Source organism: Sphingomonas hankookensis, assembly GCF_028551275.1.
GTDB lineage: Bacteria > Pseudomonadota > Alphaproteobacteria > Sphingomonadales > Sphingomonadaceae > Sphingomonas > Sphingomonas hankookensis_A.
In genome coordinates, this window is record NZ_CP117025.1 from 677,501 (window position 1) to 735,171 (window position 57,671).

Sequence of the window (57,671 nt, forward strand, 5' to 3'; positions counted from 1 at the left end):
TCCTGCGAAGCGAAGCGAGCAAGACTAACCTCTATTGATGAAGCGAACGAGTTCCTCGTGGTTGACACGAGGTGGGACGGCGTTAGTACGCCGCTTCCGATTTTTGACATTGTGAATGGTTTTTTCAAATCGATGCCGTGAGGCGTTGGTTCGGAAGGGAAGCGCGAGCCGCAAGGTTCGTCAGCAACTCCGACGAAGCAGCGTTCATCACATCAAGGCTGAGCGATTTTCAACCACACCGATACAAGCCACGTGACACTGCTCTGCCGAGTTTCGTGTCGTCGTTCTAGCGAACGTCGATCCAGTGTTGTCGTTGGTGGTGTGGACTCTCAAGCGTGAGGTAAGGGCAATTCGTGGATGCCTTGGCATGTACAGGCGATGAAGGACGTGGCACGCTGCGATAAGCGTCGGTGAGGTGTGAGCAACCTTTGACCCGACGATTTCCGAATGGGGAAACCCACCTATCCGATTAATCCTGACTGTTGGAAACGGCATGCAGGGTTAATTGGGCAAGGTATCTTGAGACTGAATACATAGGTTTCGAGAAGCGAACCCGGCGAACTGAAACATCTCAGTACCCGGAGGAAAAGACATCAACCGAGATTCCGTTAGTAGTGGCGAGCGAACGCGGACCAGGCCAGTGCCTGATATTCAACTAGCAGAACGTTCTGGAAAGGACGGCCATAGCGGGTGACAGCCCCGTATGCGAAAGTGATGTATCAGGACTCGAGTAGGGCGGAACACGTGTAATTCTGTCTGAACATGGGGGGACCACCCTCCAAGCCTAAATACTCGTACATGACCGATAGCGAACTAGTACCGTGAGGGAAAGGTGAAAAGCACCCCGATGAGGGGAGTGAAACAGTACCTGAAACGGATTGCCTACAAGCAGTTGGAGCATCTTTAGGGTGTGACAGCGTACCTCTTGCATAATGGGTCTGTGACTTAATCTATCAAGCAAGCTTAAGCCGTTAGGTGTAGGCGCAGCGAAAGCGAGTCTGAATAGGGCGACTGAGTTTGATGGATTAGACCCGAAACCCGGCGATCTAGGCATGACCAGGATGAAGGTGGGGTAACACCCACTGGAGGTCCGAACCGATTAACGTTGAAAAGTTACCGGATGAGTTGTGTTTAGGGGTGAAAGGCCAATCAAGCCGGGAAATAGCTGGTTCTCCGCGAAAACTATTGAGGTAGTGCCTCGGATGGACACCTTATGGGGTAGAGCACTGGATGGTTGCGGGGGTCGCGAGATCTACCAATACTAACCAAACTCCGAATACATAAGAGTGATATCCGGGAGACAGACGGCGGGTGCTAAGGTCCGTCGTCAAAAGGGAAACAGCCCTGACCTACAGCTAAGGTCCCCAAGTCGTGTCTAAGTGGGAAAGCATGTGGGAATCCCAAAACAACCAGGAGGTTGGCTTAGAAGCAGCCATCCTTTAAAGAAAGCGTAACAGCTCACTGGTCTAAACAAGGGTTCCTGCGGCGAAGATGTAACGGGGCTCAAGACACGCACCGAAGCTTAGGGTGTACACTTTGTGTACGCGGTAGCGGAGCGTTCCGTACGCCTGTGAAGCGGTCTGGTAATGGACCGTGGAGGTATCGGAAGTGCGAATGCAGACATGAGTAGCGATAAAGAGGGTGAGATGCCCTCTCGCCGAAAGACCAAGGGTTCCTGCGCAAGGCTAATCCGCGCAGGGTGAGCCGGCCCCTAAGACGAGCCCGAAGGGGGTAGTCGATGGGAACCACGTTAATATTCGTGGGCCTGGTGGTGTGTGACGGATGGCGTGTGTTGTCGGATCTTATCGGATTGATCCGGCTTCGAAGCTGTCCCGGGAAATAGCCCCACCGTATAGACCGTACCCGAAACCGACACAGGTGGTCAGGTAGAGTATACCAAGGCGCTTGAGAGAAGTGTCCTGAAGGAACTCGGCAAATTGCCTCCGTACCTTCGGAAGAAGGAGGCCCTGATTAAGCGCAAGCTCTATCAGGGGGCACAGGCCAGGGGGTAGCGACTGTTTAGCAAAAACACAGGGCTCTGCTAAGTCGGCTTCAAGACGACGTATAGGGCCTGACGCCTGCCCGGTGCCTGAAGGTTAAGTGGAGGGGTGCAAGCTCTGAAATGAAGCCCAGGTAAACGGCGGCCGTAACTATAACGGTCCTAAGGTAGCGAAATTCCTTGTCGGGTAAGTTCCGACCTGCACGAATGGCGTAACGACTTCCCCACTGTCTCCAGGACATGCTCAGCGAAATTGAATTCTCCGTGAAGATGCGGAGTACCCGCGGTTAGACGGAAAGACCCCGTGCACCTTTACTGCAGCTTCAGAGTGGCATTAGGAAAGAACTGTGTAGCATAGGTGGGAGGCTTTGAAGCATTGGCGCCAGCCGGTGTGGAGCCATAGGTGAAATACCACCCTGTTGTTTTCTGATGTCTAACCTGCAACCATGAAACTGGTTGAGGGACCCTCTGTGGCGGGTAGTTTGACTGGGGCGGTCGCCTCCTAAAGAGTAACGGAGGCGCGCGAAGGTTGGCTCAGGACGGTTGGAAACCGTCTGTTAGAGTGCAATGGCATAAGCCAGCCTGACTGCGAGACTGACAAGTCGAGCAGAGACGAAAGTCGGTCATAGTGATCCGGTGGTCCCTCGTGGAAGGGCCATCGCTCAACGGATAAAAGGTACGCCGGGGATAACAGGCTGATAACCCCCAAGAGCTCATATCGACGGGGTTGTTTGGCACCTCGATGTCGGCTCATCACATCCTGGGGCTGGAGCAGGTCCCAAGGGTTTGGCTGTTCGCCAATTAAAGTGGTACGTGAGCTGGGTTCAGAACGTCGCGAGACAGTTTGGTCCCTATCTGCCGTGGGCGTCGAAATTTGAGAGGAGTTGCCCCTAGTACGAGAGGACCGGGGTGAACATGCCTCTGGTGTACCTGTCGTCGTGCCAACGGCGCAGCAGGGTAGCTATGCATGGACGGGATAACCGCTGAAAGCATCTAAGCGGGAAGCCTCCCTCAAGATAAGATTTCTTAGGACGGTCGGAGACCACGACCTCGATAGATCGGATGTGGAAGCGCAGTAATGCGTGAAGCTAACCGATACTAATTGTCCTATTCGCGCTTGAAACAGGTTTCCATAAAAGTACTACTTTTATGGATGCCAGAGAGTTCACACCCCCAACGTCAGCACTGGCTGACACACGTGGTTGAAACCCTCAGCCCTTGAAACACCGATTTGAAAAACATGTGCACCCGCTTCATTGCCTGGTGGCTATAGCGTTTGTGAACCACCCGATCCCATCCCGAACTCGGCCGTGAAACCAAACCGCGCCAATGGTACTACTGCCTAAGCAGTGGAAGAGTAGGTCGTCGCCAGGCATTGAAGCCGGTGCACATATCCATTCACACTCGTCATAACACCCCTTCCGCCCAACAGGGCGACCATGGTGGCGCGGGGTGGAGCAGCCCGGTAGCTCGTCAGGCTCATAACCTGAAGGTCACAGGTTCAAATCCTGTCCCCGCAACCAAACTATACAACACACGGCCCGCCTGTCGCAGACACACGGGCCGCTCGCGTTTCAACGACACACAGCCCCTGGCCGAAAGACCAGCGGGCTGTTCGCGTTTCTACCACGGTCCGAGGTTGGTCGCTCGAGATGCTATTCAGATCAATCGCGATGCGGGCAGGCAGCCCGTATCGCGATCTTGACGCTTTGCATGCGCTGCGCCTTATCCCCACACATCGCGCGCGACGTCCAGGACCAACCGCAGCTTCGCCGCCTGCTGCTCGACCTCGATGTCGTTGCCGTGGACCGTTGAGGAGAAACCGCATTGCGGCGACAGCGCCAGCTGGTCGAGGGGCGCGAAGCGGGCGGCTTCGTCGATGCGGCGCTTTACGTCGTCGGCGGATTCGAGGTCGCCGAGCTTGGTCGTCACCAGCCCCAGCACCACCGTCTTGCCCTTGGGCAAATGCCGCAGCGGTGCGAAGTCGCCCGAGCGGGGATCGTCATATTCGAGGAAATAGCCGTCAATCTCGAGTTGGTTGAACAGCACCTCGGCCACCGGTTCATAGCCGCCCTCCGCCGCCCAGGACGAGCGGAAGTTGCCGCGGCACAGATGGACGCAAACGGTCATGTCGTCGGGACGATCGCGGATCGATTCGTTGATAAGCCGCGCATAGAGCCGCGGCAGCGCATCCGGGTCCATGCCGCGCGCCCGCGCATTTTCGCGCTGGGTCGTGTCGCAGAGATAGGCGAGGTTGGTGTCGTCGAGCTGGAGATAGCGGCATCCCGCATCGGCGAGGCTGGCGATTTCCGCACGATAGGCGGCGGCAAGATCGGCGTAGAAATCCTCTAGATCGGGATAGGTCGCGACGTCGATCGCATCGCGCCCGCCGCGGAAGTGCAGCATTGTCGGCGACGGAATCGTCACCTTGGGCGTGCGCGTCGTGCAGCTGGCGAGAAATTCATAGTCGGCCCGCTGGATGTCGTGGGCATGGGCGACCTTGCCCGTGATCTTCATCACCGGTGGGGCATATTCCAACGCCTTGCCGCCGTGTTGGTGGAATTTTACTTGTGTGCCGCCCGCTTCCTCCACGCCATCGAGCTGGAGCAGGAAGTCGGTGTGGAAATAGGTGCGCCGGAATTCGCCATCGGTGATGCCCTGCAGCCCCAGATCCTCCTGGAAGCGGACCACGTCGCGGATTGCCGCATCCTCCGCCGCACGCAGCGCGTCCGCGTCGATCGCGCCGGCACGATACGCCTCGCGCGCCTCGATCAGTGCTTTGGGGCGAAGGAAACTGCCGACATGATCGGCCCGAAAGGGTGGGGTAGGCATCGTCTCTCTCCCGTCAGCCTGCAGTTATCCACAGGGGTTGTCCCGACTTATCCACAGTTATCCACAGGCTTGTGTGGATTATTGCGTGGACTGGCAATGCCGGTTGTCGGCGGCCACCATACCGGTATATGTTACCCCGCATAACAAAAAATTCCGGAGAGGGTGCACAAAGTGGCGCATGACCCACGCATAGCGATCGAGCAGGCACCGATGTCGCGGTTCCAATGGGGTATCGTCGCGACCATGATCGGGCTGAACGCGCTGGACGGATTCGACGTGCTGTCGATCAGCTTCGCTTCGCCCGGCATCGCCGCCGACTGGGGGATCGACCGTGCGGCGCTGGGCATCGTATTGTCGATGGAGCTGGTCGGCATGGCGATCGGATCGCTGCTGCTGGGCGGTGTCGCCGACCGGTTGGGGCGGCGCACGACGATCCTGTCGTGCCTGGCGCTGATGACATTGGGCATGTTGGGCGCGGCGAGCGCGGCGGGCATCGTCACCCTGTCGATCTGGCGGGTGCTGACCGGCCTAGGCATCGGCGGCATGCTGGCATCGACCAACGCCGCCGTCGCCGAAGCGGCCAATGCGAAGCATCGCTCGCTCGCCGTCGTGTTGATGGCGGCGGGCTATCCGATCGGGACCATTGTCGGCGGGTCGGTGTCGGCGGTTTTGCTCACCCATTATGACTGGCGCGCGGTGTTCGTGTTCGGGGCGCTGTGCAGCGCACTGTTCGTGCCGCTCGTGCTGTGGCGCGCACCGGAATCGGTCGCGTTCCTGATGCACCGTCGCCCGGCGAATGCGCTGGCAAGGATCAACGCGACCTTGAAGCGCATGGGCTATGCGCCCGTCGCAGCGCTGCCCGATCCCGAGCCGCGCGCGGTGGCCGCCAAGGCACCGGTCGTCGCGCTCTTCTCCCCACAACTGCTGCGCACCACGCTGGCGCTGACCATCGCCTATCTGGCGCATATCATGACCTTCTATTTCATTCTGAAATGGATTCCGAAGATCGTCGTCGACATGGGCTTTCCCGCGCCGCAGGCGGCGGGCGTGCTGGTCTGGGCCAGCATCGGCGGGGCGACGGGATCGCTGATCCTGGGGCTGCTGACCGGCAGGCTCCGGCTGCTGGCGCTGACCATCGGCGCAATGCTGTTGTCGACCGTGCTGGTGATCGTGTTCGGGCGGGCGCAGAGCGACCTGACCGGCCTGTCGATCGTCGCCGCCGCCGCCGGCTTCGCAACCAACGCCGGGGTGGTCGGCCTCTACGCGCTGGTCGCCGAGCGATTCCCGACGAGTGCCCGCGCCACCGCGACCGGCTTCGTCATCGGCATCGGCCGGGGCGGGGCGGCGCTGGCACCGATGGTCGCCGGGTTCCTGTTCGCCGCGGGATACGGGTTGCAGATCGTCGCGGTGCTGATGGGGATCGGGTCGCTGGTCGCGGCGGTCGCGCTGCTGCTGTTGCGGGGCAAGTCGGCGGTGGCGGCATAGCGGCGTGTCATCCGCAGAAGAAGAAGCGGGACCCCGGATCAAGCCCGGGGTGACGGGGAGGGGGCAGGCCGGTTGCACCTCAAGTGATTTGCCTGATTGACGCCGCCCGCGACTCGATTTAGGCTATGAAACATAACAAATCAGGAGAGGGCCGATGGCGTCCGCAGCAACATTCGACCGGATGAACCCCGTGACCGGTGCGGTCGCGACCACGGCCGAGGCGTTCGGTCCGGCAGAGGCGAATGCAGCGGTCGACGCCGCCGCCGCCGCCTTTCCCGCATGGTCGGCGCTCGGCCCCAATGCCCGCCGCGCCGCGCTGACCAAGGCGGCAGATGCGCTGGCCGGCAAGGCCGACCAGTTCGTCGATGCGATGATGGGCGAGATCGGCGCGACCGAGGGCTGGGCGCGGTTCAACCTGATGCTGGCGGTCGGCATGGTGCGCGAAGCGGCCGCGCTGACGACCCAGATCGGCGGCGAGGTGATCCCGTCGGACAAGCCGGGCTGCATCGCGATGGCGCTGCGCGAGCCGGTCGGCGTGATGCTGGGCATCGCGCCGTGGAACGCGCCGATCATCCTGGGCGTGCGCGCGGTCGCGGTGCCGCTGGCATGCGGCAACACGGTGGTGCTGAAGGCGAGCGAGCAATGCCCGCGTACCCACAGCCTGATCGCCGAAGCCTTTGCCGAGGCGCTGCCCGCCGGTGCGGTCTCGATCGTGACCAACGCGCCGCAGGACGCGGGTGAGGTCGTCGGCGCGCTGATCGACAACGCCCATGTCCGCCGGATCAACTTCACCGGATCGACCCATGTCGGCCGGATCATCGCCAAGCGTGCGGCCGAGCATCTGAAACCCGTGCTGCTGGAGTTGGGCGGCAAGGCGCCGTTGATCGTGCTGGAGGATGCCGACCTCGACGAAGCGGTCAAGGCGGCGGCGTTCGGCGCGTTCATGAACCAGGGCCAGATCTGCATGTCGACCGAGCGGATCATCGTCGTCGACGCGGTGGCGGACGCGTTCGTCGAGAAGTTCAAGGCGAAGGTCGCCACGATGGCGGTCGGCGATCCCCGCGAAGGCAAGACCCCGCTGGGTGCGGTGGTCGACCAGAAGACGGTCGATCACGTCAAATCGCTGATCGAGGATGCGGTCGGCGCCGGCGCGGTGCAGGTCAATGGCGGCGATGCGAACGGCGTGCTGATGCCGGCGCACGTCATCGACAAGGTGACGCCGGACATGAAGCTGTTTCGCGACGAGAGCTTCGGCCCGGTCGTCGGCATCATCCGCGCCCGCGACGAAGCCCATGCGATCGAGCTGGCCAACGATACCGAATACGGCCTGTCCGCGTCGGTCTTCACCCGCGACACCGCGCGGGGGCTAGGCGTCGCCAGGCGGATCAAGTCGGGCATCTGCCATGTCAACGGTCCCACCGTGCATGACGAGGCGCAGATGCCGTTCGGCGGGGTCAAGGCATCGGGCTATGGCCGGTTCGGCGGCAAGGCCGGGATCGACGCCTTTACCGAACTGCGCTGGGTCACGATCGAGACCCAGCCGGGCCATTATCCGATCTGACGCAACGGGCGCGCGGCGCGCCGGTCCCCTTTCCATCCGACATTCTCGCTGGCGAACATGCTCGCCGGCGCCTGCAGAAGGTTTGCACCATGACCGAATATAGCAGCAACGGCGTCGTCGCCTACGATGTCGAGGACCGCATCGCCTGGGTCCGGTTCAACCGGCCCGACAAGCGCAATGCGATGAGCCCGACGCTCAACCGCGACATGATGGAAGTGCTCGACGCGCTGGAATTCCGCGACGATGTCGGCGTGCTGGTGCTGTCGGGCGAGGGACCGGCCTGGACCGCCGGCATGGATCTGAAGGAATATTTCCGCGAAACCGAATCGCAGGGGCTGGCCGGCACGCGCAAGGCGCAGCGCGAGAGCTATGGCTGGTGGCGGCGGCTGCGCTGGTATCAGAAGCCGACCATCGCGATGGTCAATGGCTGGTGCTTCGGCGGCGGATACGGCCCGCTATTTTCCTGCGACTTGGCCTTTGCGGCGGAAGAGGCGAAGTTCGGCCTGTCGGAGATCAACTGGGGCATCCTGCCCGGCGGCGGCGCGACGAAGGTGGCGCAGGAGCTGCTGCCGTTCCGCAAGGCGATGTACCACGCGATGATGGGCGAGAATATCGATGGGCGGACCGCAGCCGAATGGGGCCTGGTCAACGAAGCGCTGCCGCTGGCGCAGCTGAAGGACCGGGTGACCGAGGTGGCCAAGGTGCTGCTGGCCAAGAATCCGGTGGCGCTCAAGGCGACCAAGGACGCGATGCGCCGGGTCGGCGTGATGAGCTATGACGATGCCGAGGACTATCTGGTCCGCGCGCAGGAAGCGGCCAATTCCTACGACAATGAAGGTCGCAAGGAAGGTATCCGCCAGTTCATCGACGAGAAGAGCTACAAGCCGGGGCTGGGCGCGTACGACAAGGACCGCGCCGGAGCCTGACCTGCTTAAAGTCCCTCCCCTCTAGGGGAGGGGTTGGGGCGGGGGATGCCTCGTCCGAGACCGCCGCTCGCCGCACTGCCCCACCCCAACCCCTCCCTTGAAGGGGAGGGGCTTCAGAGAACTGCCATGCCCGACCTTTCCCGCCTGCTCACCCCCCGTTCGGTCGTCATCGTCGGCGCGTCGCCGACGCCGGGGGCGTTGGGGAACTCCGTCCTGCGCAATCTCGAACGGCACGGCTATGCCGGCGACATCCACCTGATCAACCCGAAGCGCGACACGATCGACGGGCGGCCCTGCCTGCAATCGATCGACGACCTGCCCGACGGCGTCGATACGGCGGTGCTGGCGATTCCGGGGCCGGCGGTGCTGGGCGCGGTACAGGCGTTGGCGCGGCGGAACGTCGGCGCGGCGATCATCTTTTCGGCCGGGTTCGCCGAAGGGGGCGAGGAGGGTTTGGCCGCGCAGGCCGAGGTCGCACGGATCGCGGCCGAGTATGGCATGGTGGTCGAGGGGCCGAACTGCCTCGGGTTGGTCAACTATGCCGCCGGCGTGCCGCTGACCTTTGTCGAGGCGCCGGTGCTCGACCTGACGCACAAGCCTTCGGTCGGGATCGTCAGCCAGTCGGGCGCGATGGCGGTGGTGCTGGGCGCGACGCTGATGGCGAAGGACCTCGGCATCACCGCATCGGTGTCGACGGGGAACGAGGCGGCGTCGGGGGTCGAGGATTATGTCGAGCATCTGCTGGGCGATCCGCAGACGCTGGCCATCGCGATGATCGTCGAACAATTCCGCCAGCCTGCGCACTTCCTCAAACTGGCCGACCGCGCCCGCGCGGCGGGCAAGCCGATCGTCCTGCTCCATCCCGGTACGTCGAGCGCGGCGCGCGAAAGTGCCGCGACGCACACGGGTGCGATGGCGGGCGACTGGCAGCTGATGAAGGCGAAGGTCGAACGCGCCGGGGTCGTGCTGGTCGACAGCCTCGAAGCGCTGGGCGACGTTATCGACATCGCAGTGCGGGCGAAGCCGGTGCGGCGCGGCGGCACGGCGGTGCTGACCGAAAGCGGCGCGTTCAAGGCGCTGACGCTCGACCTGGCCGAGGCGATCGGCCTCGACCTGCCGGCGATGGCGGGGGAGACGGCGGCGGCGATGCGCGCGGCGGTGCCCGACTTCATTCCGGTGTCGAACCCGATGGACCTGACCGCGCAGGCGTTGGTCGATCCCGACCTGTATCGCCGTACGCTGATCCCGCTGCTGGCCGACGATGCCTATGCCGCGCTGGTGTTCGGCATCATCCAGACCGATGCCGCGACCTCTGCGCGCAAGTTTCCGCCGATCATCGATGCGGTGCGCGCGCTGGCGCCGGACAAGCCGGTGATCTTCGCCGGGCTGGACGATGGCGCACCGGTGCCGGGCGAATACATTGCCGGACTGCGCGCGATCGGCGTGCCGTACTTCCCGTCGCCCGACCGGGCGTTCCGGGCGCTGGGCCATCTGCTGCGCCATGCCGCGCGGGACTTTACGGCGGCGGAGGCGGCGCCGGTGACGCTCGACCTGCCCGGCGGAGTGATCCCCGAATATCGTGCGAAGGAGCTGCTGGCCCCGGTCGGCATTCCGTTCCCGGCGGGCGGGTTCGCCGCCGATGTGGCGGAAGCGCAGGCGATCGCGTCGCGCGTCGGCTATCCGGTCGCGATCAAAGCACAGGCGGCGGCGCTCAGCCACAAGAGCGATGCCGGCGGCGTCATCCTGAACATCGCCGACGATGATGCGCTTGCCGAGGCGTGGGAGCGGCTGTTCGCCAATGTCGCGGCCTATGACGCGTCGATCGCGCTCGACGGGGCGCAGGTCGAGGCGATGGGCAAGCGCGGGGTCGAGCTGATCGTCGGGGCGCGCAACGATCCGGAATGGGGGCCGGTGATCCTCGCCGGATTCGGCGGGGTGACCGCCGAGCTGCTCCACGACGTCCGGCTGTTGGCCGTGGACCTGACCCCGGACGCCATCGTCGCCGAACTGCGCGCGCTGAAGCAGGGGGCGCTGTTCGACGGCTATCGCGGCAGCCCCGCGCTCGACGTGGAGGCGGTGGCGGTGTTGATCGCCGGGCTGGGGCGCGTGCTGGCGGGAAGCCCCACGATCCGCGAGATCGATCTGAACCCGGTCGTCGTCTATCCGAAGGGTGAGGGGGTGGTCGCGCTCGACGCGCTGATCCTTGCCGACGCAGAGTAGCGGCGTCCCTCGCCCAATGATAGCAATGTAGCATTACAGTTATTGACAATAGCGTTTGACGGCGTAGCCTGTGGATAAAGGGGAGCGACAGATCTCCCCGTCTTGGGAGGATGCTATGACTGGCCTTCGTTCGACGATGGTTGCCGCCCTGCATTGTCATGCCGCGATCGGCGCGCTGGCAATCGCCGCCATCCCTGCCGCCGCCGCCGCGCAAGAGGTGGCGCAGGACGCGCCCGCTGCCACCGCCGAGGCGGAGGAGGGCGAGATCATCGTCACCGCCCGCCGCCGCGCGGAAAGCCTGCAGGACACGCCGGTCGCGATTTCGGCGTTCACTTCGGAAATGCTCGACCAGCGCCAGATCGTGCAGACGCAGGATCTGGAACGCATCACCCCCAGCCTGCAATTCAAGCCTGCCGGCCAGCTGTCGGGCAACAGCGCGGCATCGGTGGTGTTCATCCGCGGCGTAGGCCAGGTCGATCCGACCGCGGCGGTCGATCCGGGCGTCGGCATCTATCTCGATGAAGTCTATCTCGGCCGCGCGGTCGGCGGGGCGATCGATTTCGGCGATATCGATGGCGTCGAGGTGCTGCGCGGGCCGCAGGGCACGCTGTTCGGGCGTAACACCATCGGCGGCGCGATCCTGGTGCGCACCCGCCAGCCGGAAATGGGCAAGACCAGCGTCCGCGCGCGCCTCCGCGTCGGTGACTATAATCTGCGCGAAGGGTTCGCGGCGGTGAACGTGCCGCTGGGTGAGACGCTGGCGGCGCGCGTGTCGGGCGGGTTCCGCCGCCGCGACGGCTATGTCATCCGCGCGTTCGACGGCCTCGATCTCGGCAACGAGAATGGCTATTCGTTGAACGGCGCGCTGAAATGGGAGCCGTCGGACCAGTTCGACCTGTTCCTGCGCGCCGATTATTCGCGCCGCGACGAACATGGCGCACCCTTCGTGCTGGCCGGGGTCAATGAACAGGCGCCGGTCGCCGCCATCGCCAGCGTCGCCGCCGGCTGCCCCGGTGCGACCATCCCCTTCGCACCGATCGTGCCGGGCGACCCGCGCTTCGGCGCGCCCAACGTGCCGCTGATCAACGATGCGCGCTGCGCCAACGATTTGCAGGCGAAGGGCGATTTCGTGAACGGCGGCAACGCGCCGGTCATGAGCATGTCGGAGGTGTGGGGGGTCGCCGGCACCGCCAACATCCACCTGACCGATCAGGCGCTGGTGAAGCTCATCACCGCCTATCGCGAAACCAGCTCGCGCGGCGTGCGCGATGCCGACAACACGCCCTTGACGCTCATCACCACCGATGTCGCGGCGCAGTCGGCACAGTTCAGCCAGGAGGTCCAGCTCCAGCTCGATTTCGGCAAGGTCAGCGGCATCCTTGGCGGCTATTATTTCAACGAAACCACCGACGAGCGTGCGACGGTCTTCCTCGCCTTCCCGCCGTCGCCGCCGGTCATCCGCTCGCTGCTGGCCGGCGGCCCCGGCAGCCGCGACCTTCAGGTGTCGCGCCTGAAGACCAATTCGGTCGCGCTGTTCGGGGAGGCGACCTGGTCCCCGACCGATCGGCTCGAACTGAGCGGGGGCCTGCGCTACACGTCGGACCGCAAATATTATCAGGGAACGGTGCTGAACCTGTTCCCCGCGACCCAGCCCGATCCCAACCCGCTGCCGCAGCTGGCGACGACGCAGGGCGGGCCGCTGTTCATCTTTCCGCGCCCGTTCCAGCGCGATTTCGCCGCGCTCACCGGCTCGGCCAGCGTGCAATATCGCTGGAGTGGCGCGGTCAGCACCTATGCGTCCTATGCCAAGAGCTTCAAGTCGGGTGGCTTCAACACCCGCTATAACGCGGCGACGTCGAACAACCTGCCGGTGCCCTTCGCCGACGAAAGCGTCACCAGCTACGAAGTCGGCATGAAGACCAATATCGGCCGGCTGCGGCTGAACCTCGCCGCGTTCCAGGCGGAATATCAGGATATCCAGCTGATCTTCCGCCAAGGGGTCGTGCCGTTGCTGTTCAACGCCGGCGAAGCGCGCATCCGCGGGTTCGAGGCGGAGGCGAACTGGCGCGCGCCGTGGGGCCTGATGGTCGATGGCGGGCTGAGCGTGCTCAAGGACAAGATCAAGAGCATCACCCCGATCCCGGGTGCGACTGCCACCGTGACGCCGAACGACGATCTGCCCTTCACCCCCGACCTGCAGGCCAATCTCGGGCTGGCGTACAAGATCGAGCTGGGCAACGGCATGACGCTGACCCCGCGTGTCGATGGCAGCTATACGTCGAAGATCACCTTCATCACCGGCAGCATCCCGATCATCGAAGAGGATGGCTATTTCGTCGGCAACGGATCGGTCGGCCTGAAGCTCGCCAACGGCATCGAGATCAGCGCCGGAGTGAACAACATCCTCGACCAGCGCTACCTGATCCAGGGCAACGCCTCGCTCGCGACGCTCGGCTATGCGGAGCGCATCTTCGCCCGGCCGCGCAACTGGTTCGCGCAGCTGTCGGCGTCGTTCTGATCGACGACCACCCCACCCCTTCGTCGTCACCCCGGGCTTGACCCAGGGTCCCGCTTCTTGTCCGCCGCTGGAAGAAGAAGCGGGACCCCGGATCAAGTCCGGGGTGACGGGAAGGGATGCTCCCGCCTTCGCGGGAATGACGAACGGCACGCGTGCCACCACGCTTGTCACGCCCCACGAAACCCGCCTAGTCGTCGGACAACCCCCAAGCGGAGCGCATCTTGTCCCACGACCCTGCCCAGAGCGACGTCCTCATCATCGGATCGGGTGCCGCCGGCCTGACCGCCGCGCTGCATCTGGCCGAGCGGTTCCGCGTGACGGTGCTGGCCAAGGGCGCGCTGAACGAAGGGTCGACCGCGTGGGCGCAGGGCGGGATCGCCGCCGTCCTCGAACCCGGCGACACGTTCGAAAACCATGTCGAGGACACGATGGTCGCGGGCGCGGGCCTGAACGACCGGGCGATCGTCGAGTTCGTGGTCGAATCCGCGCCGGCGGCGATCGAGCGGCTGGCGTCGCTGGGCGTACCGTTCAACATGGACGGCGAGGCGCTGCACCTGACGCGCGAGGGCGGCCATTCGCACCGCCGCATCGTCCATGTCGACGACGCGACCGGCTGGGCGGTACAGGAGGCGCTGATCCGCGCGGCGAAGGCGCATCCCAACATCACCCTGCTGCCGGACATGGTCGCGGTCGATCTCGCGACCAGCCGGCACGAGCAGCGCTATTCGGGTGCGGGCAATGTGTGGGGGGTCTATGCCTTCAACCGCGCCACCGACCGGGTCGAGCTGTTCACCGCGCGCGCGACGATCCTCGCGACCGGCGGGGCAGGGCGCACCTATCTGTTCAGCACCGCGCCGCGCGGAGCCACCGGCGACGGCATCGCGATGGCGTGGCGCGCCGGGTGTCGCGTCTCGAACATGGAATTCATGCAGTTCCACCCGACCTGCCTCTATAATCTGGAGGTCAAGAACTTCCTGATCACCGAAGCGGTGCGGGGTGAGGGCGGCAAGCTGATCAACCCGACGACGGGCAAGAATTTCATGCCCTATTACGACCCGCGCGCCGAACTGGCCCCGCGCGACATCGTGGCGCGGGCGATCGATGCGGAGATCAAGCGCTTCGGGCTCGACTACGTCCATCTCGACATCAGCCACATGGACCCGGCGTTCGTGCGCGGCCATTTTCCCAATATCTACGAGAAGCTGCTGGGCCTCGGCATCGACATGACCACCCAGCCGATCCCGGTGGTGCCGGCGCAGCATTATACGTGCGGCGGGGTGGTGATCGACCGCGATGGGCGCACCGACCTGCCCGGCCTCTATGCGGTGGGCGAGGTATCGCAATCGGGGCTGCACGGCGCCAACCGCCTTGCGTCCAACTCGCTGCTCGAATGTTTCGTGTTCGGCGAAGCGGCGGCGAAGGACATTGCCGCGCGCTGGGACGCGCTGCCGCCGCCGCCCGCGATCCGGGGCTGGGACGAAAGCCGGGTGACCGATTCCGACGAAGAGGTGGTCATCAAGCAGAACTGGACCGAAATCCGCCGCTTCATGTGGAATTATGTCGGTATCGTCCGCTCGACCAAGCGGCTGGAGCGGGCGCGCCACCGCATCGCAATGCTGACCGAGGAGGTCGCCGATTATTACGGCCATTTCCGCGTGACCGCCGACCTGATCGAACTGCGCAACCTGTTGCAATCGGCCGACCTGATCGTGCGCTCGGCGCTCAAGCGGCAGGAGAGTCGCGGGCTGCACTATACGCTGGATTATCCGGAAGCCGCGGCGGAGGCCGTCGATACGATCCTGGTTCCCTGACGCTCGCCGGACCCGGTAACCATTCGTCGTCCATCCGGGGGGATTCGTCGCAAGCGTCGCCGTACGCCCTGTTATGTTAACACACGGACAAGCATGGTCGGGCCACGTTCCGGGGTGAGATGGTCGCGCAGATGATAAATCGAATCGGGTCGCGCGAGGCGGCCCTGATGGTGGCGGTTGTGGCATTGGGCGGCGCCGGGCTGGCGACGCGGACCTTGCCGCCGACGGCACAGGCCGCCGCGCCGCGCTATGCGGTGCCGGTGCCGCTGCCGGCACAGACCCGGCCGGCGCCGCCGGCGTTGGTGTCGGCGATCAATGCGCTGGGCGGCGGGTTCCAGGGCAAGGTCGGCATCGCGGTGCGCAGCATCGATGATGGCTGGGTCGTCGGTCATGCCATGGACGAACGCATGCCGCAGCAATCGGTCAGCAAGCTGTGGGTCGCGCTGACCGTGATGAATGCTGTCGACGAGGGGCGGCTGGCGCTGACCACGCCGGTCACGATCACCCGCAGCGACCTGACGCTGTTTCACCAGCCGATCGCCTATCTGATGAAGGACGGCGTGTTCCGGACGACCGTCGGCGACCTGCTGCGCCGCGCGCTGACGATGAGCGACAATACCGCGAACGACAAGCTGCTGAACCTTGCCGGCGGGCCGGTCGCGGTGCGCGACTTCATCGCCAGCCGGGGCCTGGGCAATATCCGCTTCGGTCCGGGCGAGCGGCTGTTGCAGGCGAAGACCGCCGGGCTGCCGTGGAAACAGGAATATTCGCAGGGCAATGCCTTTGCCCAGGCGCGCTCACGGCTCGACCCCAATGTCCGCCGTGCCGCGTACCAGGCCTATGTGTCCGATCCGCCCGATGGCGCGGGGGCAGGTGCGATCGCCGATGCGCTGGCGCGGCTGCACCACGGCATGCTGCTGACCCCGCAATCGACCAGCTGGCTGCTCGACACGATGAGCCACACCCGCACCGGCCGCGCCCGCATCCGCGCCGCGCTGCCCGCCGGATGGAGCGTCGCGCACAAGACCGGCACCGGACAGGATCTGGGCGGGCGCACCGCGGGCTTCAACGATGTCGGCATCCTGACCGCCCCCGATGGCAAATCCTATGCCATCGCGGTGCTGATCGGCGACACCTCCCGCCCGGTGCCCGAACGCCAGCAACTGATCCAGACGGTCGTGTCGTCGATCGTCGCGGTGCACGGCGGGTAGGCTCACGACCCGTATCCCCGCGCGGGCGGGGATCCAGAGCCACGGACGACATCGCTGATAACCCTGGACCCCCGCCTGCGCGGGGGTACGGTCTATCGCTTCGCCAACACCCTCGGCCCGACACCCTTATCGGTGATCACCACCGGCACGATGCTGCCGTCGCTGCGGAAATGCAGGCGGTCGATGGCGACTTCGCGGTGGTTGCCGTCGGTTTCGGTCAGCGGGCGGCGGTGATAGACGATATACCAGTCGTCGGTGCCGGGGATCTGCAGCAACGAATGATGCCCCGCGCCGCGCGCGACCCGGGCGTCCTGCTGCAGCACGACGCCGCGCGGGGTGAACGGGCCCAGCGCAGTGGGACCGGTGGCATAGGCGACGCGATAGTCCGGCCCGGTCCAGTCGCCCTCCGACCACATCAGATAATAGACGCCGCCCCGCTTGGCCATGAACGGCCCCTCGACATAATCGGGCGAGGGCGTGATCGATTTGAACGTCGTGCCATCGGCGAACGGCACGATCCCGGTCAGCGTATCGGACAGCCGCACGACGTTGCAGTGCTTCCATCCGCCATAATAAAGATAGACCTGCCCGTCATCGTCGCGAAACGCCATCTGGTCGATCGGCTGCGCGCCGTTCACGATCCGGCCGATCAGCGGCTTGCCGATCGCGTCGCGAAACGGCCCCTCCGGCCGGTCCGCCACCGCGACGCCGATGCCGCCCGTCTGCGCATCGTTCTTGATGTCGTTCGCGCCGAAGAACAGATAATAGCGCCCGCGATGCTCGATCGCCGAGGGCGCCCATAGCGAATAGGCGGCCCAGCCGACGCGTTCGACGTCCAGCACGCGGGGATGCCGCGTCCAGTGCGCGAGGTCGGGCGAGGAAAAGGCGTCGAGGAAGGTCTGCCGCAGGAACGGGTGCCAGATATGCGGGGCTTTGCGCTCCTGCACCTGCCATGGCGTGAAGCAGCTCGGCGGCGCGGGCGTGCCCTGGTCCGCCGAATAGGTCGGATAGATCCAGTAGCGGTCGCCGAAGATGCGGATTTCGGGATCGGCATACCAGCCGGGAAAGGCCGGATTGGCGGCCAGCACCGCGCGCGGGAATGCCAGCGACGCGCCGAGTCCGGCGATCAGCGTACGACGATCGATCCGAAGATCAGCGATAATCGGCGATCGCATAGGTCCCTTCCTCCGCCGCCACGCGCGGCCCAACGATCGCGACCGCTGCGCCGGCCGCCTTGCCTGCCGCGACTCCGGCCGGTGCATCCTCGAACACCAGGCAGTCCTCGGTCGCCACGCTCAGCCGCTCGGCGGCGAGGCGGAAGCCCTGCGGATCGGGCTTGCCTTGCGTCACGTCTTCGGCGGTGACGAATACATCCGGAACGGGCAGGCCGATCGCGCGCAGCCGCACCTCGGCCAGGTTGCGCGGCGCGGAGGTGACGATTGCCCATTCGTACGGCGCCAGCCCTTCGATCAGCGCATGGATGCCATCGATCGCGACGATGCCGTCGACATCCGCCAGCTCGGCGGCGTTCAGCCAGGCGGCCTCGGCTTCGATATCCATGTCCGGCGTGGCGAAGCGGCGCACCGTATCCTCGCCGCGCACCCCGTGGCACACCGCGATCAGCGCCTCGGCATCGATGCCGTGCCGGTCGCACCAGCGCCGCCACACGCGCTCGACCGCTTGAGAAGAATCGAGCAGCGTTCCGTCCATGTCGAACAGGAAGGCGGCGTAGTCGGTGTTGCGGAACGACGGCATCGCGGCGTCGTACCGGGTGGCGGCGGGGGAGGCAAATGAACCTCGGCGCCATCTCTCCGAACGTGCCCCCGCGCAGGCGGGGGCCCAGAGCCAAGGCAAAACAGGCGCCTGCGTGCGCCACTCTGGACCCCCGCCTGCGCGGGGGTACGTTATCGGTGCGGAAGCGTGCTGCGCCTCAATGCCGGAAGTGGCGCATCCCGGTGAACACCATCGCCAGCCCCGCCTCGTCCGCCGCAGCGATGACTTCGTCGTCGCGGATCGAGCCGCCCGGCTGGATCACCGCCGTCGCCCCTGCCTCGACCGCGGCCAGCAAGCCGTCGGCGAAGGGGAAGAACGCGTCCGACGCGACCGCCGAACCGATGGTGCGGGCTTCGCTCCAGCCGGCCTTGTCGGCTGCATCCTTCGCCTTCCACGCGGCGATACGCGCCGATTCCAGCCGGTTCATCTGCCCCGCGCCGATGCCCGCCGTGCTGCCGCCCTTGGCATAGACGATCGCGTTCGACTTCACATGCTTGGCGACGGTCCACGCGAAGCGGCAATCGGCCAGTTCTTGGCTAGTCGGCTGGCGTTTGGTCACGACCTTCAGCTCGACCTGATCGAGGTTGCCGGCATCGCGCGACTGGACCAGCAGCCCGCCGGCGATGGTCTTGACCATCAGCCCGCCGCGCGCCGGATCGGGCAGCTCGCCGGTCAGCAGCAGGCGGAGGTTCTTCTTGGCCGCGAACACCGCCTTCGCCTCGTCATCGGCGGAAGGGGCGGCGACGACTTCGGTGAAGATGCCGCTGATCGCGCGGGCGGTTTCGCCGTCGAGCGGACGGTTGACCGCAATGATCCCGCCGAACGCCGACACGCTGTCGCAGGCGAGCGCCGCCTGATACGCCTCGATCAAGGTTTCGCCGGTCGCGACGCCGCACGGATTGGCGTGCTTGACGATGACCACGGTCGGCGGGCCGTCGCGGAATTCGCTGACCAGCTCCAGCGCGGCATCGGCGTCGTTATAATTATTGTAGCTCAGCGCCTTGCCCTGCACCTGTTCGGCCTGCGCGATGCCACGGGCGGCGGGGCCGCGCGGGATGTAGAGCGACGCCGACTGGTGCGGATTCTCGCCATAGCGCAGCTCGGCCCCACGGGTGAAGGCGAGGGGGAGCGTGTCGGGGAATGCCTGCCCCTGATCGGCAACGGCGAACCACTGCGCGATCGCCGAGTCGTACGCGGCGGTCGCGGCATAGGCCTTGGCGGCGAAGCGGCGGCGGGTGGCGAGCGTCGTCGCGCCGCCGGTTTCGGCCAGTTCGGCGATCAGCGCGGCATAGTCGGCCGGATCGGTGACGATCGCCACCGCGTCATGGTTCTTCGCCGCCGAACGCACCATCGACGGGCCACCGATGTCGATATTCTCGATGATCGTGTCGCGGTCGGCGCCCTTGGCGACGGTCGCTTCGAACGGATAGAGGTTCACGACGACGATATCGATCGCGCCGATCGCATGTTCGTTCATCGACGCGACGTGCTGCGGATTGTCGCGCACCGCCAGCAGCCCGCCATGGACCACCGGGTGCAGCGTCTTGACCCGCCCATCCATCATTTCGGGAAAGCCGGTCAGCTCCGAAATGTCACGGACGTTGAGGCCTGCATCGCGCAAGGCGCTGGCCGTGCCGCCGGTGGAAACCAGCTCGACGCCATGGCTGGCAAGGGCGGTGGCGAGGTCGACGATGCCGCTCTTGTCGGAGACCGAGAGGAGCGCGCGCTGTGCGGTGACATGATCCATGGCCGCGCCCTTTCGCGCGAATGCGGCGGCGGGGCAAGGGGGCGCGACTTGCGACTTTCGGCGGGCGGGCGTACCCTGCGCCCCGCCCCAAACGGAGTCGGTACGATGGTCCAGTCCCTGCGCTGAACCGGCGGCAGGTCCGCCGCACGATCACTCGTACCGGGATTCCATCATGCAACGTCTGCAATCGAAACTCTGCGTCGTCACCGGCGCGGCGCGCGGGATCGGCCATGCCATCGCCACGCGCTTCCATGAAGAGGGCGGCATTGTCGTCCTGACCGATATCGACGCCCACGCCGGACAGGCCGCCGCCGATGCGCTCGGCTGTCGCTTCCTGCCGCTCGACGTGCGCGAGGAGGGTGACTGGGCGCGGCTGGCCGCCGAGGTGCCGGTCGCCGATGTCGTGGTCAACAATGCCGGGGTGACCGGGTTCGAAGGCGGCATGGTCGCCCACGATCCCGAACATGCGTCGCTCGACGACTGGCGCGCGGTCCATGCCGTCAATCTCGACGGCACCTTTCTCGGCTGTCGCTATGCGATCGGTGCGATGAAGGTCGCGGGGACGGGATCGATCATCAACATTGCGTCGCGTTCGGGCCTGGTCGGCATTCCCGGCGCGGCGGCCTATGCTTCGTCGAAGGCGGCGATCCGCAACCATAGCAAGAGCGTCGCGCTCTATTGCGCGCAACAGGGCTGGCGCATCCGCTGCAACTCGGTCCATCCCGCGGCGATCCTGACGCCGATCTGGGAACCGATGCTGGGCGACGGGCCGGACCGGGAGGCGCGGATGGCGGCATTGGTCGCCGACACCCCGCTCAAGCGCTTCGGTCTGCCGGAGGAAGTCGCGGCGGTCGCAGCGATGCTCGCGTCGGACGAGGCGGCGTATCTGACCGGGACCGAGGTCAATATCGATGGCGGGCTGCTCGCCGGATCGGCGGCAGCGCCCGGATAGGCGATTCCTCACCGTCGCTCCAGCGAAGGCTGGAGCCTCCTGCGGCGAGGCGCGCGCTTCGTCACGAGGAGACCCCAGCCTGCGCTGGGGTGACGGATATTGTCCCGGACTACCCCTTCTTCACCGACATCGGCGCGGCACAGCCATAGGCGTCGTGATAGGATTGCCCCCAGCAGCGCAGGAAACCGTCGAGGACGTTGAGGTTCATCGGCCAGCGCACCGTCATCGGCTTGCCGTCCGGCCCGCGCGCATTGGCCAGTTCGGGCGGTTTCGGCAGCACGGCCAGCGCGGCACGGGCGCGCTCCAGACCCGCCCGGTCGCCGCGCAGGAAGGCGATGCTGCCATCGACATACAGATTCCAGCCCCAGGCCTGGTCCTTGTCCGCCGGCTTGCGGCTTTGCTCGAACAGCGCGATCGCCTGTTCGGTCTGGCCGAGTTCGGCGCGCATCTGTCCCTCGTGCCAGAACAGGATCCTGGCATCCGGCTTGTCGGACGGGTGCGCGGTGCGCCAGTCGCGGATCAGGTCGGCAGCTTCGACCATGCAGCCCCGCTTCGACAGCGCGCGCCAGCCGCCGTCCATGTCCTGATCGAACGCCTGCTGGTCCAGCGCGAGCATTGCCGCCCGGTCGAACCGGCAATCCGGGGCAGCGGCACCCAGCAATGCGACGACCAGCAACAGCATCGATCAACCCTTTCGCCTACCGCGCGCGGTGGAACCGCCACGAAAAATCATGCCCCCCCGCCGGGGTCGCGCCCGACAGGACCAGCTGGAAGGTCGGCACCGGCTTGCCCGACTCGTCGATCCACAGGCTTTCCTCGACGCCCAGCGTCGCGCCCTTGCAGCGGAACTGCCACACCGGGCCGCCATCGGGGACGCGCAGGAACGCGGCCTGCCCGTCGGGGGTCGGCGCGATCTCGATGCCGGGCGCCAGGTGGAAGCGGGCGACGAACCCCGTCTCGCCCTTGCGCCCGCGCCGGCCGGTCGGGATCAGCATATCCTCGCCCTGCACGTCGCGGCCATCGGCGGAGAGCGTCAGGACGCGGCGATGCTGGAAGCCCAGCCGCTTGGCATAGCCGTCATGCGCGACCTCGATCCGGCTGATCGCGTCGCTTTCCTGCCGTGCCAGGTCGACCACGCCGACGCCCTTGCCCAGCGACCCGTCGGCATGGATCGCGGTCGAATTGGCATCGGCCAGCACCAGCGTCGAATGCGCGGCGGTGGTGCGCAGCGCCCGGCGCAGTTCGGGGGAGAGCGTCAGCAGCGCGGCGCCCGCGCCGCCGCAATTGACCACGATCCGCTGCCCGCCGTCCGACAACTCGAACGCCAGCGTCGACGCGCAGCCCTCGCGCGCGGCGCGTGCGACCGGCGGCGGGGCGGAATCGACCATCAGCACGGTGCGCCCGGCGGCAAGGCGCTGATAGCCCCAGTCGCCTGCATGGCGTAGCGGGCGGGTGCGCACCCCGGTTGCCGCGACGACATCGGCGATGCGTTCGCCGCTGACCGGTCCCGATCCCTGCCAGCAAGCAAGGCCACCCTCGCCATGGCATACGCCCAGCAGCGCGGCGACCATGCGGGTCAGCGCCAGCCCCTGCGCCTCGGGTACGTCCAGCCGCCGCGCGGCATAGATTTCGCGCAACGACGTCAGCGTCATCACCGCATCGAGCTGTTCGGCGGGCGAGCGGCCTACAATACCGCCATCCTCGAACATGCCCGTCGCCAATGCCCGCGCGAGGCCATGTTCGCCGAACGCCCGGCGCGGATCGCCGCCGGGAATGACGAGGCCGGCGGCGACCACCCCCGCCCACGCGGTGATCGCGCGAACGCCGGCGGGTGCCTTGCCCGCCTCGCCATCCAGATGCCGGGCGGCGCGGGCGATGGTGTTGAGCACGCGCGAGCGATAGACCAGGTCGGTCGATGACAGGATCAGCGGGGCATGCGCGATCCAGAACAGCATCCGCCGCCCGGTGACATGCGCGCTCCACGCCGGTTCCGACACGCGCTCGCCATGCGCGGCCAGCCATTGCAGCATCAGCGTCTCGGCGATCGGCACCGCCGTCACGCGCGGCGCGACGCTCGACAGGTCGCGCAGCCACGCAAAGCTGTGGAGATGCTCGGCGAACGCGGCGGAGAATTTGGGACGGTCGAGCCCGAGCCGGTCGATGGCCACCGCCTCGCCCCGGAACATCAGATCGCCGTTCAGCAGCGCCTGCCCCCGCGCGACGTCACCGAAAAACGGGTCGTCGGCGACCGCGATCAGCTTGAGCGGATGCCGCCCCTTCAACCGCAACCCGTGCAGCGGCGTGCGCCATGCGAGGCGCTGCAGCTTCTCGGCGATCCGTTCGGACAGCGACAGTCCGGTGCCGCCGCCCTGTCGCACCAGCCGCTTGCCGACGTCGATCCCGTCGCGCGGTTCGTCGATCGGCTGGGGCGGGATCATGCGCCGCGCAGTGCGGCGATATTCGCGGCATAGGCGGTCGGACCGCCGGTAAAGGTCGCGGTGCCGGCGACCAGGCAGTCGGCCCCGGCGGCGATCGCCTTGGGTGCGGTCACGCGGTCGATCCCACCATCGACCTGCAGGTCGATCGCCCGGCCGGTCGCGTCGATCTTAGCGCGCAGCACCTCGATCTTGCGCAACTGGCTGTCGATGAACTTCTGCCCGCCAAAGCCCGGATTGACGCTCATCACCAGCAGCAGGTCGGTCAGGTCGATCACCTGATCGACCACCTCGACCGGGGTGCCGGGATTGAGGACCACGCCGGCGCGCTTGCCCAGTGCCTTGATCCGCTGGAGCGTGCGGTGGAGGTGCGGCCCCGATTCCGGGTGGACCGACAGGATATCGGCACCCGCCTCGGCAAAGGCGTCGACCAGCGGGTCGACCGGCGACACCATCAGATGCACGTCGAACGGCTTGGGGCTGTGCGGGCGCAGCGCCTTCACCACCGCCGGACCGATGGTCAGGTTGGGCACGAAATGCCCGTCCATCACATCGATATGGATCCAGTCGGCGCCGGCGGCATCGATGGCACGGACTTCCTCGCCCAGCTTGGCAAAGTCGGCGGACAGGATGGAGGGCGCGATACGGACAGCTTGCATGGCGTCCGTCCTAGCATGGTCTGCCGACTCGGCAAGCAAAGGGTAAAGGAGGAAGCAAGATTTGGTTCACGCGAAGGCGCGAAGGCGCGGAGGTAGTGCGTCCGTGGCCCCTGCACGCCGCGCAAGCGGCCCTTTGCTTCCCGGTTGCCGTGCCGAGCGACAGGCCCGCTGCGCGGGAAGGGGACGGCAAGCGCAACCCCTCCGCGCCTCCGCGCCTCCGCGTGAACGGATCTTCTTCAACTCCGCCGCAACCGGACGATGAAGAACCCGTCCAGCCCGCCGTGATCCGCCAGCATCCCCGGCAGCGTCCGCACATAGCCTCGGCGGTTCGCCTCCACCCCTTGCGGAAGTTCGTCGGCGGTCGCCGGCTCGACCGCGAAATCCGACCGGCCGCTCAGGAACCGGTCGAGCTGTGCCTCGCCCTCGGCCGGCTCCAGCGAACAGGTGGCATAGACCAGCCGCCCGCCCGGCTTCACCCAGTCGGCGGCGCGCGCCAGCAGCCGCGCCTGCAACGCCGCCGTCTCGGCGATCACGCTCGGCCGGACGCGGTGGAGCACGTCGGGGTGGCGGCGGAAGATGCCGGTCGCGCTGCACGGCGCGTCGAGCAGGATCGCGTCGACCGGCTCGGCCGGCTTCCACACCAACGCATCGCCGGTCACGACCTTCGCCGACAGCCCGGTGCGCTCCAGATTTTCGGTGAGGCGCATCAACCGGCTCTCCGAATTGTCGAGTGCGGTCACGTCCCATCCGGCGGCGGCCAGCTGCAGCGTCTTGCCGCCGGGTGCCGCGCACAGGTCGAGCGCACGGCCCGGCCCGTTCCCCAGCAGCCGCGCGGGGATCGACGCCGCCAGATCCTGCACCCACCAGTCGCCCTCGGCATAGCCCGGCAGGTCGGCGATCGCGCCATGCTCGGCGAGGCGGCGATGCCGCGGGGCGAGCGCCAACCCTTCGGGGCCGTCCTGACCTTTAAGCGACAGGTCGACCGGCGGCTGCTGCGCGATCGCCTGTGCGGCGGCGATCACCATGTCCTCGCCCCATGCCGCGACCCACCGGGCATCGGTATCGGCGGGCAGGGTGGCGGCGTCGGGCAGTCGCGCATTGCCGCGCATCAGCGTGCCGAACACGCCATGCACCAGCTTGCGCGGCCCGCCATCGACCAGCGGAAGCGCGGTGGCGATCGCGGCATGCGGCGGCGTGTTCAGCACCAGCGCCTGCGCCAGCGCGAGGCGCAGCACGAACCGCGCCTTGGCATCGTCGGGGAGCGGCCGCTGCGTCGCGCTGTCGATCAGCGCGTCGAGATCGGGCAGCCGGCGCAGCACCGCGGCGGCGATGGCATGGGCAAGGCCACGATCCTCGCGCCGGTCGAGCTCGGCGGTCGAACTCGCGAGCGCCGCCTCCAGCGGCAGCCCGCGCCGGATGACGGCATCGAGCAATTTGAGCGCAGCCCGGCGCGCGGGAACGCCGGGGGTTCGGGGGCAAGACGGGGGCGGGCCATGTTCGGGTTCCGATGCGGCAAAGGGGGTACTTGAATCCTGTCGCCGGTCCGCCAAGTGCAGTCCCGAGCGAACCGGAAAGGAACCCCTATGGGCAAGCGGCCCCCGCATGTGAAGCCACCCGCGCATCTCTCCAAGTCGCCGACGGTGCCGACCCCGGAACCGCTGCCGCCCCAATCGGACGGCGACGATCCGCTGGGCCTCAGCCCGACCCGCTACGGCGACTGGACGCACAAGGGCATCGCCGTCGATTTCTGATCCTGCGCCGGGCCACGCCGAGGCGCGGCCCGGACGTCGGCATCAGAACATCGCGCGCAGCGTCACCGATGTCGTGCGGCCGTTGATCGACCGTGCGCGCACGATGCCGTTGGCCGGGATCACCGCATCCTCGGCCTCGGTAAAGCCCTGCACGTCGAACAGGTTGTTGGCGTTGAGCGACACCAGCAGCCGGTCGGTCGCGCGGAACTGGAGGAAGCCGTTGGCGACGGTATAGCCCGGCAGCTTCAGCTGGTTGCTGTCCTGCGCATAGCTGCTGGTCGTGCCGATGACGTTCGCACCGACCGTGATCCGGCCCAGCTCCACCTGCGGCGTCGCCTGAAAGATCAGCCGGGCCTGGCGGCGCGGGGTATTGCCGACGACGCCGGGGTTGAGCGCGTCGCTGACGATCGTCGCATCGGTCCACGTCGCCCCGCCGGTAATGCCGAACGGTCCGACGCTGTAGCCGCCGTCCAGTTCGACGCCATAGGCGCGGTACGCGCGGTCGATGAACACCTGGCGCGTCGCTTCGTAATTCTGTTCCTCGGTGCGTGCCCAGAAGCCGGTGACGTTCACGACCAGCCCGTTGTGGCGATATTTCGCGCCGGCTTCGGCCTGGCGGACGAAATCGACCGCCGCGGCCTTGCTGCGCAGCGACCCGTCAACCGTGCTGACCGCCGGACCGAACAGCAGCCGGTCGGCATTGGCGCGCCCGCCGCGGCTGTAGCGGGCGAACACTGCGAACGGCTCGGCGATGCGGAAGTTGATGCCCGCCGAATAGGACAGGTAGTTCCAGCCATAATCGACCGGTGCCGGGCTGCCGAGCGGCATGACCGCCACGCGCCGCTCGGCGGCCGAGATCACGCCGTCGCCGTTCATGTCGCGCGTCACGACACCGGTGCGGCCCCCGCCCAGGTCCGACCCGAAGATCGCCCCCGACGCATCGCCGAAGTCATAGCGGACGCTGGCGCCCAGCGCGACGCGGCCGATCTTGTAGTTCAGCGACCCGAACGGCGCGTTGACGTCGTAATCGACGCGGTAGCTGCGGCGGCAGCAATCACCGAAATAGCTGGCGCCATAGCCGTAGAAGCCGTTCTGGGTGACCGGCGTACCGGCAGCCGACACGATATCGACCAGCGCGGCGCGCCCGCCGCCCCGCACGTCGAGCAGCGTGGAGGTCCACAGCCAGTCGCTGTCGATCGTCTGGCGCGACTTGTAGAAGCCGGCCGTCGTGGTCAGGTCGCCCTCACCCACGCGGAAGACCCGGCTGGCGCGCAGGTCGTTGGTGATGTTGTCTAGGCTGTTCAGCTTGACGTCAAACACGACAATCTGCGCCAGCAGGCCGTTGCCGTTCAGCGCGGCCGGGTTGGCGATCGCCTGTCCCGCCGACGGGCCGCTGGCATAGCGCAGCGTCGCGCCCGCACCGCCCAGCGCGGTCGCGATCTCGCCCGCCGCCGCGACATTGGACGGGAACAGCGACGAGAAACCGCCGCTGATATCGGCGTAGCGGAAGCGGTTGGTCACGGTCCAGCCGGCGAGGTCGATCTGCCCTTCCACGCCGAACGCCTTGACCACCGGATGCTGCCCGTCGCGCAGGTCGCGCTGGACCGGGTTGTTGCGGCCGTCGAGCGTCACGTTGGTCGTGAAGTTGCGCGTCAGCAGCGCATCGTCGGTGATCGAGAAATTGGGCAGGCTGCGATATTTGGGATCGGCATCGGTGCCGGTGACGCGGACCGGATTGGGCAGATAGCCGACGGCGCGGTCGTCCAGATATTTGGCGTACAGCCGGACATAGCCACCGGTGAAGCTCTTGGTCAGGTTCGCCTTGAACTGGCCGCCGCGATTGCCGTCATAGCCGATCCGGCGCGGCCCCTCGCCCTGGCGATAGAAGCCGCCGACATGAAAGCGCGTCGTGCTGTCGATCTTGCCGCCAACATCGGCATCGACGCGATATTCCTCGTAATCGAGGCCGGCGCCCAGCTGGATCGCGCCGCCTTCGCGCTCCCCGGTCTTGGAGATCAGGTTGAGCACGCCGCCGGGCGAGTTGGACGAGAAGGTGGAGGCCGACCCGCCGCGAATCGCCTCGACCGACGACAGGTTCAGGTCGGACCGCAGGAAGATGTCGGCATTGCCGAAGGTGATGTCGCCGAATTCCAGCACCGGCAGGCCGTCTTCCTGCAACTGCAGGAACTTGGCGCCGCCCGATGCGATCGGCAGGCCGCGGATCGAGATATTGGCGTTGCCGTCGCCGCCCGAGCTTTCGGCGCGGATGCCCGGCACGTTGCGGAAAATCTCGGCGGTCGAGCGCGGCGCAGCCTTCAATATGTCGTTTTCGCGCAGCGAGCTGGTCGAAATCGCGCTGTCCAGCCGATCGCGACCCCGCGCGACGGCGGTGACGACGATGTCGGCCGGCGGCTTCTGCCGTGTGGCCGATTCATCGGCCGCCTTGTCGGGCGTGGCGACCGTCTGGGCATGGGCCGGCGTACAGGCGATGAGTGGAATCAGGCCGGCAAAAATTTGATGTGAACGCAATGTCGCAATCCCCCTTCGGAATGATCGCGTCCCTATGGAATACGATTTAACAGAGCGTTGACAACGATTGCAGTCGCGCAGCAGCGAGGTTTTTGCAACGTATAACAAAGTCTTACCGGCGACTTAGCTATTTGGGAAACTCTTCGCCCTACCATTGTCCCTTCGGGAATTCCGGGGGGATGCATGAATATGAATTGGCGAATCATCTGTGGCCTGTCGTCCATCGCGTTGGCACTTCCGGCGCAGGCGCAGCAGGTGGCGCCCGAGCAGGACACGGTCACGACCGGCGTCGCCAAGGGGCGCGACCGGCTGGACAGCGCCACATCGACCAGCGTGCTGCGCGAGGGGGAAATCGCGAAGCTGGCGCCGCGGTCGGTCGGCGAACTGCTGCGCGCCATTCCCGGCATCCTGGCCGAGGCACCCAATGGCGAAAGCATCGCCAACATCACCATCCGCGGCCTGCCGCTGTCGTCGTCGGGCGCGAAGTTCGTGCAGCTGCAGGAAGACGGCCTGCCGGTCATGGAATTCGGCGACATCGTCGGTGCCAGCGCCGACAGCTTCGTGCGCGTCGACCTGAACCTCGCGCAGGTCGAGGCGATCCGCGGCGGCTCCGCCTCCACCTTCACCAGCAATGCGCCGGGCGGCATCATCAACTTCATCTCGAAGACCGGGGAGCGTGAGGGCGGCGCGATCGCGCTGACCGCCGGGCTCGACTTCGACCAGTATCGCGGCGATTTCGACTATGGCGCGCGGCTGGGCGACCATCTTCGCTTCCATGTCGGCGGCTTCTATCGCCAGGGGGAAGGGCCGCGCCGCATCGGCTTCACCGGTCAGCGCGGTGGGCAGATCAAGGCGAATGTCACCCGCGACTTCGCAGGCGGCTATATCCGGCTGTACGGCAAATATCTCGACGACCGCTCGCCCTTCTACGATTCGGTGCCGTTGCGGGTGACCGGCAGCGATGCCGATCCATCGTTCGCGGCGGTCGCATCGTTCGATCCGACGCACGACACGCTGTCGACCCGTGCGCTCCAGTCGGTCACGCTGCTGGACGAAGCGAACCGGCCGATCGTCGAGGATATCCGCGACGGCCAGCGGGTCCGGGAAACGTCGTTCGGCCTCGAATCGCAGGTGACGGTGGCGGAATGGACCGTGACCGAACGCTTCCGGGTCGCCGGGCGCTCGGGCGGGCTGATCGGCCCGTTCAGCAGCCTCATGCTGTCGCCGTCGGCGGCGCTGACGCGGCTGGGCGCGACCGGCGGTTCGTTCCGCTATGCCAGCGGCGCGAACGTCGGGCAGGCCATCACCGATCCGACCGCGCTGAACGGCAACGGGCTGATCGCGATCTACAACATCCGCGACCGGCGTCAGCAGGATGTCGGCAACATCACCAACGACATCCGCGCCAGCCGCGTCTGGCAGGTCGGCGACGGCAGCCTGACCACCACCGCCGGATTCTATGCCGCGCGCCAGGCGATCGACACGTCGATCCTGTACGGCGTGGCGGTGACCGAGGTGACGGGCGGCGGCGATGCCGCGCTGCTCGACGTGTTCGATGCCGCCGGCACGGCGCGCACCGCGGGCGGCATCTATGCCTATAACCCGTTGTCGGGCACGCAGCGCCGCACGCTGCGGCTGGCCTATCGGGTGAACGCCCCCTTCGCATCGGCCAATTACAAGATCGGCCGGGTCTCGATCGGCGGCAGCCTGCGCTACGACTGGGGCCATGCCAGCGGGCAGGTGTTCGGCGTCGAGCTGGGCGGCGGACGCATCGGGCAGGTCGCGCGCGACATCGATGGCGACGGCGTGATCTCCGCACCCGAACAGCGCGTCGGCATCACGCCGACCGCGCCCGGCCTGGTCGATTACGGCTATCGCTACCTGTCCTATTCGAGCGGCGTCGTCTTCCGCGTGGCCGAGCCGCTGGCGGTGTTCGGCCGCTACAGCCGGGGGGCGCGGGCCAATGCCGACCGGATCACCTTCGGCAGCGTGATCGACAATGCGACCGGCAGGCTGGCCATCCCGTCGGCCGCGTTCGACCCGGTCAAGCAGGCCGAACTGGGCGTCAAATACCGCCATGCCGGGCTGACGCTGAACCTGACCGGCTTTCATGTCGATGCACAGGATTCGAACATCAACACCTCGACCGGGGCGGTCATCGCCCGCGATTACCGTGCGAAGGGGCTGGAGTTCGAAGGCGGCGTGCGGCGCGGCATGTTCAGCCTGACGGCGGGTGCGACCTACACCGATGCGCTGATCGTTAGGGACCGGGTCAACCCGGCGCTGAACGGCAATACGCCGCGGCATCAGGCCAATCTGATCTTCCAGGCGACGCCGCAGGTCAGCACCGATCGGTTCGCGGTCGGCGCGGTGTTCATCGGCACGACCGATACCTATGCACAGGACGTCAACCTGCTGAAGATCCCCGGCTATGTCACGACCAACGCCTTCGCGCAGGTCCGGCTGGTCGACCGGCTGCTGCTGTCGCTGAACGCCACCAACCTGTTCGACACGGTGGCGCTGACCGGCATCGACGAGGATCGCATTCCCGCCAGCGGGATCGTGCGCGGGCGGTTGCTGAACGGGCGGGCGATCTCCACCACGCTGCGACTGGACTTCTGACGGCTGCAGCCCGGCCGTCGCCGCTGCGCGACGGCCGGGCATCCAACCTACATGCCTGTCAGTAATTCCATTGCGGAGATGGAACGAACTGCCTGCTTCCGGTTTGTCGCTTGATGGCTCGGCTCTCGCGTACTTGGCGGTTCATCCTCGGTGGTCTGGTCGGGCTGCTGCTGCTCATCCTCCTGATCCTCGCCGCCTTTCCCTGGGGGGTGCTGCGCGACCGGGTGTCGGTGAAGCTCGCCGAACGCTTCGGCTCCGACGTGTCGATCGGCACGATCGAACGGGTCGAGCCGCTGTCCTTCTCGCCCACCCTGATCGTGCGCGACCTGCGCATCGCGCAGCCCAGCTGGGCGGGGCCGGGCGATCTCGTCCGGTTGCGGCGCATCGATTTCCGCTTTCGCGTGCTGCCCTTGCTCCGCGGCAAGTTCGACCTGACCGCACTCGCCATCGACGGCGGCCGGGTGGCGATGGTGCGGTCGCACGACGGTCGCAAGAACTGGGCCCCCGACAAGCGCGGCGGCAACGGCTCGGCCTCCGCGATCACCAGCCTGACCGTGCGCGACCTCGTCATCGACTATCGCGACGCGGTGCAGAATCGTCGCTTCGCCGTGACCGTGGCGTCGGACGGACAGGGGTTCCGCGCCAGCGGCGACGGCGCGATCGACAATCGCCCGGTGACCGTGTCGCTCGCCGGTCCGACCATCGCCGGCGACGGTGCGTGGCCGTTCACCGCGCGCGTCGCCGGGCCGACGATCACCGTCGATGCGAAGGGGACGATGGCCTCGCCGCTCGACACGCGGCAGATGACCGTCGACCTGACCGCGCGCGCCAACGACCTGAAGACGCTCGACGCCCTGATCGAGGCCGGGCTGTTCGGCACCCAGCCGGTCAAGCTGACCGCCCGCGTGCGGCACGACGATCCGACCTGGGTGATCGAAAGATTGTCGGGCACCATCGGCCGGTCGCGGCTGGCATCGGCCAACGCGACCGTGACCAAGGCGGACGAGCGCACCGGCATCGACGGGCGGCTGCACTTCGCCACCCTGTCGTTCGACGACCTCGCCACCGACGAAGGTCGCGCCGAAGCCGCCGCGATCGAGCGCCGCATCGGCCCGCGCGTCGTGCCCGGCACCCGCATCAACCTCGCCAAGATGGGCGAGCTCGACGGAAGGCTCGCCATTCGCGTCGACCGGCTGCTCGACATGGCGGGCTTGCGCAGCCTCGATACCGTGCTGGCGATCGACCATAGCCGCCTGACCGTCGCGCCGCTGAGCGTGCGGTTGGCACAGGGGAAGATCACCGGGCAGGTGGTGGTCGATCAGCGTGGCCGCACGACGCCCAAGACGACGTTCGACCTGCGGCTGAGCGATTCGCGCATCTCCACCTTCGCCGGCGGCGCGCCGGTCGATGCCCCGCTGCGCGCGCGGGTGCGGCTGGTCGGCAGCGGCGATACCATCCGCCAGGCGGTCGGCCGCTCGAACGGCACCATCGGCTTTGCCGCGGCGGGCGGCGTGCTGCCGGCCAAGATGGCGTCGATGCTCGGCGCCGATGTGGCGCGCGGCGTGCTGACCGACGACGATGCGCAGGCGCGGCTGCGCTGCCTGGGGCTGCGGCTGGACGTCGCCAACGGCATCGGGCGGATCGACCCGCTGCTGATCGACACCTCGCGCGCGCAGACGCGGGGGCAGGGGGTGGTGCGCCTGTCCGACGAAACCCTGTCGATCGCGCTGACCGGCACACCGAAGCAGCGCACGCTGCTGCACCTCGACCGTCCGGTGCGCGTCACCGGCCGCCTCCAGACGCCGGAGGTGCAGATTCCTCCCGGCGTGAAGAGCGCGGGCGGGATCCTGCGCATGCTGGGCCGCGCGATCAAGGGCGACGACACGCCGCGCGCGGGCAATGCCGATTGCGGCGCGCTGGTCCGCCGCGTGCTGGGCTAGGCTTGCGACCGGGCCGCACGGCGGTTATCTTGGGCGGGCCGAAAAGAGAGCAGCAGGTTGGTAGTTCCTGCGCCAGCGCCGTGGTGCGCCGGTTCCCCCGTCCGCGGCGTCAACCCGAACCCGTTCGGGATGGCGCACCGGGCCGTTTCCGTCAGGCGTCATCCCGCATTGTGAAAGGATGCCGTCATGCTCTTCCTGCTGGTCGCCCTGCTCGCCGCGACGCTGTTTACCGGGGCGGCGCTCTACATCACATTGGTCGAACATCCGGCGCGCCTGTCGCTGGCCGAGGAGCCGATGCTCACCCAGTGGCAGCAAAGCTATCGCCGCGCGCTGCCGATCCAGTCCTCGCTGGCGCTGGTCGCAGGAATCGGCGGTCTTGTCGCCGGCTGGGTCCTGCGCGACGGCTGGGCGATCGCCGGCGGGGTCGCCATGCTGGCCAACTGGCCGTTCACCGTGTCGGCGCTGCTGCCGATCAACCGCCGCCTGTCGCCCGCCATCGCCGGCCGGGGTGACGCGCACAGCCATTTGCTGCTGCTGCGCTGGGGCCGGCTGCACGACGTTCGCAGCCTGCTGGGGGTGGCGGGGACGGTGCTGCTGCTTTGCGCTTTCCTACAGGGGATCGCGACGCCATGATCGGCGACGCGCGACCCGCGCCCGCTCTTTCTGATGGCCGCAAACCCCAACGTCACCCCGGACTTGATCCGGGGTCCCGCTTCTTCTTTTCACGGCAATATGACCGCGCGACAAACTGCGCACGAGTGTGAACTTAGTGAACTTTGGACCCCGCGGCCGCTCCGGCGTGCTCCGTTCGGCGACCACCGGTTCGCTCCGACCTGATCCGGGAGCCGCTACTTCTTCAGGCAACGTGACCGCGCGACAAACTGCGCACTAGTGTGAACTTAGTGAACTTTGGACCTCACGGCCGCTCCGGCGCCCCCCGCTCGGCGACCATCCGCTCGCCGTCGATCACGATCGGACTCGCCAGCCCCGGCAGCCCGTCGGGCCGGATCGCCATGCCGCGGGCGATCACCTGCGGGTCGACGAACACCTCGTCCAGCGCGTTGATCGGCCCGGCGGGGATGCCGGCCGTCTCCAGCGCCTGCGCAAGCTCGGCCTTGCGCCACTGCGCGATCGCCGCCTGCAGTGCCGGGATCAGGTCGCGGCGATGCGTCACCCGTGCCGGATTGGTCGCAAAGCGCGCCTCGCTATGCAGCGTCAGCCCGAGCACGCCGCACAGCCGCGCGAACTGCCCGTCATTGCCGACCGCGACGATCAGCGCGCCGTCCGCCGTCTCGAACGCCTGATAGGGGACCAGATTGGCGTGGCCATTGCCCATCCGCGTCGGCACGCTGCCCCCGGCCATATAGTTCAGCGCCTGGTTCGCCAGCACCGCCACCTGCGTATCCATCAACGCCATGTCGATCCATGCCCCCTCGCCGGTCAGCGTGCGGCGGCGCAGCGCGGCAAGGATCGCGACCGCCGCATACAGCCCGGTGAACAGGTCGGCATAGGCGACGCCGGCCTTTTGCGGCGCCCCGTCCGGCTCCCCGGTCAGTGACATCGCCCCGCCCATCGCCTGGATCAGGAAGTCGTAGCCAGCACGATGGGCATAGGGCCCGTCCTGCCCGAACCCGGTGATCGAGCAGGTGACGAGGCCCGACCGCACCGCCGACAGCGCGGCATGGTCGAGACCGTATTTGGCGAGGCCGCCGACCTTGTAATTCTCGATCACGACATCGGCGGTGGCGACCAGCGCACGGACCTCGGCCTGTCCCTCGGGCGTGGTGATGTCGATCGCGACCGAGCGCTTGCCGCGATTGGTCGCATGGAAATAGGCGGCATCGCGCGGGCTTCCGTCGGGCGCGGTGACGAAGGGCGGCCCCCAGTGGCGCGTGTCGTCGCCGCTGCCCGGCCGCTCGACCTTCACCACCTCCGCTCCCAGGTCGGCGAGCAGCTGCCCGCACCATGGCCCAGCAAGGATACGTGCCAGTTCGACCACGCGAATGCCGGCCAGCGGCTTCACCGGCGGCGCAGTTCGTAGACGACGTGCGGCACCACCCGTCCGCCGCGCGGCACGTCGATCGTGCCCGGCCGCAACGTCGCGCCCAGTGCCTCGACCGCGCTCCGCGACCGGCGATTGTCCTGCCCGACATGGAAGGTGACCGCCGACACCGACGGAGCGATATGGTCGATCATCAGCCGCTTGGTCTCGCGGTTATGGCCCCGCCGCCACCGGTCGCGCGCAAGGAAGGTCCAGCCGATCTCGATCTCGTCCGCCTGCGGGTCATACGGGCCATAGCGGCTCGACCCGATGACGCTGCCGTCGCGCGCATCGCGGATGGTCAGCATCCCGGCCCCGGCCAGCCCCTCGTCGAAAAAGGTGCGGAACACCGCCGGCTGCCACCGGTCGTGCGCCGGATGCTGGTCCCAGATCGCCGGGTCCGCCGCGACGCCGTACAGCGCGTCATAGTCTTCGGCAGTCGTCGGTCGCACCGTCACCAGCGCGCCGATCAGGACCGGCTGCCGATTCATCAGAACGCGGCGATCCCGGTGATCGCGCGGCCGAGGATCAGGCCATGCACGTCATGCGTCCCCTCATAGGTGTTGACCGTCTCCAGGTTGATCGCATGGCGCATCACATGGAACTCGGCCGCGATGCCGTTGCCGCCATGCATGTCGCGCGCGGTGCGGGCGATGGCCAGCGCCTTGCCGCAATTGTTGCGCTTGATGATGCTGATCGCCTCGGGTGCCAACTGCCCCTCGTCGAACATCCGCCCGGCCCTGAGCGCCGCCTGCAACCCCAGCGCGATCTCGGTCTGCATGTCGGCGAGCTTCAGCTGGACCAGCTGCTTCGACGCCAGCGGCACGCCGAACTGCTGCCGGTCGAGCGTGTACTGGCGGGCGGCGTGCATGCAGAACTCGGCCGCGCCCATCGTACCCCACGCAATGCCGTAGCGCGCGCGGTTGAGACAGCCGAACGGACCTTTCAGCCCTTCGACATTGGGCAGCAGCGCGTCCTCGCCGACCTCCACGCCCTCCATCACGATCTCGCCGGTGATCGAGGCGCGCAAGCTCAGCTTGCCCTCGATCTTGGGCGCCGACAGCCCGGCCATGCCCTTTTCCAGCACGAAGCCGCGGATCTTGCCGCCATGCGCGTCGGACTTGGCCCACACGACGAAGACGTCGGCGATCGGCGCGTTGGTGATCCACATCTTCGCGCCCGACAGGCGATAGCCGCCGTCGATCTTTTCCGCCCGCGTCCGCATGCCGGCGGGGTCCGACCCGGCATCGGGTTCGGTCAGCCCGAAACAGCCGACCCATTCGCCGCTCGCCAGCTTCGGCAGATATTTCGCCTTCTGCTCCTCCGACCCATAGGCATTGATCGGATGCATCACGAGGCTCGACTGCACGCTCATCGCGCTGCGATAGCCCGAATCGATCGCCTCGACCTCGCGCGCGACCAGGCCGTACGCGACATAGCCCATGCCCGCGCCGCCATATTGCGGGTCGATGGTGACGCCCAGCAGGCCGAGCTCGCCCATCTCGGTCATGATCCCGCGCGCGAAATCCTCGTCGAGGAACGCGCGGGTGACGCGGGGCAGCAGCTTGCTCCGGGCATAGCCATGCGCCACCTCGCGGACCATGCGCTCCTCGTCGGTCAGCTGCGCGTCGAGGGCGAAGGGGTCTTGCCAGTCGAACCGGCCCATATCGGCCATGGGCGTTTCCTTTACAGCGTGGGGGAGACCGTCCCGGTAGCTTCGGGGGGAGCGGAGGGCAGCGGAGCTTGCTGCAGGATCACCGGCGGTGCCACCGGAGCGGGGCGCGGCGTGGTGAGCGCGACCGATTCCAGCTCGATCAGCGCCTTGCGCGCATCGACATAGCGTTTGGCGGCACTGGTCCACGCCGTGGCGTTGGCGACGCCGGGCAGCCGTTCGACCTCGGCGACGGCCTGTTCGACCTGTCCGGTATCGAGCCGTCGGCGCGCGCGCTCCAGCCGGTCGCTCGGGCGGCTGCTCGGCGTCGTGCCCTGGCGGATCACGATCAGCTGGCCCAGCTCCCGGCGCAGCCCGTCCCACCAATTCTCGCCCGTCGGGCCGGCGGTCAGCGGGATGGCGGCGGCGTCCAGCGCGGTGCGCAGATCGTCCAGCGTCACCGGGTTCTGCGCGGCGGCGATCAGGGTTCGGACCGCATCGGGCCGGCTGCTGCCGAACCGGTCGCGCAGCTGCGCCTCGAGATAGTCGAGGGGACGACCGCGATCCAGCGCGCGGCGCGTGGCGACGATCACCATCATGTCCTCGGCCCGGGTCGCATAGCCCGCCGCGTTGCGCGCGCTGCTGTCCAGCCCGACGATCCGCGTCTCCAGATCGGCGATGCGCGCGGCCAGTGCCGCCTCGCGCGCCGACAGGATCGGCAGCGCCGACACCTGCGCGGGCGGTGCGGGATTGGCGGCGGTGGGGGTGGGCTGCGCGGTCGGTGCTGCCGTCTGTTGCTGCGTGCCCCATCCGAAGCGCGGGGCGACATAGCGCAGCACCGCCAGCGTCGCGCCGATCCCGATGACGAAGGCGATGACGGCGATGGCCAGCCATCCCCGGCTGCCCCGGCGACGCGGATGACGGGTCGTCGGGAAGGGCGCATCTTCGCTGATCATGCCGCCTTATCCCCGCGCCCGTCCGCCGGGTCAATCATGCGTCGGCAAGGGACAGGGCGGCGGCGATCGTCGCCGCGTCGTCGGGACGCTCGGCAACCGCGACGGCGCGCCAGCCGGTGCCGAGCGCCTGCGCGACCGCCGGCGCGATGGCGGCAACCGCGATCGCGCCACGATCCTCGGCCAGCATCGCCAGCCGCCGTGCCGCGCGCGGCGAATGGACCAGCGCCACCGTGCCGGCGAGCAGCGCGGCGTCGACCGCTTCGATCGCCTCGCTGGCATAGACGGCACGGATCGTGGACAGGACGGCATGGCCCGCCACCGCCCGGTCGCGTGCGGTGAGCAGCAGCGCCCGGCGAACGCCCGCCCGTTCGGCCGCGTCGAGCAGCGCCTGCCCGTCACTATCGCCGGTCGCGACCACGTGCAGCCCCGCCGCCCGCGCCGCCGCCGCCGTCGCCGCGCCGACCGCATGGACCGGCAGCGTCGCATAGGCTTGCAGCGCCGCGCCCGCCTGTCGCACGGCATTGGCGCTGGTCAGGATCAGCGCGTCATGCTCCGTGGCGGACGGCGCGTCCCACGCCAGCGGCACGATGCGGAACAGCGGCAGGCGGATCGCCCGCCGTCCCAGCGCCTCGATCGCCTGCGCGGTGGCGGCATTGCCCGGTTCGGGGCGCAGCACCGCCAGCGGCCGGCTCATCGCGCGAACAGCTTTGCCACGCTCTCGGGCGCGCGCGCCAGCATCGTTTCGGCGAGAGTGCGCGGGAGGTCGATATCGTCGATCGCCCCGCTGGCGCTGTCGACCACCTGCGCGCTGCCGTCCTGCGCCAGCAATTGCGCGCGCAGCGTCAGTACGTCGCCGTCGATCGTCGCCAGCGCGCCGACCGGTGAATGGCAATCGGCGCCCAGGGCCGCCAGGAAACCGCGCTCGGCCCGCACCGCCTGATGCGTCGGCGCATGGTCGATCGCGCGGACAAAGGCGAGCGCGGCGGCGTCCTCCGCCCGGACCTCGATCCCCACCGCCCCCTGCGACGGCGCGGGCAGCAGCGTGTCGATCGACAGCGCGGTGCCGACCTCATGCCGCCCCAGCCGTTCCAGCCCGGCCGCGGCGAGCAGGGTCGCATCGACCTCCCCCGCCGCCAGCTTGGCAAGCCGCGTGTCGACATTGCCGCGAAACAGCACGATCCGCGCGTCGGGGCGGTGGCTCAGCACCTGCGCGGCGCGGCGCGGGCTGCTGGTGCCGACCACGCCGTCCCTGGGCAGGTCGGCGAGCGACGCGATCCCGACCAGCCGGTCGCGGACATCGGCGCGCGGCAGCATCGCGGCGATGCGGATTTCGGTCGGGCGGACCGTCTCGACGTCCTTCATCGAATGGACCGCCGCGTCGATTTCATGCGCGCACAATGCCCGGTCGAGTTCCTTGGTCCACAGCGCCTTGCCACCGATCTCGGCCAGCGCGCGGTCCTGCACCCGGTCGCCGGTGGTCTTGATCATCACGATCTCGATGGTCGCCGGATCGATCCCGTGCGCCTTTGCCAGCGCGTCGCGGGTCGCGTGCGCCTGCACCAATGCCAGCGGCGATCCGCGCGTGCCCAGTTTGAACGTCATCGGTGCTCGCTATCCGTCGCGTTCGCTTGGGGCAAGGTGGAGAAAGTTGGTTCACGCGGAGGCGCGGAGGCGCGGAGAAGAAGTTTGTTTTCGCGCAGAGGCGCAGAGGACGCAGAGAAGATGCGAGTGTCGCCGCGTCAGCGGCTCCGAGACAAGCGTCTCCCGATCGCGGGCGGGTCATCCCAATCGCAACCCCTCTGCGCCCTCTGCGCCTCTGCGCGATCAAAATCCCTTCTTCTTCGCGCCTCTGCGCCTTCGCGTGAACCAATCTTCCTACCGCCACCCGATCCGCGCTACAGCCGACCCCATGTCCACCCCCCTCATCCTCGGTATCGAATCCAGCTGCGACGAAACCGCTGTCGCGCTGGTGCGTGGCGACCGCACCATCCTGTCGCATCGCCTCGCGGGACAGGAGGCGGCGCACGCCCCCTATGGCGGTGTCGTCCCCGAAATCGCCGCGCGCGCGCATGTCGAGATCCTGCCCTCGCTGGTCGAGGGCGCGCTGGCCGATGCCGGCGTCAAGCTAACCGATGTCGATGCGATCGCCGCCACCGCCGGCCCTGGGCTGATCGGCGGGGTGATGGTCGGGCTGGTCACCGCCAAGGCGCTGGCGCTGGCGGCGAACAAGCCGCTGGTCGCGGTCAACCATCTGGAGGGCCATGCGCTCTCCCCCCGGCTGACCGACCCCGACCTCGCCTATCCCTATCTGCTGCTGCTGGTGTCGGGCGGCCATTGCCAGCTGCTCCGCGTCGATGGCGTCGGTCAATATCGGCGGCTGGGCACCACCATCGACGATGCGGCGGGCGAAGCATTCGACAAGACCGCGAAGGTGCTCGGCCTCGGCTATCCCGGCGGCCCGCGAGTCGAAGCGGCGGCGATGGAGGGCGATGCGAAGGCGGTGCCGCTGCCCCGGCCGCTGGTCGGCACGCCTGACCCGCATTTTTCCTTCGCGGGCCTGAAGAGCGCGGTGCTGCGCGCGCACGATGCCGGCATCCACTCGACCCCCGACATCGCGGCGTCGTTCCAACAGGCGGTGGTCGACTGCCTGCTCGACCGCACGAAACTGGCGCTGCACCTCGCCGGCCCGGTCAGCGCGCTGGTAGTGGCGGGTGGGGTCGCCGCCAATCGCGCGGTGCGGGGCGCGCTGGAGGGGCTGGCCGCAGCGAACGGCCTGCGCTTCGTCGCGCCGCCGCTCTGGCTGTGCACCGACAATGCCGCCATGATCGCCTGGGCCGGGGCGGAGCGGTTCATGGCGGGGCATAGCGACCCGCTCGACGTGGCGGCGCGGCCGCGCTGGCCGCTCGATCCGTCGGCGGAAAAGGTGCGTGGGGCAGGAGTGAAGGCATGAAGATCGGGGTCATCGGCGGCGGCGCATGGGGTACCGCGCTGGCGCAGGTTGCGGCGCGCGGCGGCGATGTGACGCTGTGGGTACGCGAGGGCGAGGTCGCCGACGCGATCAACGCCACCCGCACCAACCCGCTGTTCCTGCCCGGCGTCACCCTGTCCGACGCCATCCGTGCGACGACGGATGCCGGCGAACTGCACGATACGGAGGCGCTGCTGGTCGTCGCCCCGGCGCAGCATGTCCGCAGCGTGTTGTCGGCGATCGATGTCGGCACCCGCGCGCTGGTGCTGTGCGCGAAGGGGATCGAGGCGGGGACGCGGCTGCTGGTGGGCGAGGTGGCGCGCGCCGTCCATCCCCAGGCGCCGGTCGCGGTGCTGTCCGGCCCGACCTTCGCGCATGAGGTCGCGGCGGGCAAGCCGACCGCCGTCACCCTCGCCTGTGCCGATGCACCCTTGCGCGACCGGCTGGCCGAACGGCTCGCTGCCCCCGCCTTCCGCCCCTATGCGAGCGACGACGTGATCGGCGCCGAGATCGGCGGCGCGGTCAAGAACGTCCTCGCCATCGCCTGCGGCGTGGTCGAGGGCGCGGGGCTCGGCCAGAATGCGCGGGCATCGGTGATCGCGCGCGGCTTTGCCGAAATGACCCGTTTCGGCCTCGCACGCGGCGCACGGGCGGAAACGCTGGCCGGGCTGTCGGGGCTGGGCGATCTGGTGCTGACCTGTTCGTCGACCGCGTCGCGCAACTATTCGTTGGGCGTCGGGCTGGGGCAGGGCCGCGCCGCCGCCGAGCTGATGGCCGATCGCCGGACGGTGGCCGAAGGCGCGTTCACCGCCCCGGTCCTGCGTGAGGCGGCGGCCGAGGCCGGGGTCGACATGCCGGTGACGGCGGCGGTCGGGGCATTGCTGGACGGCACGCCGGTCGCGCAGGTGATCGACACATTGCTCGCCCGGCCGCTCCGCCACGAAGGGCTGTAACCGACCCGGCTGGTCGGTCGCGATTTTCTTCCCTATGGGCCGGCGCCTGTTTTGGGGGGAAGAGAGTTGCGACCGACCGTCAGCGTGCCGACACGATCGGCCATCGTCGCGGCGTTGAGCCTGTGCGCGACGCCGGCCATGGCGCAGGACCGAGCAAGCGACAGCGAGATCATCGTCACCGCGCAGCGGCGCGAAGAGCGGGCCGACGACGTGCCGATCGCGGCGACGGTGCTGGAAGCGGCGCGGCTGGACGATCAGGACGTGCGCAGCCTCGACCGGCTGGGGGCCAATGTCCCCAACCTCTATCTCACGCGCAATTTCGGCACGACCTCCGGCGCGCTCGTCTTCCTGCGGGGGGTGGGCGAGGGTGATTCGATCTTCACCAACGACCCGCCGGTCGGCATCTATGTCGACGACGTGCTGCTGCCGCGTGCGACGGGATCGCTACTCGACCTGATCGATATCGAACGGATCGAGGTGCTGCGCGGGCCGCAGGGGACGCTCTATGGCCGCAACACCTCGGGCGGCGCGATCAAGGTCGTGACGAAGCGCCCGACGACCGATGGCGTCAACGGCATGACCGACCTGACCATCGGCAGCTATCGTCGGGTCGACGCACGCGGCACGGTCAACCTGCCGCTGTCGGACCAGGCGGCGCTGCGGCTGTCGGGCATTTCACGCAACCAGCGCGGCTGGGGCCGCAACCTGACCGACGGCGCGGTGGTCAACGGACAGGACGTGCAGGGCGGGCGCGCCAGCCTGTTCTGGACGCCGGCCGACCGACTGACGCTGCTGGCGACCGCCGACCTGACGCGCGAGCGCTCCACGCCGCGCTTCCCGCAGCAATTCCTGCCCGACGCAGCGCGTCCCGGCCGCTTCACCAATGTCTTTCGCGAGCGCGACGGGCGTATCGACCGGTTCCGTTCGGCCGATACCATGCCGCTCAACAAGACCGACAGCGGCGGCGCCTCGCTGCGCGCCGACTATGCGTTGGGTTCGGCCACGACGCTGACCTCGATCACCGGCTGGCGCAGCTTGCGCTCGCGGATCGGCTTCGACCAGACCGCAAATCCCCCCGGCAGCGGGACGGCGGTCATCCTGTTGCAGGACCAGCGCCAGCATAGCGTGAGCCAGGAAATCAACCTTGCCGGCAGCGCGCTGGACGGGCGGATCGACTGGCTGGCGGGCGGCTATTATTTCCACGAACATAATGACCAGCTGACCGCGATCAGCTTCGCCACCCCGGCGGGAACCGCGGCGCGCTATCGCACCGACGACTTCTTTGCGGCACCGTCGCGCGGGTCGGGCACCGGCGGCACCTGGTCGCTCTATCGTCCGGCGCTCGACACCGACAGCTGGTCGGCCTTCGCCTCCGCGACGGGGAAGATCGGGAAGGCGCGGCTGACGCTGGGCGCGCGCTGGACCGACGAGCGCAAGCGCTACGACGTGCAGTTCCTGACCGCGCCCGATACCGTGCTGGTCCTGCCTGATGGTCGTCGTGCCGAACGCACGATCCGGCAGTCATGGCGCGACCTGTCGCCGCGCGTGGCGGTGGATTACCGGCTGGGCGAGGTGCTGGCCTATGCGTCGGTCGCCAAGGGCTTCCGTAGCGGCAGCTTCGACGGACGCGCGCGCAACATCGACTTCGTGATGAACCGCCAGTCGGCAATCGCGCCCGAACGGGTCTGGACCTATGAGGTCGGCGCGAAGGGCAATGCGGCCGGTGGGCGCGTTCGCTGGGACGTCGACTATTTCGTCAGCGACTATACCGACATCGCCTTCTCCGCCGCCCGCGCCGGCACCCCGCCCGAAATCTTTCGGCAGAATGTCGGCGATGCCCGGATTCAGGGGCTGGAGGCGGACGCGAGTGCACGGCCTCTGCCCTGGCTGGAGGTCGGCGGCTGGATCGCGACACTGTCCGACCGCTTCACCCGGCTGAAGACCAGCCCCGGCTGCACCGCCTTCGTCGCCGATGAGCGCGACCTCGACCTGCGCTTCACGCCGGCCTTTCGTTATCAGCTGCGGGCGGCGGTGACGCGGGGCGGCTGGCGGCTGGGCGGTGATGTCACCGGGGCGTCGCCCTATAACATTGCGCTTTGCAACGAACCGCAGCACCGGGTGACCAATGCGGAGCAGGCCAATGCCCAGCTGGCCTATGCTACGGGTCCGTGGACGATGATGCTGGCTGCGACCAACCTGACCGACCGGCGCTTCAACACCGGCAGCGTCGGCGCGATCGGCTATCCGGTCGCCCCGCGCGAGGTGACGGTGACGCTGCGCCGGGCGTTCTAGCCGTCCAATTCCTCCCCAGTCAGCAGTTCGGTATCGATCTGCGCCTGCGCGGCGGCGGCATAGCGCGCGCCGGTCAGTGCATTGGGCGGAAGCAGCGCATCGACGGCGGCCAGCGTGTCGGGCGATATCGCCAGCGTAGCGGCGGCGACATTGTCCTCGAGATGGGCGATGGAGCGCGTACCGGGGATCGGCACGATATGCGGCGCGCGGGCGAGCAGCCAGCCGAGCGCCAGCTGCGCCGGAGTGATGCCGGCTTCGGTGGCGATGCGGTCATAGGCATCGATGACGGCGAGGTTGCGCGACAGCTGCGGCTCGACGAAGCGCGGCATGGTGCGGCGGATATCGCCTGCCACATAATCGTCGGCGCGCACACTACCCGCCAACAGTCCGCGAGCGACCGGCGAGAAAGCGACGAAGCCGATGCCGAGTTCGCGGCAGGTGTCGAGCACGGCGACCTCCGGATTGCGGACGGCGGGGGAATATTCGCTCTGCACCGCGGCGATCGGGTGGATCGCATGGGCGCGCCGGATGGTCGCGGCGGACATTTCGCTCAGGCCCAATGCTCCGATCTTGCCGGCTTCCTTCGCGCGAACCAGCGCTCCGACCGATTCCTCGATCGGCACGTTCGGGTCGAGCCGGTGGAGATAATAAAGGTCGATATGATCCGTCCCGAGCCGGCCGAGCGCGGCGTCGAGCGTCGTCGCGATCGCGTCGGGCGATCCGTCGAGAATGCGCTGGCCACCCCGCATATCCAGCACGCATTTGCTGGCCAGCGTAAATTCCGACCGCCGATGCAGCACCTGCGCCACCAGCCGCTCGTTCGCCCCGCCGCCATAGAGCGCGGCGGTGTCGAGCAACGTCACGCCGAGATCGAGTGCGCGGTTCAGGAGCGCCAAGCCCTCCGCCTCGGTCGCCGGCTCGCCATAGGCATGGCTGAGGTTCATGCAGCCGAGACCGATCGCCGAAACGGTGAACGGTCCGATCGTGCGGGTCGGCAAATTCGTCATGGTGGCACTCCCGTTTGGCATTCGCGGTCCGCAAGACGCGCGAACGGGGGGCCTAGTCAAGCCAAGGCGTCAGCGCGCCGCCATGCGATAGCCGCCACCGGTCACATCGGTCGAGGCGACGAGGATCTGCGGATCGACCTTCAGCGTCGGCACCTGACCCGCCTGCCACGCCGCCAGTTCGACCCGATACTGGTCATAGGCGCGGTAGAAGTCGACGAAGGGCTGGTCGAGCGAGGCGATCCCCGGCGCCGCGAAACCGTCGATCCCGCCCACCGGCAGGTCGGCGACCTGCGCCAGCATCGGCAGCGCGGTGGCGCAGAACTGGTCGCGCACCGGCGGCTGGGCGAAGTAGTTATAGACCCGCGTCATCGCGTCGTCGAACCGGTCCTGCCAGTCGCCGCCGCCCCGGCGATATTCGGCCTCCAGCGCCTTGTGCGCGGCGGCGAAACGGGCGGCATGGACCTTCAGCAGACGGTTATACTGCGCGACGCCGGACGGGTCGGCGATATTGCAGTGGAGCGCGGCGACGTTCAGCGCCGACCGCAGATGCCAGACGGCGGCATCGGCCGACAGCGCGTGGTTGGGCGTCGCGTAATTACCGTCGGCGAGCACGGCCGGAATGGTGAGGTTGGCGGCGGCCCCCATCGGCGGCTTCGGCTTGGGCGCGGGTGTCGCGACCGGCACCGGTGGCGGCGTGACCACCGCGACTTCGGGCGTCTTGCGCGCGCAGCCGTGGAGCAGCGCGGCACCACAGGCAGCGAGCAGGAGCAGGCGTGTACGCATCGAACCGATTCCCGTCTTGTCCCCCGACAGCACGGAAATATCGGCCGCAAAGCCTTCGCAATGGTTAACGCGGCGTCAGCGTTTGAGCAGGAACACCGCATGTTCGGCACGGAAATTGGCCGCCGCCGCCGTGGTCCGCCTGCCCTTCGACAGGAACCATGCATCGACCACCGTGATCCCCCGCTTGGCGACATAGGCGCGGAAATCGTCGATCGTCAGGTGGTGGATGTTCGGCGTCTCATACCATTCGAGCGGCAACAGCTTCGTCACCGGCATCCGCCCGCCCCAGAGCAGCGACGCGCGCACCCGCCAATGGGCGAAGTTGGGAAAGGACACGAACGCCTGCGCGCCGATGCGCAGCAGATGGTCGAGCACGACATGCGGCCGCATCGCAGTCTGCAACGTCTGGCTGAGGATCGCATAGTCGAAGCTGGCGTCGGGATAGTCGGCCAGGTCGCGATCGGCATCGCCCTGCATCACCGACAGCCCGCGCGCCATCGCATCGGCGACATTGCCCGGATCGATCTCCAGCCCGCGCGCATCGACGCCGCGTTCGTCGCGCAGCGCCGCCATCAACTGTCCGTCGCCGCACCCGACATCCAGCACGCGCGATCCCCGCGCGACATGCGCGGCGATGATTGCGAGGTCGGGGCGCAGGGAGGGCTGTGATCCGCCTGTCGTCGTCATGCGCCTGCCTCCAGAAACCCGCGCATGATCCGGTCGAGTTCGGGTGAATCGAGCAGGAACGCGTCATGGCCGAACGGCGAGGACAGTTCGACGAAGCTGGCCGGCGCCCCGGCGGCGTTCAGCGCATGGACGATGTTGCGCGACTCGGCGGTCGGATACAGCCAGTCGGTATCGAAACTGACGATGCAGAACCGCGCCTTCGTCGCGCGGAACGCGTTGGCGAGCACCCCGCCATGCTCCTCCGCCAGGTCAAAATAATCGAGCGCGCGGGTGATGTAGAGATAGCTGTTCGCGTCGAACCGGTCGGTGAACGCCAGCCCCTGGTGGCGCAGATAGCTTTCGACCTGGAAATCGGCGTCGAAGCCGAAGGTCTTGGCACCCGCCTGTCCATCGGCGCGCGCCTGCAGCTTGCGGCCGAACTTGGCGGTCAGGCCCGCCTCGGACAGATAGGTGATGTGCGCCGCCATCCGCGCCACCGACAACCCGGCGGCGGGGGGCGATCCGTCGGCATAATAGTCGCCGCCGCGCCAGTTGGGATCGGCCATGATCGCCTGTCGCCCGACTTCGTGGAACGCGATATTCTGCGCCGAATGCCGCGCGGTCGACGCGATCACGACCACCGCCTCGACCCGGTCGGGCAGGGTCGCGGCCCAGGACAGCGCCTGCATGCCCCCCATCGATCCACCGACCACCGCGCGTAGCCGGTCGATCCCGAGATGGTCGAGCAGCATCCCCTGCGCGCGCACCATGTCGCGGATGGTCAGCACGGGGAAGCGCATCGCGTAGGGCGCACCGGTCGCAGGGTCGATGCTGGCGGGACCCGACGATCCCATGCAGCTGCCCAGCACGTTCGAACAGATGACGAAATGCTTGTTGAGGTCGATCGGCTTGCCCGGTCCGACCATGCGCGACCACCAGCCCGGCTTGCCGGTGCGCGGATGGGTGGAGGCGACATGCTGGTCGCCGGTCAGCGCGTGGCAGATCAGGATCGCATTGTCGCGCGCCGGCGACAGCGTGCCATAGGTTTCATAGGCGATGTCGATCGCGGGCAGCGTCGCGCCGCCATCCAGCGCAAGCGGCGTGGAGAGGGTAGCGCGGCGATCGGGACCGAAACGGGAATCCATGGCGGTGCGGTAAGCGGGCGGCGCGGCGGGTTCAAGGGTCGGGGCGCGCCACGCACATCGTCACCCCGGGCTTGACCCGGGGTGACGTAGGAATATGGGGCCACCGGCACCACCCCACTTGCCCCAAAACCTTGCGTTACGCGGCTGCATTTGCCACTGCCCGGACCCATGAACGCGCCTGCTCCCAAGCCATGGATCCTCGACATCGCCCCCTATGTCCCCGGCCGGTCCAAGACCGATGACGGGCGGCAGGTGGCGAAGCTGTCGTCGAACGAAAATCCGCTCGGCACCTCGCCGCATGCCCGCGCCGCCTTTGCGACCGCGGACCGCAGCCTCGAACGCTATCCCGACCCTGCCGCCGCCGATCTGCGGGTGGCGATCGGGCAGGCGCATGGGCTGGATCCGGCGCGGATCATCTATGGCACCGGGTCGGACGAGGTGCTGCATCTTGCCGCCGGGGCCTATGCGGGGCAGGGCGACGAGGTGATCTTCGTCCGCTACGGCTTTGCGGTCTATGAGATCGCCACGCGGCGGGTCGGCGCGACGCCGGTGATCGCCCCGGACAAGGACTATGCGACCGACGTCGATGCGATCCTGTCCTGCGTGACCGAGCGGACGCGCGTCGTGTTCGTCGCCAATCCGAACAATCCGACCGGCACCTATGCCGCGCGCAGCGAGATTGCGCGGCTGCACGCCGGGCTGCCGTCGCACGTGCTGCTGGTACTCGATCAGGCCTATGCCGAATATCTGGAGCCGGCGGAGGACGATCACGGCCTCGAACTCGCCAAGACCCAGCCGAACGTGCTGGTGACCCGGACCTTTTCGAAGATTCACGGCCTTGCCGCCGAGCGGATCGGCTGGGGCTATGGTTCGGCGGAGGCGATCGATGCGATGCACCGCATCCGCGCGCCGTTCAACGTGACCACCGCCGGGCAGCAGGCGGCGATCGCCGCGATCCGCGACAAGGGTTTCGTCGAGGCGAGCCGCGCGCACAACCGCCAGTGGCGCACCTGGTTCGAGGGTGAGATCGCGGCACTGGGCAATGCGGGCCTGCGCGCCGTGCCGTCCAAGGCCAATTTCGTGCTGGTCCTGTTCGACGGGCCGGTGAGCGCGGGCGATGCGTATCAGGCGCTGATGGGCCGGGGCTATATCGTGCGCTGGCTGCCGGGACAGGGCCTTGCCAACGGCCTGCGCATCTCGATCGGCACCGAGGCGGAGGTGCGCGGGATCGCCGCCGCGCTGCGCGAGATCGTGGGCGGCTGATGCTGCCTTTCTCCCGCGTCGCCATCATCGGGCTGGGGCTGATCGGGTCGTCGATCGCGCGGGCGGTCCGTGCCGAGATGCCGACGGTGCGGCTGACCGGGCATGATGCGTCGGCCGAGGCGCGCGAGCAGGTGCGCGCGCTCGGACTCGTCGACGATTGTACCGACCATGCCGGTGCGGCGGTGATCGATGCCGATCTGGTCATCCTGTGCGTGCCGGTGGGCGCAATCGGGGCGGTCGCCGCGGAGATTGCCGATGATCTGCCGGCAGGCGTGATCGTCAGCGATGTCGGGTCGAGCAAGGCCGGGGTCGCCACTGCCTTCGCCGAAGCGCTGCCGGGCGTGACGGTGGTGCCGGCGCATCCGGTGGCGGGGACCGAGCGCAGCGGGCCGGACGCGGGCTTCGCGACCCTGTTCAAGGGGCGCTGGTGCATCCTGACCCCGGCGGCCGATGCCGATCCGATGGCGGTCGAGCGCGTCGGTGAGTTCTGGCGGCGGCTGGGTGCCGAGATCGACACGATGGACGCGCAGCATCACGACCTGGTGCTGGCGGTGACCAGCCATCTGCCGCACCTGATCGCCTATACCATCGTCGGCACCGCATCCGACCTGGAGGCGGTGACGCAGAGCGAGGTCATCAAATATTCGGCGGGCGGCTTCCGCGACTTCACCCGTATCGCCGCGTCGGACCCGACGATGTGGCGCGACGTGTTCCTGGCGAACAAGGATGCGGTGCTGGCGATGCTCCAGCGCTTCTCGGAAGACCTGTCGGCGCTGCAACGCGCGATCCGGTGGGACAAGGGCGACGAGCTGTTCGACCTGTTCACCCGGACCCGGGCGATCCGGCGGTCGATCGTCGAACAGGGGCAGGACGACGCCCGCGAGGATTTCGGGCGGAGCCACGGGTAGGGGCGTTCGTCTCCCCACGTACCAAGAACGTCACCCCAGCGCAGGCTGGGGTCTCCTCGTGGCGGTCGATCCGCCAACCAACAGGGAGACCCCAGCCTGCGCTGGGGTGACGCTCTTGGCTTGAGCCGTTACTTCGCCTCCACCACCGGCAGCCATACCGCGCTCGGGCTGCTGCCGCCGCGTTCGATCGTTACCGTCGCCTTCTTGTACGCATCCTTGGGCGCGGTGAAGATGTTCGGGACATAGGTCTGCGGGTTGCGGTCGTAGAGCGGGAACAGCGACGACTGGACCTGGACCATGATGCGGTGGCCCGGCTGGAACACATGGTTCACGGTCGGCAGCCGGAAGCGATAGCGCTGCGTCTTGTTCGCCGGGATCGCCGAGGGCTTGGCGAAGTCGTTGCGGTAGCGGCCGCGGAAGATGTCGAGGCTGATCGGCAGCTGATATCCGCCCATCGCCGGCTGACCGGGCACGACGTCGGGATAGACGTCGATCACCTTCACCACGAAATCGCCGTCGGTGCCGGTCGTCCTGGCAAAGATATCGGCGATCGGCGCGCCGGCGACCTTGACCGGCTGCGTGAGCACCGGCGTCTGGTAGGTCATGACGTCGGTGCGGCCGTCGACATGGCGCTGGTCGCTGACCAGCCACGCCTTCCACCGGCCGTCATCGAAATTGACCGGACGCGACAGGTGCGGGACGGGCTTGGCAGGGTCGGAGACATAGCTGTCGCCACCGGCCTTGGCCGCGGTGAAGCCGAGGTCGCCGTCCGCGCCGAGATAGATGGGTTTCAGCGGTGCGGCGCAGCCCTTCGCGCAGGACAGCGGCCACTGGGGCAGTTCGTCCCAGTGATTCTCGCCGGTGTTGTAGATCAGCGCCTGGGGCGGGGTGAAGGCGGGGCGGCCGTCGCGCAGATACTGGTCGAAGAACGGGAACAGATACTTCTCGCGCCATTGGAGCGCGGTGTCGCCGTTGAACTTCAGGTCGCCGAGCGTCGAGCCGTCGTAATTCGCGCCGCTGTGGCGCCACGGCCCCATGACGAGGAAGTTATTGCCGCCCTTGCCCTTGGCCTTCAGCGCTTCCCAGGCGGTGATGGCGCCGTACATGTCCTCCTGATCCCACAGCCCCTGTTCCCACATCGTGGGGACGTTGGAGGGGTTGGCGGCGATCAGCTTGTCGAGCGCCTGTCCCTGCCAATAGGCGTCGTAGGACGGGTGGGCGACGAAGCGCTGCCAGAAGGGGAGCTGGGCATAGCCCGACGCCTTGGCCCAGTCGTTCGCGGACCCGACGTTCCGGAACTGGTCGTAATCGTCATAGGTGGTGGAGGGCGGCGAGGCGCCGGGGCCCTTGTAGCCCGTCTGGCTGCCGATCCAGCCGATATTGGCGAGGCGGAACGCGCCGTAATGGAACCAGTCGTCGCCCATCCAGCCGTCGATCATCGGGCTTTCCGGCGCCGCGACCTTGAGCGCGGGATGCGGGTTCAGCAGCGCCATGACGACGGTGAATCCTTCGTACGACGACCCCAGCATGCCGACCCGGCCGTTGCTTTCGGGCAGGTTCGCCTTGTTCACCAGCCAGTCGATCGTGTCATAGGCGTCGGTGACGTGATCGACATTGGTCGGGTTCAGGGGGCCACGCACCGGGCGGGTGACGACATAATCGCCCTCCGACCCGTATTTGCCGCGAATGTCCTGGAACACGCGGATATAGCCGGCGCGGGTGAAGACCTCGTCGCCCTGCGGCAGCGTCGCGACATAGCTGGTGCTGTCGGCGCGCGCGACGCGGCCCGACGCGTTGTAGGGGGTGCGGGTCAGCAGGATCGGGGCGTTCGCCGCGCCCTTCGGGATCATGATGACCGTGTGCAGCTTCACCCCGTCGCGCATCGGGATCATCACTTCGCGCTTCACATAGTCGTATTTGTCGGTCGGCGGCACGAACTTCGCCGGGATGTCGCCGTTCGGCGGCCAGATGTCGGGACCGGGCTTCGCCGTCTGGGCGGCGAGGGTCGAGGCGCCGAGCGCGAGGGTGCAGGCGAGAAGCAGCGGGCGAATTCGCATGGGAACAAGGGACTCCTGACCGTGTCGCCGGGCGGCGATGCGATGATGTTACATCGTTCGGCGGAGTGTCAGGGAAGTCAATATGGGCGACGTGGATATCGGCACGATCGGCCCAAAGTTCACTAAGTTCACACTAGTGACGGCTTCGCGCACGCATGTGCCGACCGGTGGCGAAGCGATCGCTCCGCCACCGGTCAGGTCGTTCAGGCGCCCTGCGGCGTCGGCGATCCGAAGGGGCCGCGCGGGCGGCGGGTCTTCGGGATCGAGGTGCCGGCAGCGGCCAGCGGGGTCGAGGGCGTGCCCTCGTCGCGGCCGATATCCTCGCCCGCGATCAGCCGCTTGATCTCGTCGCCCGACAGGGTTTCATATTCGAGCAGCGCACCGGCCAGCGTGTGCAACTGATCGACATGTTCGGTCAGAAGTTGACGCGCGCGCTCCAAGCCACCTTCGACGATGCGCTTGATCTCGCTGTCGATCAGCTCGGCGGTCTTGTTCGACATGCGCGCCGGGGCCGAGGACGAATAGCCGAGGAAGCTTTCCCCCTGCGGTTCGGCATATTCGACCGGGCCGACCGCGTCGGACATGCCCCAGCGGGTGACCATGTCGCGGGCGAGCGACGTCGCCTGCTGAATGTCGCCCGAGGCGCCCGACGACACCTTGTCATAGCCGAAGATGATTTCCTCGGCGATGCGGCCGCCCATCGCGACCGACAGGTTCGCGTACATCTTGTCGCGGTGATAGCTGTACGAGTCGCGTTCCGGCAGGCGCATGACCATGCCCAGCGCGCGGCCGCGCGGGATGATCGTCGCCTTGTGGATCGGGTCCGATGCCGGTTCGTGGAGCGAGACGATGGCGTGGCCGGCCTCATGATAGGCGGTCATGCGCTTTTCGTCGTCGGTCATAACCATCGAGCGCCGCTCGGCACCCATCATGACCTTGTCCTTCGCCTCTTCGAATTCCGAATTGGCGACCAGCCGCTTGCCCTTGCGCGCCGCCATCAGCGCCGCTTCGTTGACGAGGTTGGCGAGATCGGCACCCGAGAAGCCCGGCGTGCCGCGCGCGATGACGCGTGCATCGACGTCGGGCGCCAGCGGCACCTTCTTCATATGGACCTGCAGGATCTTGATCCGGCCCTCGATATCGGGGCGGGGCACGACGACCTGGCGATCGAAGCGGCCCGGACGCAGCAGCGCGGGGTCGAGCACGTCGGGACGGTTGGTCGCCGCAACGATGATGATGCCCTCGTTCGCCTCGAAGCCGTCCATTTCGACCAGCAGCTGGTTCAGCGTCTGCTCGCGCTCGTCATTGCCATTGCCAAGACCCGCGCCACGATGGCGACCGACCGCGTCGATTTCGTCGATGAAGACGATGCAGGGGGCCGACTTCTTGGCCTGTTCGAACATGTCGCGGACGCGGGATGCGCCGACGCCGACGAACATCTCGACGAAGTCCGAACCCGAGATGGTGAAGAACGGCACGCCCGCTTCGCCGGCGATCGCGCGGGCGAGCAAAGTCTTGCCGGTGCCGGGCGAACCGACCAGCAGCGCACCCTTCGGAATCTTGCCCCCCAGACGGGCGAACTTGGTCGGGTCCTTCAGGAAGTCGACGATCTCGGTTAGCTCGGCACGCGCCTCGTCGATGCCGGCGACATCGTCGAAGGTGACCTTGCCTTCCTTCTGCGTCAGCATCCGCGCGCGCGACTTGCCGAAGCCCATTGCGCCGCCACCGCCGCCGCCCTTCTGCATCTGGCGCAGCACGAAGAAGGCGATGCCGAGGAACAGCAGGAACGGCAGCGACTGGACGAGAATCGCCATCCAGATGTTCGGCCCTTCCTCCGGACGGGCGTTCATGACGACGTTCTTCGCGCGCAGCCGTTCGATCAGGTTGGGATCGTTCAGCGCGTTGGTGCGGAACTTCTCGTCATTGGTCTGGATGCCGGTGATGGTGTTGGTCGCGATATTGACCTCACGCACCGATCCTTCGTCGACCCGGTTCAGGAAGGTCGAATAGGGGATCACCTGCCCCTGGGTCTGGGTCGACGGGCCGTTGAACAGCTGGACGAAGATCGCCAGCGACACCAGGATGCCGACCCAGATCAACAGGCTCTTCATCCAGGGGTTGCCGCCGTTATTGTCGGGGCCGTTCTGCTTGTCGTTGTCGTTCATGCGGACGTACTACCTCTCAGTGCACCCAAGATAGGCGAGGCGAGGTTAATGGCAATGGAACAACGTCGATCAGTCTGATCGGCGCGGTGGAGCGGGGCGAAAGTGCCAGATTCCGCCTTTTGCCGAGGCCAGAACGCCGGATTGCGTCGCTTTTTTGCCCGACTCGAGCGCGGTCAGCAGCGATTCGATGTTGGCGGCGTCGGACCAGGGGCCTTCGGTGATCCCGTCGATCCGGCGAACGTCGCCGATGGCGCGGCGGGCGATTCGGCGGCGCAGCTCGCGGGGCAGGTCGGTCATGTCGAGGCGGTGTTCGCCAGCGTCGGCATCGCGGCGGCGGGTGCGCCACAGCCAGTCGACGGTTTCGGTGAGCGTCGCATCGACCTCGCGGCAATGGGCTGCGCTGGCGGCGAGGGCGAGTGGGTCGAGGTGCCCGGCGGCAAGCAGCGCGCGGACGGCGGTGCGGTCGTGGCGCGGGTCGGTGTTCGAGGGGTCGTCGATGAAGGGGAGGTCGGCGGCGAGGGCACGCAGTTCGGCGCGGCGCCAGGTGAGGAGGGGGCGGAGGATGGGGAGGCGTCGTTCCCCCTCGCGGTTGCGTCCCCGCGGACGCGGGGACCCAGAGCGGCATGTCGCACCGGTTGCGTCCTGTCGCCCTGGCCCCCCGCCTGCGCGGGGGTACGCTTCTTGCCGGGATGATGCCCTCCAGCGATCGGCGTCGAACTCCCACCGCGGGCGGATGCCGGCGAGGCCCGCCGGGCCGGAAGCGCGGGCGGCGCGCATCAGGAAGGTTTCGGCCTGGTCGTCGGCATGGTGCGCGGTGGCGAGCGCGGACGCGCTGGCGGCGAGCGCCCAGCCGCCGAGCAGGGCGTAGCGGGCGTGGCGCGCCTGCGCCTGGATGCTGGCGCCTGCTGGCGGCGTAGCCGGGGCGAGGGTGGCGTGGGGGATGGCGTGGGTGTGGCACCAGTCGGCGACCATCGCGGCTTCCTGCGCCGAGGCGGGGCGGAGGCGGTGGTCGACGGTGGCGGCGATCACGCTGCCGGGGAAGGCGGTCGCGGCGAGGGCGAGGAGCGCCATCGAGTCGGGTCCGCCGGAGACGGCGATGGCCAGCGGGCGGTCGGGGGTCGGCGGCGGGGTCAGCGCCGTCAGGTCGCGGGTGAAGCGGGTGAGGGTTTCGGGGAGGAGGGTCATGGAATGCGGCATGGTTGACGTGAATCGGACTGCGGCATGGGTTCCTTCCCCTAGTCCCCCGTTTGCTTCGAGCGCAGGTTCGAGCCTGTCGAGAACTGAAGTCGAGAAGGGGCTGCCCCGACCACCGGGTTCTCGACGGACGCTTCTCGACAAGCTCGAAGCTGCTCGAACCGAACGGGTGGGTATGGACTCCGTTCGTCCTGAGTAAGGGCTGAGCGTAGTCGAAGACCTGTATCGACAGGCTCAGCAGCTACTCAGGACAAGCGGGGGCGGCAGCGAAGGTAGGCCGCTTACGCCGCGCACTTGTTCGCCGCCCGCCCCTTCGCCACGTCCGCCTTCATCGCACCCGAAATCTTGTCGCCATAGACGTCGGTCAGTTCGCCATAGACGTCGCAGGCTTCCTTGGTCTTCTTCAGCCTGGTCAGCGCATCCGCAAGATAGAACAGACTGTCGGGCGCGCGTTCACCGTCGGGCATGTTCTTGTAGTTATCGTAGAATTCGCGGCTGGCGAGGCTGGGTTTGCCGTCGTCGAGATAGGACCGGCCGATCAGGTTCTGGGCATAGCTGGCGCGGCGGTGTTTCGGGTATTTCGCGACGACCGGGCGCAGGGCGGCAATGGCTTCGGGATAGAGTTTCGCGCTCCACAGGCGGAAGCCGTAGAGATAACCGTCGTCGGCCGCGTCGCCGGTGGCGGGCTTGTCGATCGCGGCGATGCGGGCGGCGCGCGCCGGGTCGGCGGTGGCGGCCGGTGCGGTGACGGCGGGCGGGCGGACGGTGGTGCCGCCGAGCGTGCCGCCGCCATTGCCCGGACCGCGCGTCGCGGGGGCGGCGGTGTCGGTCGAGGTGTCGCCCGAGGCGGCGACCGCGCCCGGAGTGGCGGGGGCGATGGCGGGCGCGCCGGCCGATTCCAGTGCCTTCAGCTTCGCATCGGTCGCGGACTTGTATGCCTCGAACGCCGATTCGAGCTGGCGCAGCTTGTATTGCGCCTGTTCGAGCTGGCCGGTCAGCGACTGCTGCTGCGATTCGAGCGCGTCGACCCGCGAGGTCAGCGTGGCGAGCGGGCCGCTCGACGGGCTACCGGGAATTTCGGTCGGCTGGGTCGGTGCGGTGATCTGCGGTTCGACCTGGTTGGGGGCGCCGCCCGAAAAGACTTTCCGCTGCACGGCGCGCATCTCGCGCTCCAGCTTGTTGACGCGCGGTTCGATCTGGCTGGTGGTCTGGGCGGTCGCCGGCCATGCGGCGAGCAGGGCGAGAAGCGGCAGGGCTTTGAAATGGCGCATGAAAACTCCCCCCGGAGCAGGTTGGACGGGCCGCTGGAAACTAGGCAGGCGAGCTGTCGCCACGCTTAACCGGCGGGTGACGGCGTCGGCGTGGGACTGGCCGCGCCACGGTTGCGCAGCGCTTCGGCACTCAGCGCGACGGTGACCGGGCGTTCGCCGGTGCCGAGCGGTGGCACGTTCGATCCGTTGACGGTGACGGTCAGCAGGTCGGGACGGCCGGTGCGGATCTGCGGGTTCTTGGCGGTCATCGGCACGTCGTAGCGATCGCCCTCCTTCATCTCCTTGTTCACCAGCGTGCCGGTGTCGTCGAAGATGCGGACCCAGGTGGTGCCGGTGGCGGTCAGCGTCACCTGTCCACCGCCCGCCGGGACCGGCGGGGCGACGGGGGCGGTGCCGCCGGTCGCGGGCGTGGCGGTCGGCGGCAACATGCCGAGGTCGCCGGCGACGGTCGCCTGCGGATTGGCCGGTTCGTCGCGGCGGAACAGCGAGGTGCCGAAATACAGGCCGACGCCCAGCAGCAGGACGATGGCGATCACCGCGGCGATCACGACGACGCTGGGCGAGGGGCCACGGCGCATGTCGATCGGTTCGAGGTCCTGGAGCGGTTCGGGGCGCTGGTAATTGGCGGCCAGTTCGGCACGCAGCGCGCGCGCGACCTCCGTCTCGTCCACGCCGACCGCGCGGGCATAGGCACGGCCGAAGCCCATCGCATAGGTGATCGACGGCAGCGCCTGAAACTTGCCGTCCTCGACCGCTTCGAGGTGGCGCAGCGGAATCCGCGTGCGCTGCGCGACGTCCGACAGGGTCAGGCCCTGCGCCTCGCGTGCCGAACGCAGCATCATGCCCGCCGTGCGTGGCGCGCCCGTGGTGCTGTCGCCGTCCATCATCACTACCCTTCCAACCCGCTGATCGTCCGCCCCCGGTCCATGGGCGGTTTCGGCCAGCGCAGGGCGGCTGTCAACGCCGGAGCGGGCGGATGGCGGGGAATTGGGGTGGGGGCAGTGCGTTTGGGGCAGGCCCCTCCACCACCGGCTTCGCCGGCGGTCCCCCCCCCGCGGAGCGGGGAGGAGCTTTTAGGACAGTTCTACGCCGTTGGTTTTTGCCCAGTCTTCGAGGGCGGGGCGGAGGGTTCTGGCGGGGGTCGCCAGCAGACGGTCGATTTCGGCCATTGCTGCCCCGCGGTCTAGCGAGCGGAGCATTGCCTTGACCGGGCCGACAGCGGCGGGGGTGATCGACAGGCGGTCGATGCCGAGTGCGATCAGCGCCATGGCCTCCAAGGGACGCCCGCCCATCTCGCCGCAGACGGCGACGGGCTTGCCCGCTTCCTGCGCCGCCTTCGTCACCCGGCGCAGGAAGCGCAGGATCGCCGGGCTGAGCCAG

42 protein-coding genes, 1 tRNA gene and 2 rRNA genes (1 of these 45 cut by a window edge) are annotated in these 57,671 nt (G+C 67.7%); 20 read left to right on the forward strand and 25 right to left on the reverse strand.

Annotated elements, in window-relative coordinates:
• The first annotated feature begins 330 nt into the window (after positions 1 to 330).
• From PPZ50_RS03355 to PPZ50_RS03365, 3 genes are all read left to right on the forward strand, one after another.
• Positions 331 to 3,121, forward strand: a 23S ribosomal RNA gene (locus PPZ50_RS03355).
• 137 nt (positions 3,122 to 3,258) lie between these two features.
• Positions 3,259 to 3,373: ribosomal RNA gene (gene rrf / locus PPZ50_RS03360) — 5S ribosomal RNA — on the forward strand.
• Between the two features lie 72 nt (positions 3,374 to 3,445).
• Positions 3,446 to 3,522 (forward strand) — tRNA-Met (locus tag PPZ50_RS03365).
• Positions 3,523 to 3,724: 202 nt separating this feature from the next.
• Here the strand turns inward: PPZ50_RS03365 and PPZ50_RS03370 are convergent.
• Positions 3,725 to 4,831 (reverse strand): 5-methyltetrahydropteroyltriglutamate--homocysteine S-methyltransferase, encoded by a 1,107-nt coding sequence (locus PPZ50_RS03370; RefSeq protein WP_066690007.1) that lies wholly within the window; start codon positions 4,829 to 4,831, stop codon positions 3,725 to 3,727.
• Positions 4,832 to 5,041: 210 nt separating this feature from the next.
• On the opposite strand from PPZ50_RS03370, the gene PPZ50_RS03375 reads away from it, so the two are divergent.
• The 7 genes from PPZ50_RS03375 (at position 5,042) to bla (ending at position 16,563) form a co-directional block, all read left to right on the forward strand.
• Positions 5,042 to 6,316, forward strand: a complete 1,275-nt coding sequence (locus tag PPZ50_RS03375; RefSeq protein WP_126015047.1) for an MFS transporter — start codon at positions 5,042 to 5,044, stop codon at positions 6,314 to 6,316.
• A 154-nt stretch (positions 6,317 to 6,470) separates the two neighbouring features.
• Positions 6,471 to 7,877: an aldehyde dehydrogenase gene (locus tag PPZ50_RS03380; protein ID WP_066690010.1), complete on the forward strand. Its 1,407-nt coding sequence runs from the start codon at positions 6,471 to 6,473 to the stop codon at positions 7,875 to 7,877.
• Between the two features lie 89 nt (positions 7,878 to 7,966).
• Positions 7,967 to 8,803 (forward strand): p-hydroxycinnamoyl CoA hydratase/lyase, encoded by an 837-nt coding sequence (locus tag PPZ50_RS03385; protein WP_066690011.1) that lies wholly within the window; start codon positions 7,967 to 7,969, stop codon positions 8,801 to 8,803.
• A 126-nt stretch (positions 8,804 to 8,929) separates the two neighbouring features.
• Complete coding sequence (locus PPZ50_RS03390; protein ID WP_066690012.1) at positions 8,930 to 11,023, forward strand: acetate--CoA ligase family protein; 2,094 nt, start codon at positions 8,930 to 8,932, stop codon at positions 11,021 to 11,023.
• 115 nt (positions 11,024 to 11,138) lie between these two features.
• Entirely contained in the window at positions 11,139 to 13,541 is a 2,403-nt protein-coding gene (locus tag PPZ50_RS03395; RefSeq protein ID WP_232307942.1) for a TonB-dependent receptor, read from the forward strand.
• A 221-nt stretch (positions 13,542 to 13,762) separates the two neighbouring features.
• Positions 13,763 to 15,352, forward strand: coding sequence for an L-aspartate oxidase (nadB, locus tag PPZ50_RS03400; protein WP_066690018.1), 1,590 nt, complete (start codon positions 13,763 to 13,765; stop codon positions 15,350 to 15,352).
• Between the two features lie 131 nt (positions 15,353 to 15,483).
• On the forward strand, positions 15,484 to 16,563 hold the full coding sequence (gene bla / locus PPZ50_RS03405; RefSeq protein WP_272815709.1) for a class A beta-lactamase: 1,080 nt from the start codon (positions 15,484 to 15,486) through the stop codon (positions 16,561 to 16,563).
• Positions 16,564 to 16,655: 92 nt separating this feature from the next.
• Here the strand turns inward: bla and PPZ50_RS03410 are convergent, their stop codons facing one another.
• The 3 genes from PPZ50_RS03410 to purH form a co-directional block, all read right to left on the reverse strand.
• On the reverse strand, positions 16,656 to 17,738 hold the full coding sequence (locus PPZ50_RS03410) for a glycoside hydrolase family 43 protein (protein WP_084401531.1): 1,083 nt from the start codon (positions 17,736 to 17,738) through the stop codon (positions 16,656 to 16,658).
• Positions 17,716 to 18,318, reverse strand: coding sequence for an HAD-IA family hydrolase (locus PPZ50_RS03415; RefSeq protein ID WP_126015045.1), 603 nt, complete (start codon positions 18,316 to 18,318; stop codon positions 17,716 to 17,718). The genes PPZ50_RS03410 and PPZ50_RS03415 overlap by 23 nt, the downstream gene beginning before the upstream one ends.
• A gap of 175 nt (positions 18,319 to 18,493) precedes the next feature.
• Positions 18,494 to 20,083 (reverse strand): bifunctional phosphoribosylaminoimidazolecarboxamide formyltransferase/IMP cyclohydrolase, encoded by a 1,590-nt coding sequence (gene purH, locus PPZ50_RS03420; protein ID WP_066690022.1) that lies wholly within the window; start codon positions 20,081 to 20,083, stop codon positions 18,494 to 18,496.
• Between the two features lie 172 nt (positions 20,084 to 20,255).
• Here purH and PPZ50_RS03425 point away from each other — a divergent pair, with 172 nt between their 5' ends.
• A complete protein-coding gene (locus tag PPZ50_RS03425) occupies positions 20,256 to 21,035 on the forward strand; it encodes an SDR family oxidoreductase (RefSeq protein ID WP_066690024.1) in 780 nt (259 codons plus the stop codon).
• Between the two features lie 109 nt (positions 21,036 to 21,144).
• Here PPZ50_RS03425 and PPZ50_RS03430 read toward each other — a convergent pair whose 3' ends face one another.
• The 4 genes from PPZ50_RS03430 to PPZ50_RS03445 form a co-directional block, all read right to left on the reverse strand.
• Positions 21,145 to 21,717: a hypothetical protein gene (locus PPZ50_RS03430; RefSeq protein ID WP_066690026.1), complete on the reverse strand. Its 573-nt coding sequence runs from the start codon at positions 21,715 to 21,717 to the stop codon at positions 21,145 to 21,147.
• 16 nt (positions 21,718 to 21,733) lie between these two features.
• Positions 21,734 to 23,473 (reverse strand): heparinase II/III family protein, encoded by a 1,740-nt coding sequence (locus PPZ50_RS03435; RefSeq protein WP_066690028.1) that lies wholly within the window; start codon positions 23,471 to 23,473, stop codon positions 21,734 to 21,736.
• Positions 23,470 to 24,129, reverse strand: a complete 660-nt coding sequence (gene rpe, locus PPZ50_RS03440; RefSeq protein ID WP_066690029.1) for a ribulose-phosphate 3-epimerase — start codon at positions 24,127 to 24,129, stop codon at positions 23,470 to 23,472. Before rpe ends, PPZ50_RS03435 begins: the two co-directional genes overlap by 4 nt.
• 236 nt (positions 24,130 to 24,365) lie before the next feature.
• Positions 24,366 to 25,562, reverse strand: coding sequence for an RsmB/NOP family class I SAM-dependent RNA methyltransferase (locus tag PPZ50_RS03445; RefSeq protein ID WP_272815710.1), 1,197 nt, complete (start codon positions 25,560 to 25,562; stop codon positions 24,366 to 24,368).
• 150 nt (positions 25,563 to 25,712) lie between these two features.
• Between PPZ50_RS03445 and PPZ50_RS03450 the strand changes: the two genes are divergently transcribed.
• On the forward strand, positions 25,713 to 25,880 hold the full coding sequence (locus tag PPZ50_RS03450; protein WP_084401532.1) for a DUF1674 domain-containing protein: 168 nt from the start codon (positions 25,713 to 25,715) through the stop codon (positions 25,878 to 25,880).
• Between the two features lie 42 nt (positions 25,881 to 25,922).
• On the opposite strand, the gene PPZ50_RS03455 is transcribed toward PPZ50_RS03450, so the two are convergent.
• Positions 25,923 to 28,409 carry a TonB-dependent receptor domain-containing protein gene (locus PPZ50_RS03455; protein WP_420794422.1) on the reverse strand — a complete coding sequence of 829 codons (2,487 nt, stop codon included), beginning with the start codon at positions 28,407 to 28,409 and terminating at the stop codon, positions 25,923 to 25,925.
• Positions 28,410 to 28,598: 189 nt separating this feature from the next.
• Between PPZ50_RS03455 and PPZ50_RS03460 the strand changes: the two genes are divergently transcribed.
• The 3 genes from PPZ50_RS03460 to PPZ50_RS03470 all read left to right on the forward strand — a co-directional run bounded on the left by PPZ50_RS03460 (position 28,599) and on the right by PPZ50_RS03470 (position 33,604).
• On the forward strand, positions 28,599 to 31,031 hold the full coding sequence (locus PPZ50_RS03460) for a TonB-dependent receptor domain-containing protein (protein WP_198158539.1): 2,433 nt from the start codon (positions 28,599 to 28,601) through the stop codon (positions 31,029 to 31,031).
• Positions 31,032 to 31,144: 113 nt separating this feature from the next.
• Positions 31,145 to 32,971 carry an AsmA family protein gene (locus PPZ50_RS03465; protein WP_066690032.1) on the forward strand — a complete coding sequence of 609 codons (1,827 nt, stop codon included), beginning with the start codon at positions 31,145 to 31,147 and terminating at the stop codon, positions 32,969 to 32,971.
• Positions 32,972 to 33,157: 186 nt separating this feature from the next.
• Positions 33,158 to 33,604, forward strand: coding sequence for a DUF1772 domain-containing protein (locus tag PPZ50_RS03470; protein WP_066690033.1), 447 nt, complete (start codon positions 33,158 to 33,160; stop codon positions 33,602 to 33,604).
• A gap of 283 nt (positions 33,605 to 33,887) precedes the next feature.
• On the opposite strand, the gene PPZ50_RS03475 is transcribed toward PPZ50_RS03470, so the two are convergent.
• From PPZ50_RS03475 to hemC, 6 genes are read right to left on the reverse strand one after another with little or no spacing between them, the layout of a single operon-like run.
• Entirely contained in the window at positions 33,888 to 34,994 is a 1,107-nt protein-coding gene (locus tag PPZ50_RS03475) for a CaiB/BaiF CoA transferase family protein (protein ID WP_066690038.1), read from the reverse strand.
• A complete protein-coding gene (locus PPZ50_RS03480) occupies positions 34,991 to 35,503 on the reverse strand; it encodes a GNAT family N-acetyltransferase (protein ID WP_066690040.1) in 513 nt (170 codons plus the stop codon). The genes PPZ50_RS03475 and PPZ50_RS03480 overlap by 4 nt, the downstream gene beginning before the upstream one ends.
• Positions 35,503 to 36,687, reverse strand: a complete 1,185-nt coding sequence (locus tag PPZ50_RS03485) for an acyl-CoA dehydrogenase (protein WP_066690046.1) — start codon at positions 36,685 to 36,687, stop codon at positions 35,503 to 35,505. Before PPZ50_RS03485 ends, PPZ50_RS03480 begins: the two co-directional genes overlap by 1 nt.
• A gap of 11 nt (positions 36,688 to 36,698) precedes the next feature.
• Complete coding sequence (locus tag PPZ50_RS03490) at positions 36,699 to 37,619, reverse strand: hypothetical protein (protein WP_066690048.1); 921 nt, start codon at positions 37,617 to 37,619, stop codon at positions 36,699 to 36,701.
• 34 nt (positions 37,620 to 37,653) lie between these two features.
• Positions 37,654 to 38,313 carry a uroporphyrinogen-III synthase gene (locus PPZ50_RS03495; protein WP_066690051.1) on the reverse strand — a complete coding sequence of 220 codons (660 nt, stop codon included), beginning with the start codon at positions 38,311 to 38,313 and terminating at the stop codon, positions 37,654 to 37,656.
• Positions 38,310 to 39,221: a hydroxymethylbilane synthase gene (gene hemC, locus PPZ50_RS03500; RefSeq protein ID WP_066690053.1), complete on the reverse strand. Its 912-nt coding sequence runs from the start codon at positions 39,219 to 39,221 to the stop codon at positions 38,310 to 38,312. The genes PPZ50_RS03495 and hemC overlap by 4 nt, the downstream gene beginning before the upstream one ends.
• A gap of 307 nt (positions 39,222 to 39,528) precedes the next feature.
• Between hemC and tsaD the strand changes: the two genes are divergently transcribed.
• From tsaD to PPZ50_RS03515, 3 genes are all read left to right on the forward strand, one after another.
• On the forward strand, positions 39,529 to 40,569 hold the full coding sequence (gene tsaD, locus PPZ50_RS03505; RefSeq protein ID WP_066690056.1) for a tRNA (adenosine(37)-N6)-threonylcarbamoyltransferase complex transferase subunit TsaD: 1,041 nt from the start codon (positions 39,529 to 39,531) through the stop codon (positions 40,567 to 40,569).
• Positions 40,566 to 41,540: an NAD(P)H-dependent glycerol-3-phosphate dehydrogenase gene (locus tag PPZ50_RS03510; protein ID WP_066690058.1), complete on the forward strand. Its 975-nt coding sequence runs from the start codon at positions 40,566 to 40,568 to the stop codon at positions 41,538 to 41,540. The genes tsaD and PPZ50_RS03510 overlap by 4 nt, the downstream gene beginning before the upstream one ends.
• Positions 41,541 to 41,606: 66 nt before the next feature.
• The gene (locus PPZ50_RS03515; protein WP_157092722.1) at positions 41,607 to 43,832 is read left to right on the forward strand and encodes a TonB-dependent receptor; all 2,226 of its coding nucleotides are present in this window, start codon (positions 41,607 to 41,609) and stop codon (positions 43,830 to 43,832) included.
• Here the strand turns inward: PPZ50_RS03515 and PPZ50_RS03520 are convergent.
• From PPZ50_RS03520 to metX, 4 genes are all read right to left on the reverse strand, one after another.
• Complete coding sequence (locus PPZ50_RS03520; protein WP_066690062.1) at positions 43,829 to 44,839, reverse strand: aldo/keto reductase; 1,011 nt, start codon at positions 44,837 to 44,839, stop codon at positions 43,829 to 43,831. The two genes, PPZ50_RS03515 and PPZ50_RS03520, sit on opposite strands and share 4 nt — an antisense overlap.
• Before the next feature lie 69 nt (positions 44,840 to 44,908).
• Positions 44,909 to 45,622, reverse strand: a complete 714-nt coding sequence (locus PPZ50_RS03525) for a hypothetical protein (RefSeq protein WP_157092723.1) — start codon at positions 45,620 to 45,622, stop codon at positions 44,909 to 44,911.
• A gap of 75 nt (positions 45,623 to 45,697) precedes the next feature.
• Entirely contained in the window at positions 45,698 to 46,309 is a 612-nt protein-coding gene (metW, locus tag PPZ50_RS03530) for a methionine biosynthesis protein MetW (protein ID WP_066690065.1), read from the reverse strand.
• Positions 46,306 to 47,433, reverse strand: a complete 1,128-nt coding sequence (gene metX, locus PPZ50_RS03535; RefSeq protein ID WP_066690067.1) for a homoserine O-acetyltransferase MetX — start codon at positions 47,431 to 47,433, stop codon at positions 46,306 to 46,308. The genes metW and metX overlap by 4 nt, the downstream gene beginning before the upstream one ends.
• 168 nt (positions 47,434 to 47,601) lie before the next feature.
• On the opposite strand from metX, the gene hisC reads away from it, so the two are divergent.
• Together hisC and PPZ50_RS03545 are read left to right on the forward strand one after the other, a co-directional pair.
• Positions 47,602 to 48,696: a histidinol-phosphate transaminase gene (gene hisC / locus PPZ50_RS03540; protein ID WP_066690070.1), complete on the forward strand. Its 1,095-nt coding sequence runs from the start codon at positions 47,602 to 47,604 to the stop codon at positions 48,694 to 48,696.
• Positions 48,696 to 49,604: a prephenate/arogenate dehydrogenase family protein gene (locus PPZ50_RS03545; protein ID WP_066690072.1), complete on the forward strand. Its 909-nt coding sequence runs from the start codon at positions 48,696 to 48,698 to the stop codon at positions 49,602 to 49,604. The genes hisC and PPZ50_RS03545 overlap by 1 nt, the downstream gene beginning before the upstream one ends.
• Positions 49,605 to 49,732: 128 nt before the next feature.
• On the opposite strand, the gene PPZ50_RS03550 is transcribed toward PPZ50_RS03545, so the two are convergent.
• From PPZ50_RS03550 to ptsP, 6 genes are all read right to left on the reverse strand, one after another.
• Positions 49,733 to 51,661 (reverse strand): CocE/NonD family hydrolase, encoded by a 1,929-nt coding sequence (locus tag PPZ50_RS03550; RefSeq protein WP_066690074.1) that lies wholly within the window; start codon positions 51,659 to 51,661, stop codon positions 49,733 to 49,735.
• Between the two features lie 203 nt (positions 51,662 to 51,864).
• On the reverse strand, positions 51,865 to 53,826 hold the full coding sequence (ftsH, locus tag PPZ50_RS03555; RefSeq protein WP_066690076.1) for an ATP-dependent zinc metalloprotease FtsH: 1,962 nt from the start codon (positions 53,824 to 53,826) through the stop codon (positions 51,865 to 51,867).
• Positions 53,827 to 53,895: 69 nt separating this feature from the next.
• Positions 53,896 to 55,011: a tRNA lysidine(34) synthetase TilS gene (gene tilS / locus PPZ50_RS03560; protein ID WP_084401538.1), complete on the reverse strand. Its 1,116-nt coding sequence runs from the start codon at positions 55,009 to 55,011 to the stop codon at positions 53,896 to 53,898.
• A 290-nt stretch (positions 55,012 to 55,301) separates the two neighbouring features.
• Positions 55,302 to 56,291, reverse strand: a complete 990-nt coding sequence (locus tag PPZ50_RS03565; RefSeq protein WP_066690078.1) for a tetratricopeptide repeat protein — start codon at positions 56,289 to 56,291, stop codon at positions 55,302 to 55,304.
• 65 nt (positions 56,292 to 56,356) lie between these two features.
• Positions 56,357 to 57,175, reverse strand: coding sequence for a helix-turn-helix domain-containing protein (locus PPZ50_RS03570; protein ID WP_198158540.1), 819 nt, complete (start codon positions 57,173 to 57,175; stop codon positions 56,357 to 56,359).
• Positions 57,176 to 57,364: 189 nt separating this feature from the next.
• Positions 57,365 to 57,671 carry the 3' portion of a phosphoenolpyruvate--protein phosphotransferase gene (ptsP, locus tag PPZ50_RS03575; RefSeq protein ID WP_066690080.1) on the reverse strand. The gene runs 1,970 nt beyond the window's last position, so 307 of the gene's 2,277 nt are visible here — the last part of the coding sequence; the start codon falls outside the window, past its right edge; the stop codon is at positions 57,365 to 57,367.

What these genes read in the sequence shown, in the direction of transcription:
- PPZ50_RS03545 (WP_066690072.1), top strand. Translation starts at nt 48,696, where the DNA reads ATGCTGCCTTTCTCCCGCGTCGCCATCATCGGGCTGGGGCTGATCGGG.
- tilS (WP_084401538.1), bottom strand. Translation starts at nt 55,011, where the DNA reads ATGACCCTCCTCCCCGAAACCCTCACCCGCTTCACCCGCGACCTGACG.
- PPZ50_RS03490 (WP_066690048.1), bottom strand. Translation starts at nt 37,619, where the DNA reads ATGATCAGCGAAGATGCGCCCTTCCCGACGACCCGTCATCCGCGTCGC.
- PPZ50_RS03410 (WP_084401531.1), bottom strand. Translation starts at nt 17,738, where the DNA reads ATGCGATCGCCGATTATCGCTGATCTTCGGATCGATCGTCGTACGCTG.
- hemC (WP_066690053.1), bottom strand. Translation starts at nt 39,221, where the DNA reads ATGACGTTCAAACTGGGCACGCGCGGATCGCCGCTGGCATTGGTGCAG.
- PPZ50_RS03425 (WP_066690024.1), top strand. Translation starts at nt 20,256, where the DNA reads ATGCAACGTCTGCAATCGAAACTCTGCGTCGTCACCGGCGCGGCGCGC.
- PPZ50_RS03395 (WP_232307942.1), top strand. Translation starts at nt 11,139, where the DNA reads ATGACTGGCCTTCGTTCGACGATGGTTGCCGCCCTGCATTGTCATGCC.
- PPZ50_RS03390 (WP_066690012.1), top strand. Translation starts at nt 8,930, where the DNA reads ATGCCCGACCTTTCCCGCCTGCTCACCCCCCGTTCGGTCGTCATCGTC.
- hisC (WP_066690070.1), top strand. Translation starts at nt 47,602, where the DNA reads ATGAACGCGCCTGCTCCCAAGCCATGGATCCTCGACATCGCCCCCTAT.
- metX (WP_066690067.1), bottom strand. Translation starts at nt 47,433, where the DNA reads ATGGATTCCCGTTTCGGTCCCGATCGCCGCGCTACCCTCTCCACGCCG.
- PPZ50_RS03570 (WP_198158540.1), bottom strand. Translation starts at nt 57,175, where the DNA reads ATGGACGGCGACAGCACCACGGGCGCGCCACGCACGGCGGGCATGATG.
- purH (WP_066690022.1), bottom strand. Translation starts at nt 20,083, where the DNA reads ATGGATCATGTCACCGCACAGCGCGCGCTCCTCTCGGTCTCCGACAAG.
- PPZ50_RS03470 (WP_066690033.1), top strand. Translation starts at nt 33,158, where the DNA reads ATGCTCTTCCTGCTGGTCGCCCTGCTCGCCGCGACGCTGTTTACCGGG.
- PPZ50_RS03465 (WP_066690032.1), top strand. Translation starts at nt 31,145, where the DNA reads ATGGCTCGGCTCTCGCGTACTTGGCGGTTCATCCTCGGTGGTCTGGTC.
- PPZ50_RS03525 (WP_157092723.1), bottom strand. Translation starts at nt 45,622, where the DNA reads ATGCGTACACGCCTGCTCCTGCTCGCTGCCTGTGGTGCCGCGCTGCTC.
- tsaD (WP_066690056.1), top strand. Translation starts at nt 39,529, where the DNA reads ATGTCCACCCCCCTCATCCTCGGTATCGAATCCAGCTGCGACGAAACC.
- PPZ50_RS03495 (WP_066690051.1), bottom strand. Translation starts at nt 38,313, where the DNA reads ATGAGCCGGCCGCTGGCGGTGCTGCGCCCCGAACCGGGCAATGCCGCC.
- PPZ50_RS03430 (WP_066690026.1), bottom strand. Translation starts at nt 21,717, where the DNA reads ATGCTGTTGCTGGTCGTCGCATTGCTGGGTGCCGCTGCCCCGGATTGC.
- PPZ50_RS03485 (WP_066690046.1), bottom strand. Translation starts at nt 36,687, where the DNA reads ATGGCCGATATGGGCCGGTTCGACTGGCAAGACCCCTTCGCCCTCGAC.
- PPZ50_RS03435 (WP_066690028.1), bottom strand. Translation starts at nt 23,473, where the DNA reads ATGATCCCGCCCCAGCCGATCGACGAACCGCGCGACGGGATCGACGTC.
- PPZ50_RS03375 (WP_126015047.1), top strand. Translation starts at nt 5,042, where the DNA reads ATGTCGCGGTTCCAATGGGGTATCGTCGCGACCATGATCGGGCTGAAC.
- ftsH (WP_066690076.1), bottom strand. Translation starts at nt 53,826, where the DNA reads ATGAACGACAACGACAAGCAGAACGGCCCCGACAATAACGGCGGCAAC.
- PPZ50_RS03510 (WP_066690058.1), top strand. Translation starts at nt 40,566, where the DNA reads ATGAAGATCGGGGTCATCGGCGGCGGCGCATGGGGTACCGCGCTGGCG.
- PPZ50_RS03370 (WP_066690007.1), bottom strand. Translation starts at nt 4,831, where the DNA reads ATGCCTACCCCACCCTTTCGGGCCGATCATGTCGGCAGTTTCCTTCGC.
- rpe (WP_066690029.1), bottom strand. Translation starts at nt 24,129, where the DNA reads ATGCAAGCTGTCCGTATCGCGCCCTCCATCCTGTCCGCCGACTTTGCC.
- PPZ50_RS03450 (WP_084401532.1), top strand. Translation starts at nt 25,713, where the DNA reads ATGGGCAAGCGGCCCCCGCATGTGAAGCCACCCGCGCATCTCTCCAAG.
- PPZ50_RS03460 (WP_198158539.1), top strand. Translation starts at nt 28,599, where the DNA reads ATGAATTGGCGAATCATCTGTGGCCTGTCGTCCATCGCGTTGGCACTT.
- PPZ50_RS03550 (WP_066690074.1), bottom strand. Translation starts at nt 51,661, where the DNA reads ATGCGAATTCGCCCGCTGCTTCTCGCCTGCACCCTCGCGCTCGGCGCC.
- PPZ50_RS03565 (WP_066690078.1), bottom strand. Translation starts at nt 56,291, where the DNA reads ATGCGCCATTTCAAAGCCCTGCCGCTTCTCGCCCTGCTCGCCGCATGG.
- PPZ50_RS03385 (WP_066690011.1), top strand. Translation starts at nt 7,967, where the DNA reads ATGACCGAATATAGCAGCAACGGCGTCGTCGCCTACGATGTCGAGGAC.
- PPZ50_RS03520 (WP_066690062.1), bottom strand. Translation starts at nt 44,839, where the DNA reads ATGACGAATTTGCCGACCCGCACGATCGGACCGTTCACCGTTTCGGCG.
- PPZ50_RS03415 (WP_126015045.1), bottom strand. Translation starts at nt 18,318, where the DNA reads ATGCCGTCGTTCCGCAACACCGACTACGCCGCCTTCCTGTTCGACATG.
- PPZ50_RS03380 (WP_066690010.1), top strand. Translation starts at nt 6,471, where the DNA reads ATGGCGTCCGCAGCAACATTCGACCGGATGAACCCCGTGACCGGTGCG.
- metW (WP_066690065.1), bottom strand. Translation starts at nt 46,309, where the DNA reads ATGACGACGACAGGCGGATCACAGCCCTCCCTGCGCCCCGACCTCGCA.
- PPZ50_RS03480 (WP_066690040.1), bottom strand. Translation starts at nt 35,503, where the DNA reads ATGAATCGGCAGCCGGTCCTGATCGGCGCGCTGGTGACGGTGCGACCG.
- bla (WP_272815709.1), top strand. Translation starts at nt 15,484, where the DNA reads ATGATAAATCGAATCGGGTCGCGCGAGGCGGCCCTGATGGTGGCGGTT.